Here is a 57671-nt window from a genome sequence, read left to right as displayed (position 1 = left end):
TATTCATACCTGGGAGAAAACAGCTACGCCAACTCGAGATGCGAGTGATTACATTAAATCGCAGAAATATAGTTTCGAGGTGTTAATGGATACGAAAGATCCTGATTCGAAAGTTAACAAGGTGGTTACCGATTACAAAGTGTCGGGAATTCCTTCAAAATTTGTGATCGATCCTGCAGGGAACATCAGATTTAACCTGATGGGTTTTGATGGTAGCAATGAAGCTGCAGTAGATGAAATATCGATGATGATTGATATGATTAAAAAAGGTTAAACCCTTCTTGTTTTACTAGAATTTTTAACCCTGTACAAATAACTGTACGGGGTTTGTTTTTTGAAGGATTTTTATTCCAAACTAAATTGAGGGGTTTAATGCACTAATCTTCTATTGATACTGGAACGCCACGATTTTCGGTTTTATGCAGTACTTTCTTTTTGATCCTGCTTAAGGTTTCTAATCTCATTCCTAAATAGCTTGCCAGATAGCGAAGCGGTATTTTGTTCAAATCTACTTTTCTGCTCTCTGCTAAATTTTGGTACCGTCTTAAGGCATTGGGTATTCTAGCCAGTATAGATCTCTCGGATGCAGCATAGTAGTGTACCGCTAACAGTTTTCGCCCGATAATGTTGGCTTCTTCGAAATGGGAATACGCATAGTCGATTAACGTATAAGGAATGCGGATCAGCTCGCAATCTTCTAGTGCCTGTAAATATTCTACAGAGTGGTTAGCTTGTAAATCAGGGTGACGAATGGCTCCTACAATATTATTCCCAAAACAAAACCAGGTGGTAATATCTTTGGCGCCATCTTTTATAAAACCACGAACAATGCCACTTTTTACAAAGTAAAGTGCTGCATTACTATCAACAGGGGAAACAATGTATTTATTCTTTCTGACTATGACCAATGAGCAATGTTTTTCGTACTGTGCAATAAGGCTACTGGAAAGCTTATGATATTGCTCCATATACTGGATAAGTGGCCGTACAAAAGAACTGTTGTTGTTAGAATTGAGCATAATGTTATAAACTTTTAGCTTTTAAAAGGGATCTTTTTAAGATAAATAATCATCTTGCTATTTCATAATATACAAAATAATCTGAAAACTTGCATTTAAATAAGTAATAATCCGCGAAGGTTAATTGCCGTAAGTCCATACGTCGTGAGTTCGATTTTAAATTCTACTAGGTCACCGATATTAATATTTCCATTAAGATTTGCTAAACAAAATGCAATTTCCTGTTCATTTTCATCTTGTATAAATCCACGGCCCACCAATTGATCGATTCGTATTATCCTCCCTTTCCTCATTCTAATTCCACTTAATTCTAACCAACATACGTTTAATGTAGCAACAAAGTTTTTTAGCTTGTTAATGCTCCTAATTGCAAGATGGGGTAATAGATTGCCATAATGAAATTAATCCTTCCATTTTGGTAAGGTGCCAACAAGATATGATACTCGAAGAAAAAAAATAGAGGCCTGTACCATTGTTTAAACTGCTTTTTAGGTGTTAATACTGCTTTGGGGCATCTCCTTTGCGATTGGCCTAGCATGAAATTTAAATCATAATGGATAACCACATCATTTTTGTACGCATTGCTGATCAAGGCGATGCACATTACGCAGAAGAAATTATAAAGGAAACAGAACAATCGGCCATTGCAAGGGGTTCAGGCATTGCGAAAAGAACCTTAGCGTCGGTAATTGATAAAATGGCTGCTGGCAAAGCAGTTATTGCCTTAACCAATACAGGCGAGTGGGTAGGTTTTTCTTATCTCGAAACTTGGGAAGATGAACGCTTCGTTTCTAACTCAGGGCTTATTGTTGCGCCCAAATTCAGGAATTCTGGGGTAGCCAGATCAATAAAGAACAGAATCTTCAAAATGTCGAGAAGATTGTATCCCAATTCAAAAATCTTTAGCATTACCTCTGGTCCTGCAATTATGCGGATGAATGCCAAACTTGGTTTTCTTCCGGTCAGCTTTGCCGAAATTACCCATGATGAGCATTTTTGGGAAGGATGCAAAAGCTGTGTGAACTACGATATTTTAACCCGCAAGAAAAAATGCAACTGTCTCTGTACCGCTATGCTTTTCGATCCAGAATATTTTTCTGATGCACAGCCCGTAGTTTATCAGCATGCTGAGACCTACCAGAAAATCACTTATTCCTAAAACACCTAACCACATTGTTATGAATACGATCAGTAAAATAAAACTTACCGAGGGTCCAGATCTTAACCACCTCTATCAGGAATCACTCGAACTCCTTTCAGCTTTAATCTCTATTCCCTCTATTAGTGGCGATGAGATACTTACCGCCGATCAGATCGAATCTTTTTTAAACCTTCAAGGCATAAACACTTTTAGGAAATACAATAATGTCTGGTGTTATAATAAACACATGGATGCTTCAAAGCCTACCATTCTGTTAAACTCTCACCACGATACTGTTAAACCCAATGAACAATACACCAGAGACCCTTTCACTTCGATTATAGAGGATGAAAAAATATACGGCCTGGGCAGTAACGATGCTGGCGGTCCGCTGGTGGCTTTAACCGCTACTTTCTTGTATTTCTATGAGCGAAAAGATCTTCCTTTTAACCTCTGCCTAGCGGCAACAGCCGAAGAAGAAACCTCAGGAGAATTGGGCATCCGCAGCATATTAACTGATATTAAAGAAATATCTTTTGCCATTGTAGGCGAACCTACGGGCATGCATATGGCCATTGCCGAAAAAGGATCAATGGTAATCGACTGTGTTTCAAAAGGTCGCTCAGGCCATGCAGCAAGGGAAGAAGGTGATAATGCCATTTACCATGCCCTTAAAGATATCGAATGGTTCAAAAGTTATCTGTTTCCAATTATGGATGATCAACCGCAGCCTGTGAAAATGACGGTTACAGAGATCAGGGCGGGTATTCAACACAATATTGTTCCGGCTGAATGTAGTTTTACGGTAGATATACGTTTCGATCATAATTATACCGAAAGGGAAATTGTGAACACCATCATCAATCACACTTCATGCCATTTTACTTTGCGCCCAAATGTATTAAAACCATCTTTTATTGATATGCTGCATCCTGTGGTGGTAAGTGGACTTTCACTTGGCAGGAAAACTTACCTTTCGCCAACAAGTTCCGACCAAGGCTGGCTGGATATGCCTTCGGTTAAAATGGGGCCAGGTAATTCTGCACGTTCTCATACCGCCGATGAATTTATTGGTATTGAAGAAATAGAAGAAGGGATTGATATTTACATTAGTCTGCTTGAAGCTTTGGAGTTAGGCGGGCATTCTTAATCTCTTAGTCTTAGCGTCTCGCTCTTTCTTAGTCTTAGCGTCTCGCTAAGACTTTAGTTTTTGCCACGGAGACTCAGAAAGCACAGAATTACACTATGAGATTAGATTTGGCGATTCGTCATTCCCAACTTGATTGGGAATCGTAATGCCTTGTTGGGCTTTGGAGGTTGCATTAAGATTTCCACCTGCGTTGGAATGACGATTGTGTTATAAAAACTCAGAAAACACGCAATTACATAATGAGGTCTTAGCGAGAGGCTAAGACCAGAAATTTTATTTTTTACCACGGATACTTCCAGCTGCGATTGTCATCCTGAGCGGAGTTGAAGGATCTTTACAATAAAATAGAAGCTGACCACTAAGTAGCTATTAGGCCTTTGAAAAAAAATATAGACTACTAATAAAATAGCCTCCTCGCAATGACGGCAAATTTTTCCCAAATGAAAAAAACCTTTCCAAAATGGAAGGGTTTTTTTATGCCTGAATTTAATTGAAAAACGGATTTCATGTGTAATTATCTGTAAATCATTGGTTTGTGTGTGTTTTCTATTTTGTGGTATAAGAGTTGGCTAATGGCATACAAAATCATTACAATCATGACAATACTAATTTTTTTAATCCTAATCCTACTCTGCTGGGCTACTTACAAATCAATCGACTGGTTCGAAAAAATCTAACACTATGATCGCATTATTTATTATCGCCATCGCCGTATTTATCTATATGATCTACGTGCTGATCAAACCCGAAAAATTTTAATCCTTTCTCCTCTAAGGAGGATAATTAACAAATCAAAAAATGAACACTGAATTAACCGGCATTATCGCCACATTCCTGCTCACCCTGGTCATCGCAATACCATTGGGTAAATACCTGGCCAAGGTTTTTGCAGGAGAAAAAGTCTGGACAGATTTTTTAAAACCATTGGAAACTGGTATTTACAAACTTTCCGGAATCAATATTAAAGAACAGATGAACTGGAAACAGCAGTTAAAAGCACTGCTTACCATTAATGTACTATGGTTGTTTTACGGTTTTTTTGTACTCATCTATCAGGATAAACTTCCATTCAATCCGGATGGAAATCCTGGGATGACGCCAGATCTTGCTTTCAACACCATTATCAGTTTTGTTGCTAACTGTAACCTTCAGCACTACTCGGGCGAGAGTGGCGTAAGTTACCTTACCCAGCAATATGTACTTATGTTTCTTCAGTTTGTAAGTGCTGCTACAGGTATTGCCGCTGCAGTAGTCCTTTTTAAAGCCTTTAGAGATAAAACAACTACCGAACTGGGTAACTTTTGGGAATTCTTTGTAAAATCAATTACTCGTTTATTATTGCCTTTATCCATTGTGGTAGCCTTAATCTTAACCTTTAACGGTACACCAGCGAGCTATGAGGGGAAAGACCAGTTTATTTCCTTACAGGGTGATACGGTAAACGTTTCACGCGGTCCTGCTGCTCAACTGATCGCTATTAAACACTTGGGTACAAACGGTGGAGGTTATTTTGGCGCCAATTCGGCACATCCATTTGAAAACCCAAGCTACTTTACCAATATGGTAGAGCTGATTGCACAGGTAATCATCCCTATTGCTATGGTTATTGCTTTTGGCTTTTTTATTAGAAGAAAAAAACTAGCCTGGACCATCTTTGGTGTTATGACCATTGGTCTGTTTATGCTGCTCATCCCTATGCTTAGCTCAGAGTTGGGCGGTAATCCGGCATTAGCTAAAATGGGAATTTCCCAATCCACTGGTGCCATGGAAGGAAAAGAAGTACGCTTCGGCCCGGCTGCCTCTGCTTACTGGGCTACTGTAACTACCATTATTTCTACTGGTTCGGTGAATAGTATGCACGATAGTACAATGCCGATGTCAGGTACATGGCAATTACTGGGAATGATGATCAATTCATTCTATGGAGGATGTGGTGTTGGTTTATTAAACTATTTTATTTACCTGATTGTTGCCGTATTTATTTCTGGATTAATGGTAGGGAGAACGCCCGAGTTTCTTGGGCACAAGGTAGAGGCCAGAGAAATCAAGATTGCAGCTATTATTACTTTGTTAAGCCCGTTTTTGATCCTTGCCGGAACCGCAATTGCAAGTTACATCTTTACCAGTCATGGCGATGCCGCTTGGGCTGTGCAGCCTAAAAACTGGCTCAATAATCCTGGTTTCCACGGATTCTCTGAGATGCTGTATGAAATGACTTCATCTAACGCCAACAATGGATCGGGATTTGAAGGATTGGGCGATAATAATATCTTCTGGAATCTATCTACTGGTATTGTGATTTTCCTCGGCCGCTTCTTGCCGATTATCGGTCCTGTTGCCATTGCAGGATTATTAGGCGCCAAAAAATTCATCCCTGAATCTGCTGGTACACTTAAAACAGATACCAAAACCTTTGCACTGATGACTTTTGCGGTGATCATAGTGTTAAATGCACTTTCTTATTTCCCTGCCCTGGCTTTAGGCCCGTTGGCAGAATATTTTACTATGCTTAAATAAACATACAATGAAACCCAATAATAAATTGTTCGAACCTGCCTTGGTGCAGACCGCACTAAAACAATCTTTCATCAAGCTTGATCCAAGGGTAATGGTCCGCAACCCGGTAATGTTTACCGTGGAAATAGGAACACTTGTAATGGCTTATGTTACCGTATATTCTTTCAGCCATAGCGGACAAGGATCGCCATTATACAATTTCTTCATCTTTTTGGTTTTATTACTTACCGTTCTGTTTGCAAACTTCGCCGAAGCCATTGCAGAGGCAAGAGGTAAGGCACAAGCCGACAGCCTTCGTAAAACAAGGGAAGAAACACCAGCAAAGGTGCTTTTGGCCAACGGAACCATCGAAATCCGTTCATCCAACCAGTTAAAAAAAGGCGATGTATTTGTTTGCGAAACTGGCGACACCATTCCAACAGACGGAGAGATTATAGAAGGTATTGCCACCATTGACGAATCGGCTATTACCGGAGAATCTGCTCCTGTAATACGCGAATCGGGAGGTGATAAATCTTCGGTAACCGGAGGTACAAAAGTTTTATCCGATGAGATTAAAGTTCAGGTGAGTACTGCTCCTGGAGAAAGTTTCTTAGATAAGATGATTGCTTTGGTTGAGGGCGCATCTCGTCAGAAAACACCAAACGAGATTGCCTTAACCATTTTATTGGCTAGTTTTACTTTGGTATTCATCATTGTGTGCGTAACGTTGAAACCTTTTGCCGATTATGCCAATACACCCATCACCATTGCGTCATTGATCTCCCTTTTTGTATGTCTGATCCCAACTACTATCGGCGGACTTTTATCTGCCATCGGTATTGCCGGAATGGACAGGGCGTTAAGGGCTAACGTAATTACCAAATCGGGTAAAGCCGTAGAAACTGCAGGTGATATTGATGTACTGCTTTTAGACAAGACCGGAACCATCACCATTGGTAATCGTAAAGCCACCAATTTTTATCCAACAGCAGGGGTAAACATTAAAGCTTTTACCGATGCCTGCGTACTGAGCTCGTTGGCTGATGAAACCCCAGAGGGAAAATCAATTATTGAGCTTGCAGCCGAGCAAGGTATTAAATCTATCGGAACACCACAGGGATCTACGTTTATTAAATTTACAGCCGAAACCCGGTCAAGTGGTTTAGATACTGCCGAAGGAAGAAGAATTAGAAAAGGGGCTTTCGATTCAATCCGAAATATTGTAGAAAAAGCTGGAAATATTTTTCCATCTGATATCGAAAACCATGTAAAGGCTATTGCCACTAATGGAGGAACGCCGCTTGTAGTATCTGAAAATGAAAAAGCCCTTGGGGTAATCGAGTTGCAGGATATCATTAAACCCGGAATCAGCGAACGTTTCGAACGTTTAAGGAAAATGGGTGTGAAAACCGTGATGGTTACGGGCGATAATCCGTTAACAGCTAAATATATCGCTGAGAAAGCGGGTGTTGATGATTTTATTGCTGAGGCCAAGCCTGAGGATAAAATGAATTACATCAAAGATGAACAGACCCTCGGTAAGCTGGTAGCCATGATGGGGGATGGTACGAACGATGCTCCTGCCTTGGCTCAGGCAGATGTTGGTGTAGCCATGAACAGTGGAACACAAGCGGCAAAAGAGGCCGGTAACATGGTCGATCTGGATAACGACCCTACTAAGCTCATCGAGATCGTAGAAATCGGTAAACAATTACTGATTACCCGTGGCACGCTGACTACTTTTTCCATTGCGAATGATGTGGCCAAGTATTTTGCCATCGTTCCGGCATTGTTTATCGCATCAATTCCTGCCTTGCAGAGCCTGAACATTATGGGACTACATTCACCAGAATCGGCAATTATGTCGGCTGTGATTTTTAACGCGATCATTATTCCGATCCTGATCCCGCTGGCATTGAAAGGTGTAGCCTACAAACCTATTGGTGCAACAGCATTATTGCGCAGAAACCTGTTTATATATGGAATAGGTGGTGTAGTTGCTCCATTTATAGGCATTAAAATAATCGATTTATTGGTTGGTTTATTTGTGTAAAAGAGTTCGTCATTCCCGCGCAGGCGGGAATCGTAATGCAAGAGCTTTAAGATTCCCAATCAAGTTGGGAATGACGAATCGAATAAGAAAAATTAAAACTTAATAAAATGAAAAAGTATATCATTCAATCCATCCGCTTAACCCTTGTACTATTGGTACTGTTATGCGTAATATATCCCATCAGTGTAGCCTTTATCGGCAAAATGTCTAAAGGAAACGGGGGAGGAGAAAAAATCACCAAAAATGGTAAAACAGTAGGTTATGCGCTGCTCGGCCAATCTTTTACCAAACCAGAATATTTCTGGGGAAGACCATCAGCAGTTGCTTACAATGCCGCAGGTTCTGCGGGCTCCAACAAAGGCCCGTCTAACCCCGATTATTTAAAAGAGGTGCAGTCGCGTATCGATACTTTATTGAAATACAACCCAGGCATCAAAAAATCAGATATCCCTGCCGATATGGTTACCGCATCAGGAAGTGGGCTTGACCCGAATATTTCTGAAGCCGGTGCTGCCATCCAGGTGGCAAGAGTGGCCAAGGCCAGGAAAATAGATGAGAAGAAAGTAAAAGAACTTGTTGCAATGAATACCCTTAAGCCCTTTATGGGAATGTTCGGGCCATCATCGGTAAATGTGCTGAAACTGAACCTTGCCCTGGACGAACTTTAAAAAACTGACCATCTTGCTGCCTGCCTGTAAAGCGTTTGCCAAAACAGTCCGGCAGGCAGCATCACCGGTCAATCTGACAATATCCAAAAATTAACAATAACAAAGCAGATGAGGCCCGTAAAAACGAGCACGGGCCTCATTGGCTTTGCCCTACACAAAACAATTCCAATTTTATGAAAAAATTAGTATTACTAGCTGCTGCACTTACTACAGGATTCTTCGCGAAAGCACAGGAAGAACCGAAAATTAAAGTAACCGGCTATCTTGAAGCCTATTATGGATACGATTTTAACAAACCGGCAGACCATAACCGCCCGGGCTTCATTTATTCACATAACCGTGCAAACGAGGTTAACCTGAACCTTGGCTTTATTAAAGCTGCGTATGACAGTGGAAATATCCGCGCAAACTTAGCTGTAATGGCAGGAACTTATGCCAATGCAAACCTTGCTGCTGAGCCGGGTGTATTAAAAAATATCTTCGAAGCCAATGCTGGCGTGAAATTATCCAAATCGGAAAACCTTTGGGTTGATGCCGGAATCTTTTCTTCGCACATCGGTTTTGAAGGTGCTGTTTCAAAAGACTGTTGGGTGTTAACCAGGAACATTTCTTCGGAGAATACCCCTTACTACGAATCAGGTGCAAAAATTACTTATGGCACCAAAGATGGCAAATTTACAGCAACAGCACTTTACCTTAATGGGTGGCAGCGTATTACCCGTCAGAATGGAAATAATAAACCTGCGGGCGGACTTCAATTAAGCTGGAAACCAACAGACAAGATCACGGTGAACTACAGCAACTACCTTGGGACAGAGGGTGTGGATTCGGTTCGGGTAAACAGGTTTTACCACAACATCTATGGTATCTTTCAGGTTACCGATAAATTTGGTGTAACTGTTGGTTTTGACTATGGTACGCAGCAGAAAGCAAAAGGCAGTGACGATAAAAACGAGGTAATCTCACCAGTGGCAATCCTGCAATACAAGTTTGCACCGAAATGGGCTGTTGCCGGAAGATTCGAATATTATGAAGATAAAAACGGGATCTTCATTGCAACCGGAACACCAGAAGGTTTCAAAACCAAAGGATACTCGTTAAACCTTGATTATTCGCCAATCTCCAATGCCGTGATCAGGTTAGAAGGAAAGGCCTATGATAGCAAGGACAAAATCTTTGTAAGAGATGCGGCAGCGGTAAATGCCAATGCAACCCTTACAGCGAGTATAGCAGTTTCGTTTTAGCTTCGCGGTCGTCATTTCCAGGCAGGTGGGAATGACGACTACTCTTTGAGATCTGTCATCCTGAGCTTGTCGAAGGACTTGCCAAAATGCATGGTAAAGCGTTTCGACTACTTGTCCCGATTCATCGGGAGGCTCAACGTGACATATAGAATGATTTTTTAATAAAAAAACAATGCATCCATATATAGAAATCTTATTCAGCCTGTTTTTAGCGTTCCTTGGAATGTTAATGATGAGAAAATTAAGCTCGTTAAAAAGGAAAAGAACATCTGCTATCAAAAAAAGTTATGCTACTGAAAAATACTTTAAACTGCTTTCTAGAAAGATTTCACTTAAATTTATGCTGGTATTGTTTACCCTTATAATGATTACCACAGTTACCATATTGATAGAAAAAGGATTAATGACTGTTACCTGGTAAAAAGATCATGGAAGAAGAACAAAAAGAAGAATCAGTCAGGCACTTTTTAGATCTGGTGAAGAAATCCAGGCGCGGCAAGCTCAAGATCTATATTGGCATGAGTGCTGGTGTGGGTAAAACTTACCGGATGCTCCAGGAATCGCATGCATTGTTGCGAAATGGAGTAGACATTTGTATCGGTTATGTTGAAACCCACAAAAGGGTAGAAACAGAAGCGCTTGTTGCAGGTCTTCCCAATATTCCAAGACGCAAAATCTTTTATCGGGGCAAGGAAATCGAAGAAATGGATCTCAAGGGGATCATGAACCGCCATCCAGAGATTGTTATTGTAGATGAACTTGCCCATACCAATGCCGAAGGCAGCAAAAATACCAAACGTTGGCAGGATGTTTTCGACCTGCTCGAGGCAGGGATCAGCGTAATTTCGGCTGTTAATATCCAGCACCTGGAAAGCATTAACGAGGAAATTGAACAGATTACTGGAATAGCGGTTACCGAACGTATCCCGGATAAGATACTGGAAATTGCCGATGAAATCGTAAACATCGACCTTACGGCTGACGAATTGGTTACCCGGTTAAAAGAAGGTAAAATTTACGATCAATCGAAAATCGAAAGGGCACTCGGCAATTTTTTTCAATCTGATAAAATTCTTCAGTTGCGCGAACTGGCCTTAAAAGAGGTGGTGCACCAGGTGGAACGGAAAATCCAGACCGAAATTCCAAAATCAATCAAACTTCGGCCTGAACGGTTTTTAGCCTGTATTTCTTCTAACGCCGAAACTGCAGGAGTGGTAATCCGGAAAACAGCTAGACTGGCTTCCTATTACCGATCGCCATGGATTGTACTGTATGTGCAGAGCGATAGTGAAAGCATGGAACGCATTAAACTTGATAAACAACGCCATCTGATTAATCATTTTAAACTGGCTACCGAGCTTGGGGCCGAAGTGATCAAAGTAAAAAGTAATGCGATAACCAAAACCATCATCGATATCGCAAACGAAAAAGAAATTACCACCATTTGTATTGGGAAACCCCATCTAAATATTTTTCAGGTCATCCTACGTACGGCGGTTTTTAATGGTCTGTTGAAGAATCTGGCGCTGAAGGATATCGATTTAGTTATCCTATCTTAAATAACAAAGGCTATTCACATAATTCTCAAATTAGTCAAAACCATATCCCTTTATGTTGGGTTGAAATAATAAGACCTATGGAAAGCGATATGGAAAAAAAGGATACCAAAACACATTTGATTAACGAGATTACCACCGCAGGATTGCAGGCTGCTGCAAAGAAACTGGGTGCGGAGGCCAGTAAGGCACAGATTCGAAAAGGTGTTTCTAAAAACATCAGTTTAATTGATGAATTATTGCGCATTGTCCTTATCAAAAATAAAGATTCTTCTAAAAGAGTGCAAAGAAACATCGAGTTTATTGGTTTGGGCGTTATTGCTGCACATACCTTTTACCGAGGCATAGAAAAGAAAAAACGGCTATGGATTTTTGAGGGAGTTTTTCTAACAGCCGCTCTTGGTGGGGTGTTATTAGCCACACACTTTGAAACGTCGAACAACGCGAAATAGAATGAAAATTTATCCCTGTTCATCAGATTGGACAGAGATAAATTTGATTTATATGTCTAATAAAATACAAGCCTTGCACTGGCAAAATCTTCTGTATTTTATCTTACTTCACTTTTTAGCTCCATAATAAAAATATGGCCCTGGGCAGAATTGGTTTGTACATTTACGATATAATTTTTGCCATTATTTCTGAAAGCATATACAGTGAAGGGTTCATCATCCGATAAACCAAAAGTATGGTGCTTGCCATTCCATTGGTTTTCTTTCAATTTATTTCTTAAGGCCTCATTGGCCGTTTCATTGGCTGGATAGCTACCCTTATATATTTGCTTTGCACCTATTTTCGTGAAATAATCGCTAATGTTCTGATTAAATAATCTTTGATTAAACCTTTGTTCATCCACATTTTCAAAAATAATTGTCCCAAGTTTTCCTTCTGCGGTGTATATGTCATTGCCAGTATAATTCTCTAATTTTTCATTGTCGAAAACATCTGATAAACCATCTTTTTCATCTAAAATCTTAAATTCCTTTGGGGTAGTGAAAAAAGGAAACTTGCCGATTTCCCTGGCTTCGTGGATGTTATCCCAATCGATAGTTGTGGTGGTAACGCTGTCGTTAACCTTTGGTGCTTCAACCTGACTGGTGCTTATACTGTCTTTAGAATTTTCTGCTGTTTTCTTTTCGTTGTTTTTACAAGATACGAAGGCTACTCCGAATGCGAGGGCGATTGCTGTTTTTTTTATGGATAGGTTTGATTACGTTTTAGCTATGGGATTTTTTTGCTTCCCCAATGCTGCCTGTTCAAAAATGATGCCCGAATTACCTAAACCCAACAATTGAATTTTAGCATATTCCTATGACACTTTTTAGCTAGAAAATTGTTCAGTTTGTATAGCCCACAAGGTAATAACTATTTATTATAAACATTATTTTGAAATTAAAAATGGATTTACAATTAAAGAATAAAACAGCTTTTATAAGTGGCTCTACTGCTGGGATCGGATTTGCAATTGCCGAAAGTTTATTAAAAGAAGGTGTAAAAGTGATTATCAATGGCCGATCGCAAAGCAGTGTAGATGATGCAGTGAAATCGTTGCAAGGTATTGCTGGGAAAGAATTTATTTCGGGCATAGCTGCTGATTTTTCGAAAGCTGACGAAGTAAGTAACTTGATAGATAAACTTCCGGAGATAGATATACTGATCAATAATGCAGGCATTTTTGAACCTAAAGCTTTTGAAAACATCAGTGATGAAGAATGGTTTAGGTTTTTCGAAGTCAATGTGATGAGCGGAATCAGGTTATCGCGGCAGCTATTCCCTAAGATGTTAAAGAAAAATTGGGGCAGGATTGTTTTTATCTCTAGCGAATCGGCAGTGTTTATCCCGGATGAAATGATCCACTATGGTATGACTAAAACTGCACAGCTGGCGGTTAGTCGTGGCTTGGCAGAATTAACTCAAGGTACTGAAGTAACCGTCAATTCAATTTTGCCCGGCCCTACCAAATCAAAAGGGGTTGGTGGTTTTATTGAAGATTTAGCAAAAAAAGGAAACATCACCATTGCTGAGGTAGAAGCCGATTTCTTTAAGAACATGCGGCCTACTTCATTACTGCAACGCTTTCTTGATGTTAGTGAAATTGCAAACGCAGTTACTTTTTATGTAAGTCCATTAGCCTCAGGAACCAATGGGGCAGCCATTAGGGTAGAGGGTGGGTTAGTAAGGTCGATATTGTAGTATATTATGGATGATTTGGGAGTCCATAAGTAGGCTAATGAACTTTTAATTTATTATTTTCAGGCTCTAAAAAAATACTTTTAATAATGCTCAATTCTTTTGGGCAGACTCATTCCAGAATCAATCCAACGCCCATGTCAATACCATTAAGTTAAGAGATAATCGTAAAAAAAATTGTCACCCTGAGGGATAATTTATTTTATAAAAATCAATATGAGTGAGGTATAATTGATTTCTTTTGCCATACACCACGATCTTGCCTCGGCTCGCCGCCGCCGAAGGGCTCTTTCTTTTTGGCATCAAAAAGAAACAAAAAATGCCGGCTGAAAATTTTTCTTTTGAAGCCAGTTGTGCGGCCAAAACAGTGTAGCCCGAAAAATTTGTTAGGCCGGATTTAAGTAGAACGGGGATACCGTGATAGGGCCTAGCTGGATGGAAATGCGAAAGTAGTTAAAATGCTGATTAATAACAATTTGTAAAATAACGTCAGTGGTAGCGTAGTAGAAGGGCATTTATTTGCGATTATCACTCAAGAAGTCTTCGATTACACTCAGACTGACAAGACTTCTACTTAACTTAATAATATTGCGCGCATGTTTGAGGTTTCGCTGGTATAATGCGGGGAACGGCGAAGGTATTAATGAGCAAAGAAATATTTTTTTGTTGCACGTAGGGGTAAGTGTTGTATTTGTTGTCTCATTTTAAAATTAGATAGATATGAATACAACTTCGACAAAAATTAAAAACAGCTTTACAGCAAACATCAATTTCAATAAAGCATATGGTGTTAAAGCATTGGGTTTAGCTATACTCTTAAGCACTGGTTTAAATGGTTTTGCACAGGAAGGCACAAAAGGTAAAGTAAATATTGGTTTTGTATACCCGGTAAGTACGAACGGAACCCATGCTGCTCTTGATACAAACGTATTTTCTTTAAACGCACTAGTTGGCGTTTCGGCAGCAGAAAAAGGACTCTCATTTGCAGGTCTTTCCAATATTGTGCGTAAAAATGCAAGTGGTACGCAGTTCGCAGGTTTTTCTAACCACATTGGTGGTAAAGCAAGTGGGGCACAGTTTGCGGGTTTTATCAATACCTATGGGGGTGGAAATGGAGCAGCTATTGCAGGCTTCGCCAATATCTCAAAAGAAAACAGTGGTGCTCAGGTAGCTGGTTTTATGAACTGGACTTCGAAAAATGTTTCAGTACTGCAGGTTGGAGGTTTTATGAATAAAGCCGCCGATGTAAAAGGATCACAGATCGCAGGTTTTATCAATGTGGCAAAGAAAGTGAAGGGCGTACAGCTTGCAGGTTTTATTAACGTAGCTGATAGCAGCGATTATCCAATTGGGATTATCAATATTGTTAAAAACGGTGAGAAAAGTATTGCTTTAACCACCAACCAGAATTTAACTACCATGGCCACATTCAGATCGGGTGGGAAAGTATTATATGGTATTATTGGTGCTGGTTATAATTTTAAAAATAAAGATGAAGTTTATGCTTTCGAAGCAGGCTTAGGGGCTCACTTTTTTCAATCGGAACACTTTAGGTTAAATGCAGAACTTACCGCTGGCTCATTGCAAAACTTTAAACGGGGCAATTATTTCAAATCGACCTTCCAGTTACTGCCATCACTTAGGATAGGCCAAAATTTAGAAATTTTTGCAGGACCATCGTTCAATTTTGTATCAACCAATACCGAAGAGGGCAAAAGCCTACAGAAACATTATGTAAAAACCTGGGATCGAAAAGACAATACCCTACATGCCTTATTTTTAGGTTATACTGGTGGTTTGGCTATTAGTTTTTAAGATGGATGATTGAATGATTGACTTTGTGAACTATCTAACATGCTCTCATTTATTCATTCAATCATTCTCTAATTCTCTCATTAAATTATTAAAAATATATATTTGATTACAATTAAACCCGTGGAATTAACAGCAGTAGCTTCCGAAATCAGACATCAATACCATGATGATACCGCATTTGAACATTTGTTCAAAACGCAATATAATGCACTGCACACTTATGCTCAGGTGATTTTAAAGGATGAAGATGTTGCTGAGGAAATTGTACAGGGAATGTTCTTGAAGTTTTGGGAAAAAAGGGAAAACCTTAAAATACAATCTATAAAAGCATATCTCTACAAGTGTGTTTACAACGATAGTTTAAATTATATTAAACAGGAAAAAACCAAAAGCAAATACCAGGAATTTACGGTACACACCATGAATACAGAACACGAGCCTGCTGCTGCAAAAGTCGAATTTTCAGAGCTACAGCAGCATTTAAGAGAAGCCCTGAATCACTTACCAGAGCAATGCCGGACCATTTTTCAAATGAGCAGGTTCGAAGAATTGAAATACCGCGAAATTGCCGATCATTTAGGTTTATCGATTAAAACCGTAGAAAATCAAATGGGTAAGGCTTTAAGGATTTTAAGACTTAAACTGGCTGATTTTCTGGTCTTTATTTTACTTGGGCTATGGTGTTACAAAGATTTTTTTAATTAGAAGAAAGCGTATGAATGATGAATTATTGATAAAGGTTCTTCTAAAAGAAAGTACTGTAGAAGAAAACGAAAAGGTAGAAAAATGGCTAAACGCTACTGAAGCCAATAAAAAACATTTCTCGCAGTTAGAAACCATCTGGCAGGTAAGCGATACCCTGAAAAATGAAAATAAAAGGGATGAAGAGCTGGCGTGGACAAGTTTTAAGGCGAGAAGAGCAGATTTAAAACCGCAGGGCGGAAATACTAAACTATTAGATGCCCGTAAAGTTTGGCTTAGGATAGCTGCGGTATTGTTTATTGCTGTGGGCGGATGGATGGTATATGTTTTGTACGGCCCCGAAAATTATACTGAACTAACTGCCACTAATCAGGTCCGTACTGAAACCTTGCCTGATGGATCGGCACTTACCTTAAACAAGAATACTAAAATAAGTTATGCAGGTAACTTTAAAAACAACAGAAAACTGAAATTGGAACAAGGTGATGTGTTTTTTGACGTCGCCAAAGATAAAACCCATCCTTTTGTAATCAATATCGAAACGATAAGTGTAGAAGTGGTAGGCACCTCGTTCAACATTAAGCACATTCAAAAGGATACCGAAATTAATGTAGAGACCGGAATTGTGAAGGTTAGCCTGGGCAGTGATGAAGTTAAACTTTATAAGGGCGAAAAAATTATCATTAATGGCAATACCAGTAAACTGGTAAAAGAACAAAGTACCGATCAGCTTTACAACTATTATCGCAGCAATCTGTTTCAGGCAAATAACATTGCTTTATCCAAACTGGTGACCACCTTGAACGAGGCTTATGGAAGCAACATCTCTTTGGGTGAAAAGATTAAGGGTTTAACAATCAATACCACTTTAAAAATGGGATCGATAAACCAGAATCTCGATATTATCTGCCAAACCTTAAATTTACAGTTATCCCGTAACGGTAACACCATTTTGTTGTCTGATAAAAAATAATGAAGACAAAACTGATTATTTTATTGCTCTTTATTTCAGGCTATTGTACCGCACAGGTTACCACCGTCGATTATAGAAGAAATTTATCAAAAGGGGTAAGTATAAATGTTAAGCAGGAACGGGTTGGCAATGTTTTGCAGATGATAAGCAAAGCTGGCGGATTCTATTTTTCTTACAATGGTGTGCTGTTCAGGCAGGATAGCCTGGTTAGCCTGAATGTGAAGAATGTTCCGGTGCGCGAGGTTTTAGATCAACTATTTGATGGTAAGGTAGATTATAAAGAAAATGCTGAATACATTATTCTTCGCTATGCCGTAAATCATTTAACAATAGAAGCAGAGCACATTGCTAACGGCGATAATGAATATGCGATAAGCGGTTATGTGGTTGATACCAGAACGGGAAATAAAGTTAAACAGGCAAGTGTTTATGAAAAAAAACTACTTCAGGCTGCACTTACAGATGACAATGGTTATTTTACACTACGTTTTAGGGGTGAACACAGTGGCGTAATTTTAACGGCAAGTAAAGAAACCTATCGAGATACCGCCCTGGTTTTCCTGGCTGATATCAATATAAAACCTGAGAAATACGAAGATCCAGACAAAGAGAAAGGCGCATTTTTCACCAACACTTTTGGGGGACGCGGGATATGGCGTTTTTTGCTCTCCTCAAAACAACGCATCCAAAACCTGAATATTCCCGATTTTTTGGCGCAAACACCTTTTCAGGCATCGTTTACCCCTGGCTTAAGCTCGCATGGCAGCATGAGTTCTAGTGTAGTAAACAAGGCATCTTTAAATATACTTGGTGGTTATACTGCCGGAACAAATGGCTTTGAAATAGCGGGTGCGTTTAATTTAACCAAAGGCGATATTAAAAAGATTCAGGTAGCAGGCTTGTTCAATGTAGTGGGCGGATCGGTAAAAGGCACTCAATTTTCGGGTGCGTACAACGATGTAAACCTCAATATGGATGGTGTACAGGTGGCCGGTTTGTTAAATAGAGTAGAAAGTAAAGTGAGGGGTCTGCAATTGGCCGGGGTAGGCAACCTTGCGGGCAAAGATGTTAAAGGAGCGCAGGTAGCTGGACTGGTTAATTGGAGCAAAAATACCACTGGGGTTCAGCTGGCAGGCGTATTGAATCAAACCTCGGGCCGTTTGAAGGGCATGCAGCTTGCCGGATTGGTTAACCATGCTCAAAATATGGATGGTTTTCAACTTGGCGTGGTAAATCTGGCCGATTCATCATCGGGTATCAGTATCGGTTTGATCAATTTATCCAATAATGGCTACCGTAAAATAACAGTATATAGCAATGAGGTAATCAATGCCAACGTTGCCTTTAAAACTGGAAATGCCAATTTATATACCTTATTAATCGTGGGTAAAAATTTTTCAGATACTGCCCGGGTATTTACTTTTGGATTAGGTCTTGGTCATGATTTTATATTAAACAAACGTTTTGCCATCGCCGCCGAAGGAACCATTCAGTCGATATATCTCGGCAATAATGTTGAAGAAGCAAATAACCTCTATAGGCTACAGGTAAACCTGCAGTTTAACGCTTTGTCGAGGCTTGCTATTTTTGCAGGACCAGCCTATTCGCATTACGTAAATGGAGAAGTTATTTCTGGAGAAAATTATAAAAAGGAGGTGGCGCCTGCCTGGAGTCGTCGTTTTAAAAACGGTGCGCAAGGTTGGTTGGGGTGGAATTTTGGTGTTATGGTTTCTCTATAGATCGTTTATTTTGCCAATTTTATGGCTTCACTTTAGTTAAATGGCTACATTTGATTACCAATTTTAATCTTATGTTATTATTTGCGGTTCCGCTATATTTTATTGCCTTTTTTGGTTGGATCATTTACGCAGCCTTGGTTAAGAAAAACTTGAAACAAAACATGCCAATGTTTTATTTTGGAGGTGTGTTTAGCTTGATCTGGATTGTGATTATAACGATTGCCTATATTTAAATACATCAATCAGTATAAGGTCTGACTCCTGCTTGTGTCATCATTTTAAAAATGCAGCATAAATTGGTAGCTTGAACTTAAGGCTTACCGTTCCTTTGTAAACGTAGTATTTTACTGTCTTCGCTGTTTGAATTGCCAGCCTTTTCTGTAATATTGATTAATTTCATTTTATTATGCCTTTGAAATCTATTATCCAGATAAAGAAGGGAGCTGCCGACTCAAACTGAATAAAGAAGGGGTTAACATAGTTTAAAATTTATGCCGACTATATCGAAAATCAAAATACTTGATGATAGCGATTTAAGAACTGAAATTGATAACATTTACGAGAAAACAGATCAGGTTTCTTTAGCAAAGTGGGCAATTAAGTGTGCGAAAAATTTGTTAACCTGTTTGCCAGATGAAAATATAGATTTATCCGTTATTGAAATCGGATTCGAAATAAATAAACGTTGGCAAGTTGGAAAAGCAAGTGTTCACGAGGTTAGACAGGCTGGTTTCAAAATTCATGAGCTTGCCAGGGCATGTAGTACCGAGGTGACGAAAAATGCTATTCGAACAGCTGGTCAGGCGGTAGGTGTTGGGCACATGAGGGAGCATGCCATGGTATGCGCGGATTATGCAATTAAAACCATTGGCTTAGCTTTCCATAAAGATTTAAATCGGATAAAAGCCGAACGTATTTGGCAATTGGAAACATTAAAGATGATAATAGCAAGCGAAGGCTTTAACCGCTAAGCTTTTTGGCATTGGTGGAGTTTATTATGGTCCAGACCAATGATTCTTTTTAATCTCCGTAATGCGATAGCATATCTTAGCTAATTTTATAAAAGATAAAATCACCACTGCCATAGGGTTGTCAGTTGGCCTGCTAAATTTGTTGCTTAATTAAAAATAATTTTATGTACAATCTGTTCCTTAAAATTATTTTATTAATTGCGAAATAGTGGAAAATAAAGTAAAAGATATAGAAACTTTTTGCCCAGGCAGCATTATAGAATGGCGGAATTGGTTAGCAGCCCATCATGATCTTAAATCTTCAGTTTGGCTAATTTATGGCAAGAAGGGTTCTGGTTTGCCAAGCATTACCTGGAGCGAAGCTGTAGATGAGGCTCTGTGTTTCGGCTGGATAGACAGTATAAAAAAACCCATAGATGGGAAGACATTTATGCAGTTTTTCTGTAAACGGAAACCTAAAAGTGTTTGGTCAAAAATCAATAAGGAAAAGGTAAAGCGCCTATTGGCACAAGAACTTATTGCAAAAGCAGGTTTAGAAGCTATTAAAAGGGCCAAACAAAATGGATCATGGAGAACTTTAGATGCAGCGGAAACACTTAAAATACCTAGAGATTTAGCCGCTGAATTTAAAAATAGAAAAGACGCAAAGATTTTTTTTCTGAGTCTTAGTAAATCGGTTAAGAAATCCATCCTGCAATGGATTGTACTAGCCAAAAAGCCAGAAACCCGGCAAAACAGAATTCTTGAACTTATAAAATCCTCATCAGAAAACGTATTGCCAAAGCAATTTCTCCGTTAACGGGCAAACCATCTAAATTAACTGTTAAAGTAAATACATACATTTTTAAAAATGGATATTACCAAAAGATTTGACCGCATACTACAGATATTTTTTCTATTGCAATCTAAATCTGTAGTAACTACAGAAGAATTACAAAAGCGGTTCGAAATCAGTATAAGAACGATCTACCGGGATTTAAAAGCCCTGGAGATTGCTGGCATTCCAATCGTAAACGAATCAGGAACTGGTTATTCGATTATGGAAGGGTTTAGGCTACAGCCATCAAGGTTTAGTCAGGAAGAAATTCTCAGTTTAATGGTTGCCGAAAAAGTGATGCAAAAACATGAAACCGAATTTGTTAAAAAACATTTTGAGGCGGCACTTATCAAAATAAAAAGCTCTTTTCAGGTGCATCAAAAAAGAGATTTCCTGCATTTGGAAGATGCAGTACATCTTAAAAGTGACATTAAATCAAATGATTACCTGCCCAATATTATTGATGTTTTACTCAATAGCACTTTAAAGAAAAAAATAACCCAGATAGATTACCTCAAAAGTGGTGATGTTAATACCGTTGGCAGATCTGTTGAACCAATTGGTGTATTCTACGAACACAGTCTTTGGTATCTGTTAGCCTATTGCCATTTAAGAAAAGATTACCGCAATTTTAGGCTAGACAGGATTAAAAAAGTTTTAGTGCTCCAAGAAAACTTCACCATTACACACCCGCCAATTAATGAATTCCGGGATAAAGGTCTATCCGAAAATATAATGAAAATAGAAATCAGGGTAGACCGGAAGTATGCACATTTTCTATATTGGGAACGACAGATTTTCGGATTTACGGGCGAAGAAATTTCAGATGATTTTGTGATCATGTATTTCGACTGTTCCCTTTCTGTTGTTTCTTTTGTCCGCTGGTTTCTTAAATTTGTTGATGTTGCCGAAATTATAGAACCAGCCCATTTAAATAACGAGCTGGTTGAAATCATGGAATCTGGTCTGAAGAGAATAAAAAACAAAGAGGCTGTATCATAAATATAGAATTGTCATCCTGAGTGATAATTTATTTTATAAAAATGAAGGAAGAATTTAAAAGATAATAAATCCCCTCCAAGTATCGTCATTGCGAGAAGGCTTTTTCAGCCGACGAAGCAATCTTTATGGCAAGGATCACTAGCATGAAAGATTGCTTCGTCGTTCCTCCTCGCAATGACGATTTTTCTATTGCAGTCCATCAATGGTGGCCAGTTGGAGTAACCCGTTTAAATGTTTCGCAAAACGTTTCGACAGGCTCTCCGTAGGAGTCCTTTGGACAACATGACAGCATCTGAGGTGAAATAACCTTTATGATACAGTCTCTTGCTTTTTAATAACGGTCCCAGAAAAATGGAGGCTCAATGCCTAAGGCTCGTAAATACACAAAGCCCTGGCCACGGTGGTGTATTTCGTTATCAATGAAATACAAGAGATGGCTAATGATTGTAAACTCGTACTGTCCGAATAATTTAATTGTTTCGTGAAGCTGATCTTCAGAGATTTGGTTAAAGTACTCCACAATTTTTGGAGTATCCTCATCCCATTTTGTTAGAATCTCTTCCTTGGTATTCAGTGGAAGATCATGACTAAAAGGCGATGTTTCCTTGGTGATCATTTCTTTTAAACCAGGAACATCAATCGATAATAACTCTTTAATTAATGCAGAAAAAGGCCTCATTCCACCGATCGAAAATTCGAACAATTCTTTTTCGGGAAATTTTTCAATGGTTTTTCTGGTTAGTTTTCTGTGGCCTAACCAATGCTGTAGTAATTCGCTTTTAGTAATCATAGTTGCTGACATGATGTTATATTAATTTAATAGAACAAAGCTAAGACTGCATTATGACAGCTGTTTGTCAGTCGAAAAACAGCATGTTGTTTTTTATTAAAATTTCTATTTATTACAGCTAATCCCTAAATCCCAATTTTGGTCTCATCAAGCACGTGTAATGTTGCCGAATCACCAGATAAATCTTGTGTTTGGTTAATATGTTTCCTGTACATATTGCCCCAGTTAGACATCGCATCCAGCATCGGTTTCATGGTACGACCCAACTCGGTTAAGCGGTATTCTACCCTTGGTGGTACTTCCGGAAAAACAACACGGGTAATAATCTGGTCTTTCTCCAGTTCTCTTAACTGTGCCACCAACATCCGTTCTGATATACCAATAATGTCTTTTTTAAGTTCGCCATAACGCATGGTGCCATAAGAAAGGCGGCACAATATTGCAGGTTTCCACCTTCCGCCAATTACCGCCAGCGATGAAGACATGCCACAACTGTCGATCATCATTTTTTCATTTAAAGCATTGGTTGATGTCTCTTTTCTCATTTCTTACTTTTTTGTTAGTACCTAACAATTTGTTGCTTACCTGCAAATGTAAAGTATCTCTTTTACTTTAGCATAAAATTAAAAAAAATACACATGAAAAAATTAGAAGATAAAATTGCGCTGGTAACAGGAGGAAGCCGGGGCATAGGTGCAGCGATTGTAAAAAGATTGGCTGCAGAGGGTGCAAAAGTTGTATTTACTTATGCCAATTCAGCCGAAAAAGCTTTAGCCGTAGTGGCTGATGTTGAAGCTGCTGGTGGAGTTGCGGTTGCCTTAAAAGCAAGCAGTACAATACCTGCTGAAGTAACTGGTGCAGTGGCTAAAACAATTGCCGATTTTGGCCGTATTGATGTGCTGATTAGCAATGCAGGCATCTATATTGGTAAAGCCTTTGAAGAACACACCCTTGAGGATTATAACGAAATTATGGCTATTAATGTACAGGCGGTTTTTGTGGCTGCTTTGGCCGCTGTAAAAGGCATGCCTGAGGGTGGTCGGATCATTACCATTGGTAGCAACATGGGCGATAACGCTGTTGGTCCTGAAACCACTTTGTATACCATGAGCAAATCGGCACTTCAGGGTTTTACACGTGGTTTGGCACGCGATCTGGGCGCCCGAAAAATTACCGTAAACCTGATTCAGCCTGGGCCAATTAATACCGACATGAATCCTGCTGATGCACCATTAGCTGATTTTCTAAGAACCCGTATGGCATTGCCAGATTACGGCACAGTAGAAGATATCGCTGCATTTGTGAACTTTATTGCAAGCGAAGAAGCCAGATATATCACCGGTTCGTTTTTAACAATCGACGGTGGATTGAACGCTTAGTGTGATCTCTAATAAAACTAGACTTTGGTTGGGGCGGCAAATCCCGGCCAAAGTTTATCTATTTAAGTTAATCTTTTGTTCCAATGTTTCGCGGTAGTTCCGGCCGATTGGGATCTGGTAAGTGCCGATGGTTATCTTGTTGTGCTGTATCCGCTTAATTGCCTTATGGGCTACTAAAAACGATTTGTGTACCCGAATAAATAGTTGCACAGGTAACATTTCCTGTACCATCTTTATCGATCCCTTAATCACGATCCTTTCTGCTGAGGCATGAATAATAGCATAATCTTTTAAACCCTGAATATGTGTAATCTGATCGAAATAAAGTTTAATCCTTTTAACGCACATCTTTCCTTCGCCAGTTAAAAATAAGGGGGTAAGCTTATGGTTAATCAGCGTGGGTTTACCTTCCTGGTTAATCAGATGAAAATCGTATGTAATGCTATAGTTTTTTTTCTCCATCAGACAATTTCGCGAAAAAATCAAATCCCGCTTCGTTAATCAGACTCAACAATACGAGATCCTTTTCAGGAACATTTTTAAAATAAAATTCATATCCTAAACCAATATCTCTTCAGGCAAATAATCACATAAAAACAAGGGGTTTTCTGAAACATACTCAAACGCCATTTTTTCGTAATCGATCACATATACACTTTCGTATGTTAAGCGCGCAAAAGCTTTTATAGCTTCCATGTAATCTTGCGGGAGAAGGTTTTCGGTTGATATTTTTCAACCTTATTTTTGGTCAGCAGAGCGGAGGCGACGTTATCTTTCATTTAGGGGATGGCTTAATAGCAAATTTACACTAAAGTGTAGCCTTTGAAAATGTTTTTGTGCTTACTTTTACTGTAAGCAATTTTGTAGCATGAAAAAACACCCTGAATTAAACTTAGTAGAATTAAACAAGCGTAAATTGGCTTTAAAGAAAGCCTTAATTGTCTAGATGATACTGGGTTTAGTTTTCGCATTTAAATTGCTTTTTCTTCGGGCAAAAATTTATTTATTTATTCAGGTAATGATGTTTTCCATAACTTGGACACTCATATGCTTTTTTAAAAATCGATAGATGAGAAAATCAAATTACGCAAATCAATAATTATTTATGATACCAAATGCCATGAACTGTATAAACTGTAGCCAAACCGTTAACACTAAATTTTGCGGCCATTGCGGCCAGCCTGTGCAGGTTAAAAGGGTAGATGCGCACTATATCTTACATGAAATACAACATATTCTACATTTCGAAAAAGGAATATTGTTTACCGTAAAAGAACTGCTCATCAGACCTGGCCAAAATATCAGAACATTCATTACCGAGAACCGCAGCCGGCTGGTAAAGCCTGTTATATTTATCATCGTTAGCTCGTTAATTTATACGGTAATTAGTCATTTCTTTCATATTGAAGAAGGTTACGTTGAATTTACCGAGGTAAAAAAAACAAGCATTGGTTTAATTTTCGATTGGGTACAGGGGCATTATGGTTATGCCAATATTTTAATGGGCGTTTGTATTTCCTTATGGTTAAAACTATTTTTTAAAAAATACAACTACAACTTCTTCGAAGTATTAATCCTGCTGTGCTTTGTGATGGGGATTGGTATGTTAATCATTTCTGTTTTTGCCGTTGCCGAAGGACTTATCAAAATTAGTTTCATGAAAGTTTCAGGCATGATAGGCGCAGCCTACAGTACATGGGCTATAGCACAGTTTTTTAACGGGAAAAAAGCAGCAAACTACTTAAAAGCAATTATTGCTTATAGCCTGGGGATGTTAACATTTGGCCTTTTTTTAGTGCTTTTGGGCATTTTAATCGATTTATTGATGAAACATTAACGTTCGTAAAATTTCCATCTTTTAGCATGTTACATACCAAATAATATGCTGAAAATAAATGGGCTAAAGAGTAAAATCGCCCGAAACTAACCAAATCGCCAGCAGTTCCTTCGACAGGCTATCAATGACAGATTTCAATAGAAAAGCCGTCATTGCGAGGAATGAAGATAACCGAATGAAGTGAGCTCATGAATGCCTTTAAAAACAACTGAAAAAGTCTTCTCGCATCCGATAGCTATCGGATGACGATTCCTTGCAGCCTATTACTGCAAAAAAAATCCTCTGTTATCATTATTGATTTTTATATAATAAAATATTCCTCAGGATGACAATTCTACATTTGTGAGACAACCTCATTGTGTTGTTCTACTTCGAAAATAACTTTAAAACTTGTTCCTTCCCCTGGTATTGAATTCACCAGAACTTTTAGACTAAGATAATTGGCTATGCTTTTAACAATGGCAAGACCTAATCCATAACCCGTATTTTCGGCATGACCGGTTTTTTTAAATCGATCAAATACATGTGGTATATCTTCTGCTTTAATACCCTGACCACTATCGCTAACCTGAATGGAATAATAACCTTTTTCGATAAGATCAGAAATCTGTATACGCCCATTTTCTTTGTTAAACTTAATTGCATTGTTAATTAGGTTATAAAAGAGTTGAAATAAAAGATCATGATTGATATGGCTTAAACGCTTATTATGGCTAAGCTTGATGTCGATATGAATATTTTTCTCTTCGAGCCTATGGCCTATTTCTTCCACTATTTCATTAAGGAGTGTTTGTGGTTCTATCTCTTCCTGTTTGGAGAACTGCTCATTTTCTATTCTCGAAATAAGCAAAAGCGAACGCGATATTTTCTTTAACCGCTCCAGTGTTTTCATCATATCCACAATATGTTCCTGTACCGCTTCTGATGCCGATTCTTCAGTAAGCAGGTTTTCCATCTTGTTTTGTAATATACTAATGGGCGTCATAAACTCATGCGAGGCATTGGCCGTAAATTCCCGCTCCTTTTCAAAAGCCTCATTAATCTTATCCATTAACGAAATGAGCGAATGATCGAGGTATTTAAAGTCTTGCGTACTGGTGTTAATATTGCCGTGTTTTTTTTTAAAAGGAAACCGGCTATTGGTTAGCCTTAATTTGATGATCTGACCAAGTGGTTTGATTAACTGTCGTGTAAAAATCAGGTCTATAACAATACTTAAGGCAATAAGAATGATAAGCACATATAAAGCAAAGCGTTGGAGCGCATCATTGTAGTGGTTGATACTAGCGGTAGTTTTGCCGATTTCTAAGAGGTAGTTTTTTTGGTTTTTTTGAAAAGTAAAACTCAGTACCCGATAAGCAATGGTATCTTGTTCTACAATACGTTTGGTATCGCGTATGGTATCTAGTTTCAGTGTTTGCGCTACAGTTTCGAGTGCAATATATTCATCTTTAAGCATGGTGTAACTCCCATAACTGTTATCGCCTTCGAAGTAATAATCTATTCCCTTTTTATCGATGTTTTGGAGTACTTTCTTTTGCTGGTTTCTAAGTGAAAAGTTGGTGTAGTTAGAAGCGATCTGTCTGATCAGAAAAGGGAGCAATAGAATAAACAGACCTACAATGGCAAGTTTAGATCCGGTAATAAATAAGGTGAGTTTAGTAGATAGTTTCAAATTATTTTTTAATTCTATAACCAACGCCCCTAACGGTTTCTAACCATTCGGTAGGGGCATAAAGATTTAATTTCTTTCTGATATTTTTAATATGTGCATCAATGTAGTTAGAATCGTAGTCATCATCTACAAAGTTGCCCCAAATATGTTCGCTCAATTGTATTCTGGTAAGCACCCTGTTTTTATGCAGTAAAAGGTAGCTTAAAAGATCAAATTCTTTGCGCGAAAGTTCAATCTGCTCTTCCTCAAAAAATACAAAGCGTTTTTGCAGATCGATACTAAAGTTTCCCAGGGGAATTAAATCTTCGGCAACTTTAAATTTTCGCCTGGCAATGGCCTGCATGCGCGATTGAAGTTCGGGTAAGAAGAAGGGTTTCGCTAAATAATCGTCTGCTCCCATATCTAGGCCTGCCACCCGGTCTTCTAATTTACCTCTGGCCGTAAGAATAATGTAAGCGGCATCAGGATTGCTTTTCTTCGCCTTGCTAAGCAGTTCAAAGCCGTCGCCATCTGGCAGACCTAAATCAATAAGCACATAATCATATTGATTTAGCTCTAGCTTATTAGCGCCCTGCTTAAAGCTATGGGCCAGATCACATAAGAAAAAAGCCTTTTTAAGGAACTTTTCCATCTCAAAGGCTAGCGTTTTTTCATCTTCTATGATCAGTACCTTCATGTGTGGATTAAAATTGATAGTAAACTGCTAAACCAAAGAAAGATTGTTGGTGTTTTACGTTTTCTTCTTTTCTGTTCCCAAGTATAGAGAATTGATAGCTCGCTTCTGCAAGAAAATTTCCATTACTCCAGTTTAAAGGTAACTTAAAATTGTAAGACAATAGTTTAAACTGATTCACCGAATTTTCAACTACTTCTGTCGTATTTCCGTTAACGATTCCGGGAGCGGTATCACTTTTTCCCTTCCCGTTCCCATTCGAATTCTGCCTCTTGTTTTTTTCGATGATATAGGTTTCGTAAAAGTGGGTAGTACCCGCTGTAATCTCTATGGCTGGTGTAATTGAAATGAGGTTCTTTTCGTTAAACACCGTTCCCAGCTCAATTTCTTTTGAATTCCCAAAACTGATAAATCCATCGGTTTGCTTTCCGAAGGCCAAATCGACACTAAGGTCTGTTTTAAACCAAGGCCATTGGTAGGATGCCGATGCATTGATATTATTGTTGTTGGATGCCTGGAGCAAAGGAGAATTAGAAGGGAAAAACGAATGTGTATAGGCTAGTCCTGCGGTAAATTTTTCGTTAAAATCATAATCGTAACCTATGCTTAAATCTGTTTCCGAAATGGTAGAGCCATAATTTAAGAGTTTATAACCACCACCCGAAAAATACAAACCGTTTGGGAATCGTAATGTGGCGTTAAAGAGCACATAAGGATATTTTTCAGGGGTAACTTGTCCGTAATAATTAATGTTACTATTATACATGGCCGCAAGTGTAAGCGTAGCTTTTGTAGAATCTTGCTGTGCCTTTACATTCGATATCACCAAAAACGAGAAGAAAATTAAGAGACGGATGCGCATATATTTATCCTTTACGGCCTTTTAATCTTTGGTTTAATAATTTTGATGGGTTTTACCTTTACATTAGGCTTTATTGCCATTGGCTTTACCTGTTTTTTGGCCTTTGGTACTTCTTTGATTTGAAGTGGTTCAGGTTTTTGATTTTCAGACTGTTTATCTTTTTTTTCTTTATCCTGTTTTTTAACCACTTGTTCTTCTTGCCGATTTGAAACAGTCAAGGCGGTAGAATCTTGTTGCATGGCAAAAACACCCGATATCGGGGCAATAGCCAGGCAAAAAATAACGGCGAATCGGATCATTTTATAAATATAAAAAAAGTTTACCCCCTAAGAGGTAAACCCTACCTAAAAACCACCATACATGGTGCGCTCACATTTCAAAAGTAGACGGGCAACATGAAAATAAGATGAAAAAAATAAATTTTAAATTTCATGTTGGTTTCATCTTCGGCCCTCAACTTTGAAACGTAAAACTTTAAATAAAATCTACAGTTATGAAAACAAATTTTGTAAATACCATTTTAGCGGTCTTTGTCGTAATCGGGATGATTGCTTTTTATGGATGTAAAAAAAATGAATCAAGCCAGGGAACAACTAAAGTTCAGATTAAAATGACCGATGCTCCGGGTAACTTCGATAAGATTAACTTAAGCGTAAAAGAGATTGTACTGGTATCAGGCGATAAACCTTATGTATTTGCGGCCAGTACTGGTATATTCGATATTCTTGATTTTAGAATCGGGACCAGTAACCCTGATATTTTGGTTGCTTCAGGCGAAATGCCTTCTGGTGAAATCACCGAAATCAGACTGGTACTTAACGAAACCGGAAATACAATTGTGGTAAATGGTGTTCAGCAGGAACTTAAAACACCAAGTGCACAAACATCTGGCTGGAAGGTAAAATTAACAGCTAATCCTGAACTGGTTGAAGGGGCTGCTTATACACTACTATTAGATTTTGATGCGGCGAAATCGATTGTAAGTACAGGAAACGGAAAATATTTATTAAAACCAGTGGTACGTGGTATTGCATCAGCAACTACCGGGTTAATTTCGGGAACTGTTCTGCCTTTGGCAAGCCATCCTGAAGTATTGGTTATTGCAGGTACAGATACTGTAGGTACTGTTGCGGATCCTTTAACGGGTAAATTTACAGTTGGCGGCCTATCTTCTGGTACCTACTCGGTTAAATTTGTACCGGTTGTAGGCTATAGAGATAGCACCATTACCGCAGTAAAAGTAGCTTTAGGGCAAAATACGCTATTAGGAACGGTTACTTTAAAACAGTAAACCAATTATTCACATCTAAATTTAAACTTATGAAAAAGTTATTCTTGCTGTTATTAATGGTGGTAAGCAGCGGCCTTATTTTCAAATCTCAGGCCCAGGTAAGTGTAAACATAAATATTGGGGCACAGCCTGCATGGGGGCCAACCGGATATGATTATGTAGATTATTACTACCTACCCGATATTGAGAGTTATTATTATGTACCTAAAAAACAGTTTATTTATTTAGGTAGCGGAGGCTGGGTTTTTACTACAGCGCTTCCATCGAGATATAGCGGGTATGACTTATATAATGGCTACAAAGTCGTGATTAACTCACGTCAACCTTACCGTTATTTTGAAACCCACAAAGTAAAATATGCTAAATTTAAAGGCAACCATGGTCAATCGGCAATAGGGAAAAGCAAAGGCCAAAAATATTCACCGGCAAAGGGTAATGCCAAAGTTTATAAAGGTGATAAAGGAAAACCTTCACCGCATTTTAATAAAGGAAACGGAAATGGCAAAGGCCATGGAAATGGTAAAGGAAAACATTAGTTGTTTGTGTAATAAAGAAAGAAACCCGCCAGATTTTGGAGGGTTTTCTTTTTTAATTTCTTTTTTGTTGTCCTGGAGCAAAAGGTTTAGCCGATTTTGAACCTGTTCCTTTTTTGGCTTGCCCTGGAGGAACTTTTCCGCTATTACCAGCAGTTCTGGTACTATAACAAGCACTGGTAAGCAGCATTACTGATAAGGCTACAATAAGATATATCTGTTTCATAATAAAGGATAAGCGATAACTGTGCCAATTGCTGACCGCTCTTCTGTGAAAAGAGATCCCCTGGCCATTGCCCTTTATTTCAATCCTCTTTCCCTTAAAAGATTTTCTAATTCTTTGTTATCATATTTCGAATTATTTGCCAATTTATAGATTAAAAATAAAGGGATGAGTGTCAAAAAACCTAAACTGTTTTTCATTAGGCTGTAAAATATAACACCAGCCAGAAAGCCAATTAATACTGCATTGGTTATAGCAGCTGATTTCTTCTTTTTTGCTTCCAGCAACAATTCATGGTCAGTTAATTCAGATAGTTTTTTTTGCTCCATTTTTGGTTTATTAGATCATTTTTTTGATAGGGTATTTCAATACCGTAGTTAACACTCAAATATAAATAATAGGCGCTACTAGTAAGCCAGAAATTGCGATTTTTTTCTTAACTCACCTGCAGTGACTACCAAATTTTTAATGTCGCAATTCGCCACTGATTTGTCGTTTTAAAGCCTGGAATGCACTTCGTTATTTGTATGGTCAATATCGTTCAAACTAATAGCTTCATGAAAAATTTATTCCAAACGGGTAAAATCCTTAAATCGATACCACTTATTGCAATCATCTTGTTTGCCACATCCCAATCTAAAGGGCAACAGCATAAACCAATTCTAAGCAATTTTTTTCCGCAACCATTTGCGCACCGGCTCATCATACCATTTTAATGTAACATAGGCCAAAACAACGCCGCCTATTAAAATGAGTAAGGCATATGGCCAGGCCTGTACAATGGTTATACCTTTATGGTTGCTGATCCAGGCCACGTAAAAATAAACCAATGGGTAATGTACCAGGTATAACGGATAGGATATATCTCCTAAAAATTGGCATATCCTGTGTTCCCTTTGTGTTTGCAGCACACCACTGGCACCAAGGTATACGATAAGTGGGAAAACGATGATAATACAAACAGATTCATAAATCCCGTTCATCCAAAGGTGCTCCGCACCGCCAATGCGTGGCATATACAATACAATAGCCACTAAAAGGCTGCACCATAAAAAGGCATTTTTAATTCGGCTTGGCTTCGTTATACGCGAAAGTAACAGGCCTGCAAAAAAAGGGTATATCGTACGGGTAAACCCAATGCGTACCTGTTCTACATTCAGTGTCCAGCCACCACTTAAGTCGCCGTTTGTAATGGCCAGGTGTGCCAGTGCAATGGCAGCGATAACAACTAAGATACTTAAAGCCGTTTTAGAAAACTTCCTGATCCACACGGCATAAAGAATGTTGGCTATGTATTCAAAGAACAGCGACCAGCCCACGCTATTCATGGGATGCATCTCTTGCCAGCCACGTATATCAAGCGATAATGGTATAGGAAGGATCGTATAACCAATCAGCAACACCAGCAGCATCTTCCAGATGGGGATAGTATGAATGAGCGGCCATATGGTAGAATCTGTAAAATAGAATCCGATAGCGCCGAGTGTCATCCCCAAAATTACCATGGGTTGAAGACGTACGATACGGCGTTTGAAAAAATTGCCGACCGTCATTTTTTGCCATCGGTCGTCGTAAGCGTAGCCCATCACAAAGCCCGATAATAAAAAGAAAAAATCTACAGCCAGATAACCGTGGTTAACCAGGATATCCAGGTGCCCGGTTCCTAACGGCTCGGTGAGGTGAAAGGTGACAACAATTATGGCTGCGATACCGCGGAGGCCATCTAATATGGGGTAGTGTGGCTTGGTGGCCAGCTCATTATTCAGGTTAGTTATCATGTAATGGCATGTAAAAATTGCAATTTGTAAAAATAACCAACATTTTTTACCCGATAACTTTGCATCTAGAATAATACGTAACGCACTGAGGGTGCATGAAGAGATTGATGTAAAGAAACTTATTCAGGCCATTGCTTTAATGGTGCTAAGATTTGCAGGAGCTGGGTATTTGGATAACAATAAAACTTGAGTGCTCCTTGATTGGGTTAAGAAGCTACCACTCGCTTTCCAGCATTTTATCGATAGCCCAAGGTGCCATTATTTCAATTTCAATCTGAATCAAATCATTTTTATCTTTAAAATAGACTAGATCGTCACCCTTGGTAAAGCCAATTTTAAAAGAGTCTGTTATAGGATTCAGTTTAGTTGTTTGTGTGCCGTTATTAAGTATGACTAAACAATCAGTACCTTCAAAGCTTCCTTTAAAGTGAAATATTACACTATAGCGGTGGATACAGTTGTTTTCTTTACACATTCGCCAAACCTCACTTTCCTTATGATAATCAACACCTAGTTGATTGAATAAATGTTTAACCTGTTCTGGAAATATATTATCTCTGTTCAGAATATAATTCAGGCAATCATTACAATTACAATCCTCCGCACTTCCATTTTCAACAGCAGCATAAGTTGATTTCGTACTTTCGTGATCAACTGTTAAAATCCAATCTTTAAATGTAAGTATGGTCATTGGCATCATAGTCTAACCTCTCTCTAGCTAGGTTTATTAGCGGTATGTGTTTTAATTATTCAAACCATTCTTTTCGATTTTCTAAACGTTCTAGAAAGTCGGTAAAGGAAATCCCTATTTCAATATGTGCTTCTTCCTCAATAAGAAAGGGAGATAACACAATTCTTAAACGACTATCATTTAATTGTTCTATTGCGATGTATTCTCCGCTTCCATTTCCCCCAATTGCTAATGTCTTTGGTAAATACTCGAAAATTCGATAGTCAGTATTCATTCCAATTATTTCGTCGAAGTCCCAAAGTCTAAAATATTGATTTCCAATAATACCTTCAAATTCTGAATAATTTAAAGCAAAGGTTTTATAATCGTTAGGAAGTTTGAAGTTTATTATTTTTTCAGCTTCCTCAAAAGTGGTGTTTGGTTTGTTAGTCCGTTTAGTAATGTTATATTTTGTTAGTATTTCTTCAAATCTTTCCATACTATCTGAATTTTTCTTCAACATTGGCTAAAATTCATATCGCAATAATCTCTAGTACCTGCCAACCAATTCAATACATTTTTGCTAAGACCATCGTGTCTAGCTAACTCATTCTGTTACAATTTTCATTTCTACTACAATGAAATGCCTTACTTTATACTTATTCCACCATTTTTCGGGAGGTAACCCATTAGCTGTCAATTCACAATAAAACAAATGCCCTGGTTGTTTTAGATCTTCATAGGGTAATAAATAAACAAACAGCGGAATGGTTTATCTTCTTAAATGTTTCATTGGTTACTAAGCCGTCCCTTAAAACTATCCCACGCATAAAATGATACGCTATACAAGCATTAGTAAGTTAAATAGCTGTAGTATAAGTTATGCATTATTTATAAATATTGATTTTTCGAATTGTCTGACTTTCGTAAAAAAAAATCAAATTTGTGTTTTTAATAACGCTGAAGTTGATAATAGTCAATAAAATAAACATTTGTCTTATTCACGGCAATTGCTTAGCCTATGTGGCACAAAAGTTGAAATTGGTAGACTATAATCAACTATCTCTTACCAACTATGTTTAACAATACTGAATTCGACAGTTTCAAAAAAATTATCCTAAAGCGCTTTCGGCCTGCCTTAAAGCCTTTAGATATAGAGAATGACTTTCTTGAGGTTTCTACAAGCTATATGGGAAAAGCTTATGAAGTGCGTATAATGGGAGTACGGGACTTAAATGGCAATTGCTTTTGGGAAGTGGTGCGGGTGATAAACAGGAGTATTATTCCATCAAATATAGGTTTTAGCATTTTGGAATCCCAACATTAATCGTTGGGTTTCTAAAGTGTTTAACCGATCTATATACTGATCATCTAATGGCTTCAAAAAGCTATAATTTGTCATCTTCATAAATCATGTAACCATTTTTCTAACATTATTTTTTAGATAATGGGTGGTGTTTCTGATTCATGTGAACGGTTAGTGTGATTAAATCCTTTCACCAGGTATAACATAGGTTTTTATACTTTAGCTTTTAATAGGGCAGATTGTGTTTCATGGGTATATTGATCCTGATCCGAGTACCCCTATAATTTTCGATAATCAGACCAGCCTTTAAGCGCTCCGTTCGGATCCGGATATTTTCCATACCCAATCCTGTAGATTTCTGTCCGGCCGGATCAAACCCTATACCATTATCTTTTATGGAAAATATCAGCTGATCTTTTTCCAACTCGATAAGTAGTTTTACTTCACTCGCCTGCGAATGTTTAAGTACATTGTGACCGATTTCTTTTGCAATTAGATAACAATCCCGTCTACTTTGGCTTTCGAGCTCAATAACTGGAATGAATTCGGGAAGTTCAGACGTGAAAATAATATCGGTATGTTCAAATAGTTTTCGAATCTGTTCGTCAATAAAATATATTAAGCTTTCCAGGTTGTCGCTGTCTGTATTTGAACTCCAGATGATTTCTCTGATCTTAACCGTGATATCGCTGATCATCCCTTCCATGTTCTTAAGCTCTGGTATATCGGGCTTAGTTCGTGCTGCATATTCTGCATATAATTTTATCGCTGTCAGGCCAGATCCGATATCATCATGTATTTCACCACTGATCCTGTCCCGTTCCGCTTTGATAAGCACAGCTAAATTTTTATATTTTTTTTTGAATTTTATTGCTGATTTATAATATCTCAACAAAAAAACCAGTAAGAATAAGATTAAAATCACTAGAAAAATTGATAAAAAATTGAAAGAATAGTGGTAAGAATTTAGCTGCATATTTTTTGTAATAATAAGATTGAAATGCTTAATCGTGCATTTTTTTAAAATTTTGTATTATTAATAATGCTTTATTTATCGGTATTTGTTTAATTGTGTATTGCTATATCAGCTTAGATTTGTCTTTATAACAACCTCATTACGTAAAAGTGATGTGTAGTAACTGTGTGATATCAAAGGGCATAGCTAAAACTTTTCTTTTTTATAGGTTTGTCATGTTCGGTTAAGACCGAACAAAAGATCGTCTTCCTTCTAAATCACTAAACCATCAGCAGCATTAACATGCTCCGCACCGGTTAACATTAATAACAAATGAAAGGATACGGGCAAATAACAATATTACCTAAAAAAAAACGCATTACTATGATTTCAGTGTCGATTATTGAAGATCACAGCCTTTACAGAAATAGTTTGGCCAGTTCCATCCTCGAAAACAAATCCTTTGAACTTAAAGGAGTTTATTCTTCTGCTGAAGAAGCACTTGAGAACTTGCCCAATGAATGTCCGGATATAGCCATTGTAGACATTAAGTTGTCTAATATGTCGGGGATAGACTTGGTTATGCAAAGTAGGGAAGGGTTAAACAAAACGCTTTTTTTGATGTGCACTGGTTTTCAGAATGATGAAAAAATTTTTAGTGCATTGCAGGCAGGCGCATCAGGTTATATCATCAAAGGCTCTACCTCAACCGAAATCCATGAAGCCCTGATAGAACTTTACAATGGCGGTTCGCCAATGAGCCCCTATATTGCCAGAAAGGTGATCAGTCTTATCCAGGGAAGGCAGCCTGCTAAACAGAAAGTTGATTTAGGCCTGAGTGAGAGAGAACTGGAGGTTCTGTCGCTGTTAAGTAAAGGCTTATTGTACAAGGAAATTTCAGAAATGCTTTTTATCAGTCCGAATACAGTGAAAAATCATTGTAAAAATATTTATAAAAGATTGCATGTTCAGAATAAGATTGAAGCCCTCAACAAGTTTAAAGATTATAGCTATAACTAATTGGCTATTAAACTGCTAACAGTTATGCTCCTGGGGTTCGGACTGGCTTAAAATTAGTGAAAGGTTTACCTTTCTGATTTTGCAACTATTTCAATAATTTTTTGGGTTAATTAAATGCATACGTATGAATTGAATAATATAACAATAAAACCTTTTAGGTACTTACTCTGTTTATGTTTCAGTTGTCAATTCCCTATTAAAACTGTCAAATGGTCAAATTTGATCTGAACGTTTTATTGAGCCAATGTTTGGCTGGCAACAGTTTAAAGTTTAAGTTTCTCAATATGGTTAAATTAGCGTATAGTACTCCTATTTCTAAATTAGACAAGATTAAAGTTGGAGATGAAGTTATGGATGAATATCATTCCAGCGGAAAAGTTGTGAAGATCGAAAAGAAGGTCAGGGATGAGTTAGTTGAATTTATATTTTTGCTTGATAGTAAACAAACTATTTTCATTATGTGCTCTGCCTGAGGTTTTATTTGCCGATTTGCATTAACATCATATTAAGTTTTACACATATATAGCTGTTGATAGGGGATAGGAAGATATATTTGTTATCTTGTTGGCCAATCCAGGGTCATGAAGAACAGTCATTTTAAGAAAGTATCCATCGCTGCTGCTTTTATTAGCGTAATCATTTTTTCAAATTGCAATAAGGTAGTAGTCGCCGCACCCGATAATACCGATAATACAAATAATACCGCTAATACTGGGGCTAATGTTTTATTGGGCAATGAGCCTTTCAAAGCTTACCTTGGTGTTAATGCTTTCGAGTGGGACTTTACTTCTGAAGTCGACCATGGGAAGGTTGATGAATCCAGGTTTCAGGTGATCAAATCTTTTACAGGCATTAGGCATTATCTGGATTGGCAAAGAATTGAAAATAAAGAAGGATTGTTCACTTACAGCCCATCCCATAACGGTAACTGGGATTATGACCAGATTTACCAGCGGATGAAAGATGCCGGAAAATATGTTTTATTGGATCTAAAAGGTTGTCCAGACTGGCTTTTAGCTACTTATCCCATCGGTAAAAGAGATGCAGAGAACGTTCCTGCACCCTATGGATTAGACAGGTCTGCACCTGCCTCTTATATAAAGCAAGCGCGTGCAGGTTTTCAATTGGCGGCGCGTTATGGCTCGAACAAAAATGTTGATAAGAGTTTGCTTTTAGCTGATCCTTCTGTACGCTGGAGAGATGACCCACAGAATATGCCCAAAGCTGGTTTAGGCCTCATTACCCACATAGAAAACGACAATGAACGCGACAAATGGTGGAAGGGACCGCTAGCCCAGCAGTCTGCAGAAGAATACGCAGCCAATCTTTCTGCTTTTTACGATGGTCACAAAGGCACGCTTGGCAAGGGGATAGGCGTTAAAACCGCCGATCCAAACATGATCGTAGTGATGGGAGGCCTTGCCGATGCAAACCCTGAATTTGTGCAAAAGATGGTTCAGTGGTGTAAAATTAATAGGGGGGTGAAGGCGAATGGGCAGATAGATCTCTGTTTTGATGTAATCAACTATCATCAGTATGCTAACGATGCCTTTAAAAACAATCGAAATGCTACATCAGGTATGGCACCGGAACTTTCTGATCTTGGTAGAGTAGCATCCCTTTTCAAGGAATTTGCAAAGTCGGTAAATGGTGGTATTCCGGTATGGGTAACTGAAACAGGTTTTGATGTAGGCGAGCATACGCCTCAAAGGGCTTTAAAAATAGGAAATAAAAGTACGATGGTTACCCAAGCGGATTGGAACCTGCGTACAGCGCTGTTATATGCGAGAACAGGTGTTTCAAAATGTATATTTTATATGCTCGATGATGTGGATGTTAATAGCTGGACACAATATAGTTCATCGGGTTTTATCAATCTGAACTTTTCCAGAAGACCGTCTGCAGATTATGTACTCCAGGCAAATAAGCTTATTGGTGAATATCATTTTTCTTCAACAATCAGTAAAGATCCTCTGGTTGATGTATACCTGCTTAATGGAAAAAAGACTTATGTACTCACCATCCCCGATCAGGTTGGTAGATCAAAATCCTACGATCTTGATCTTGGACAAAGCAAGGAAGCCATTATTTACAGTTTCGCCATTGGTAAAGATGAAATGGACAGTAAAACAGTAACCACCAAAAATGGTATTTTGCAGATCCAGGTAACTGAAACCCCTGTTTTTGTACAGCCAAAGTAGAAATTATAAACAATAGAAGGTGTAAAATGGATGATGGAATTAAAACCATCATCCATTTTACGTTTTATATCATAAGTATTATAAAAAGCATAGGCATTATTATAAAATACAGGGGCAATACTATAAACTTCGAGCCTGTTCAATAAACGCTGTCAATTCTGCATTGCCCGCGTTAACCTATTCTTTAATAAAATTCATACACACTTATTTTATGTTGCTTGGTACTTTATTGGTACTTAAGGGCTATTGAGCGCGGTGCAAGTAACTGATAGCTTTGTAGAAGCTAAGGCTTAGGATCTATACGCGATATAGCGTGCCCGATTTTTTTTGCATGCGCCTTAATGTATATGAATATAAATACGAATAATAATGATTTCTGAGGGGCAGAAGCAGTCACTTTATATCTTTCAAGACTGGAAGGATAATAAAGGAAACTTCAAGTCCAGGATGATCATGCTCTTCTATAGAATCTCATCGTTAATTTACCGGTACAAATTTTTACGGTTCATTTTTTTCTGGTACTTACTGCTCTACAAGTTTGCCATTGGCTGGATGATGAATATCGGTATCAACTCAAGTGCGGTTATCGGCAGGGGCCTTAGGATTCAATATGGTTTTGGAACGGTTATCGGTAGCAACACCGTCATCGGCGAAAACTGTAATATCAGGCAGCTTACCAACATCAGCTCCAAGATGAAAGAGAATGGAAGCTACAGCCGGGCGCCAAGGATTGGTAATAATGTAGATATCGGCATTAATGTAGTAATACTCGGTGATGTGAACATCGGAAATAATGTAATTATAGGAGCAGGCTCGGTAATTACCAAAGATGTTGAAGATAACTGTGTAATGGTAGGGAATACAGCTACGGTGTTAAAGAAGAAATATATTATCTCGGTTGAGAAAACTTAATAGAAGCCAAAGCTAGCTCATTTTCATATTCTTCTTTTCAATAATTTTCCAATTAAAAAAAACTCCTCTTACCATTTCAACACCATAGATAAAGGGATTAGCCCTATCGGGCTATTGATCTTCGGTGGGGGATATATGACCTTTACAGAGATCTATGAAACCTATAACTCCCGGCAATTATTGTAAAGAATAGTATCGTGAACAATTAATAAACTAATGAAAAATCTTATTTTAAAGAACGGTATCAAGCCTTATACCAAGAAACATATTCTGCTGGTAGATGGAGGATTAAATCTCGGAAAGTTATTGAACTTCATTTTGGCACCAGAATATAGGCTGACCATCAAAACCAGTGGAATTGATGCATTGAGCTGGCTGGAGAACGGGAATGATCCCGATCTCATCATTTCCAGTTTAAGGATGCCGTATTTTGACGGGAGCGCGTTTATCCAAAACCTCAAGTGTAGCGGCTTCTACCGCAACACGCCAATAATGGTGCTTTCAGGAGAGGAAAATCTGGAGGAAAAAGTAAAAAATATGTCTTTCAGGATCGATAGCTATATGGAGAAACCTTTTGATCCGACAGTTTTGAAAAATCAGATTAGCAGGTTGATCGCATAATGAACATTCCGAACAAAGATAGCGCTGTGGCCAATGTCCGGTCAGTGTATTTTGGTAAATTATTGAGGGACTTCATATTTGAAAGCCTGGGCGGGTGCATCAAAGAACTTATTTTTATTGATGACTTTCAGTCTTATATCCAGCAGCAAACTTTTTTAAGTCTTCCTGATCTGGTGATGATTGAAGTTGACGGAAACCCTGAATGGTTTAATCAGGTTTCTTTTATCAGAGACCATCCTATACTCAGTCATCTTATTGTTGTACTGATCGGTACGACTGAAAATGCCGATTGGAGAAAAAAAGCGCTTCAGGTGAGGGCAAACGATTACTATCTGCATCCCTTTCCAGCGGCAGATTTTATTTCCAGGATTGCTTTTTTGGTTAAGTTTAAAGCAATAAAGCCGAATGTGCTCGAAATTTCTGCTGATATGCAGGAAAGCTACAAGATGCCTTTAAGCAAAAGGATATTCGATATCATCGCTTCGGGCATTGCCTTACTTTTATTGTCGCCATTGTTTATCATTATCGCTATAATGATCCGACTTGAATCTAAAGGTGCCATTATTTATAAAAGCAAACGCGTTGGTGCCGGATACAGGATTTTTGATTTTTATAAGTTCAGGTCCATGCGCAGTGATGCTGATCAAATGATTGGCCAGCTCGCTAATCTCAATCAATATGCGAATGAGGGCAACTCAAAAGGAAAATCAGCCTTTGTTAAATTTTCTAATGATCCCAGGATTACAAGGATAGGGAAAATACTGAGGAAAACCAGTGTTGATGAACTTCCACAACTCATTAATGTACTCATCGGCGACATGTCGCTGGTGGGAAACCGGCCGTTGCCGCTTTACGAGGCCGAGCAACTCACTACGAATAAATGGTCTACCAGATTTAACGGGCCAGCAGGACTAACCGGATTATGGCAGATAAGCCGCAGAGGGAAAAAAGACATGTCAGAGAGTGAGCGTAAAGAACTTGATAATTATTATGCCAACCATTATTCCATTTTTCTCGACTTTAAAATTATTCTTAAAACATTGCCTGCCCTGATTCAGAAAGAAGATGTGTAACCCATTTTCAATTAAACTATTTAATATACCCCCAATGAAAAAAATATCTTATATACTTATTATTATAGCCTGCAGCTTCATCAGTTTTCAATCTCAGGCTCAACAAACGGTGATTGGTGCTGTTGATAACAATGATCTTGCAAAGTACATTGAACTTGCAAAAAAGAATTACGCCAAACGAAAAGTTCAGCAAGCTACCAGTGAAAGTTTTAAACAGGATGTTAGCGTAGCGAAAATGTCTTATCTGGATATGTTCGGTGCTTCATACATTTATCGCCCGCAGGGTAAAACTGCTGTCGATCCGATTAATCCATACAACGTAAACGGTTTTCAGTTTGGAATTAATTTTAACCTGGGTTCGTTTTTGCAGAAACCTTATAACGTTAAAAAAGCCAAAGCGAACTACATGATCGCCAAATATCAGGAACTTGATTTCGACAACGGACTAATTGTTGAAGTAAAGAAGAGATATTATGATTTTTTACTGCAAACCAGTCTGCTAAAAGTTTACACCCAAAGTGCTCAAGACAGCAAAGGTGTGGCGGAAAGCTCGAGGTATAAATTTGAGAAAGGTCAGGTTACTCTCGATGTTTACAATCAATCGCGTATTGCCCAAACATCTGCCATTTCGCTGCAGGTACAGGCAGAGTCTGATTATTTGAAAGCCAAAGATTTATTGGAAGAGGTTATCGGTCAGCCATTGTCAGAGGTTAAATAGATAAGAAAATCGTAATGGACATTAAAATATTTTTCAAACTTATTAAGCGCTACAAGTGGGTACTCATTTCCTCTCCGGTATTGGTGGGGATAATTGCCTATATTTTAGTTAAAAGAATTCCCAAGCAATATTACTCTGAAACCCAGATATCTACCGGTTTACTCGATCCGTCCAAAAAAGCCATAAGCAATCAGTCTGTCGATTTTTTTGCGGTGAATCAGCAATTCTCCAACATCATCGAAAAATTTGGCATGAAAAGGATGTTAAGCATTCTGAGCTATAATTTGATGATCCACGACCTGAGCGATGTGAAACATTCCTTTAGAGATCATTCGAAGTATTTAAAGTCAATGGATGCAGCTGCCAAGGCTAAAATTATCGGCATATTAAAAACCAAGCTGGCAACAAAATCCCTACTTACCCTCGAAGATAACAGTGGCGCTTACGCTATTTTTGACCTTGCGGAAAATATGGGCTATGGAGAAGACGCGTTAAGAGATAAGCTAGAAATCTCCCATGCGGGTAACAGTGATCTGATTATGGTTGGCTTTACTTCAGAGGATCCAAGTCTTTCCGCATTTGTGGTAAATAGTTTGAGTCAGGAATGTATCAATATCTACAGCTCTGATGTTTCCACAAACCAGAGCAATGCCGCGGCGGTTTTGGATTCGTTGCTCAAAGTAAAAGAACTGGATATGGACAAGAAGAATTCTTCTCTTTCATCATTTAAAAAAACAAAAGGGGTACTTAACCTGAATGAACAATCGGCAACAGTTTACAATGAAATTTCAAAATATGAAAGCCAACGTGCGGAAATGCTTCGTACAATTGCATCCAACCAGGCAGCAATCGGCACGATAATAGGTAAATTAAGAGGGGGGGATTCTTTTGTTGAAGGAAGCAGCTATAGTGATAATAAGGCCATTGTGAGTTTAAAACGACAGTTGGAAGTGGCAAATAATACTTATATTGATGGTGGATTTAAGATGTCGGGCCAAAAGAAGATCGATTCGCTAAACAGGCTGATATCGGCCAAAAGCAATTCGAATTCAGATGAAAACGTATTGGACCCTCGTACTTCCAAGCAGGCTTTGGTACAGCAGAAGCTCGATCTCGAGATTAAGCTCCAACAGGCTAAAAGCAGTATGCAAACCGTTGATCATGAACTTTCCACCTTAAGGGCAAGGTATGCCAGTATGGTGCCTTATGATGCTGATATCCAGAATTACCAACGGGATGCCGATTTGGCCACGAAAGAATATATGGCTGCTCTGGATCAATCCAATCAGAGCAAAACGAGCAACAGCTTGGGTATGCACCTTAAAATTGAGCAGGCAGGTTTGCCTGGTAAGGCACTACGCTCAAAGAAAGTTTTATATGTAATGGGATCTAGTTTTGCTGGTTTTGGTCTATGCTTTGGCGTTTTACTGCTCATGCTTATACTGGATCAAAAAATAAAAGATGTGGATAGGCTCAAAATCGCAACTGGATCAGAAGTGATTGGCAGTTTTAGTAAAATTACCACGAGCGAACGCAACCCGAGTTACATTTGGAACGATAATAGTAGTGCTACCCATGATGACTACAAAAACGAGATCAGGTCGCTGAGGTTTGAGTTACTAAAGAAACTGGACCAGAACAAAGAACAGGTGCTGGGAATTTCCAGTTTATTGCCTAAGGAAGGAAAAACCCAGCTGGCTTATAACCTTGCTTATTCTTTTGCAATGGTAGGCAGGAAGACCCTACTTATCGCTGAAGAACTACCTCTTGAAGGTGCTGCACAAAAGAAGATTGCATCAAGCCAGAGCTTTCAGAATTTTATTGTCAAACGCAAACTACAAACAGAAGATCTCATCACGGTAATGACTAAAAATGCGGTAAAAAAATCGCTTTTGGAAACGCAAAGTCTTAAAAACCTTCGCAGTGCGTTTGATGAGCTAAGAAAAGAGTTTGATAATATTGTGATCGATATCAGCAGTCTTCAGGACCTTAACCTTACAAAAGAATGGCTGTTGTTTGTAGATATGAGTGTACTGGTTTTCAGGTCAGGCAACATCATTTCAGATGACCAACGCAAACATATTGAATATATTAAACAGCAGCAGGGCTTTGCCGGTTGGGTTTTTTATGATCATCCGATAACCTAACACACTGCCTTTTAAATGCAAAGAAGCATATTTATAATTCTTTTGGTTTACGGTTTCATTTTTGGAATACTTTTCCGTGAGATAGGAGGGCTGCCTTTCGGGATTTTTGTAGAGGGGTTTCTGATACTCATTATTATTGCCACAATTGTTTCTAAACCCGGCTTTGATGCTAAAAGTATCAATAACGATCTTTTCTATTCGTTACTGATATGGTTCGCTTTGAGTTTACTTGAAGTATTTAATCCTGAGGCGAGTTTGCTAGGCTGGGTTGCCGAATTACGCAGTATAGCGCTGTATCCTTTTGTGATGACTTGGCTGGGGCTTGTTATTTTTAAAACACGAAAGGACCTTGATCTTTTCCTGATACTTATTATTTCCCTTTCAGTATTAGCAACCTTGAATGGCATCAAGCAATTGTTTTTTGGATTATCGGCAGGTGAGAATGCATTTCTGCAAGCCAATGCCGCTACCCACCTGCTCTGGGGGAGACTGAGGGTTTTTTCGTTCTTTACCGATGCGGGGCAGTTTGGGGCATCACAGGCCCATATCGGCTTAATTGCGCTGATACTCTCGTTTGGTAAAATGAAGGTATGGAAACGCATGGCGCTATTGGCCAGTTCAGCATTTTGTATTTATGGCATGCTGATTTCAGGTACACGTGGAGCACTTTTTGCCCTGTTAGTGGGCGGAGTTATCGCAATTATTCTTAGTAAAAATCTTAAGGCCATTTTTCTTGGTGGCGCTACAGCTCTTGCACTGGTGAGTATATTGATGTTTACCCATATCGGTGATAATAACTATCAGATATACAGATTGCGCACCGCCCTTAATCCAGAGGATGCCTCTCTAAACGTGAGGCTTATCAATCAAAACAACCTAAAAAATTATATGGAGACCCGCCCATTTGGTGGCGGGCTGGGTAGTTTGGGCTATAACGGGGTGTTATATAATGGCGGAACCTATCTCTCTACCTTTCCTCCCGATAGCTTATTTGTTAAAATATGGGCTATGTATGGGGTTGTAGGTCTCACCCTATGGTTTTGTATCATGATGTTTATTTTGGGGAAATGCTGTGGCATTACCTGGACGATCCGCGATAATGGATTAAGAATCAAACTTATTGCGCTCACGTCGGGCTTTGGTGGGGTACTGTTCTGTAGTTATGGAAATGAAGTGCTTAATACCATGCCCACTGCCATAGTGGTATACCTGTCGTGGGTTTTCATATATAATGCCCGCATAATGGATAAACCGATTGCCGAACCTGAAGAACTAAACTATTTAACTGCTTAATATGCCATTTGAATTTTTTGTTATACCCGGATTGATATGCTTTACCTATGCTTTTTATAAAGCTTTAAGGAATACTAAAAACACACAAACGCGCCCCCATGATCAATAACATCATTAACCTGCTTTGGCTGGTTTTTCAGGTTTTAATCGGATACAATCTGGTACTTCCACTATTGATGGTGGTCTTTTCTGTTTTTGTTCGCGACAGGATAGGGAAAACGTTAATTAAGCAAATGCCTGATTATGCGATTATTGTGACTGCTTACGAACAAACGGATTATTTGCAACAGGTTGTAAAATCTCTACTCGATCTCAACTATCATAATTACATGATCTATATCGTTGCGGATAATTGCCCTTTAGCTTCATTGATATTCGATGCTGACCGTGTAGTGGTTTTAAGACCTCCACAAACGCTCGCCAGCAATATAAAATCGCATGATTATGCCATTAAACATTTTATTAGGAAGCACGATATCATTACCATTATCGATAGCGACAATCTGGTCCATCCTGAATATATCAATGAACTTAACAAATATTTTGATCAGGGATTTGAAGCGGTACAGGGATTAAGGGCCGCAAAAAATCTGAACAGTACTTATGCCTGCCTGGATGCGGCGAGAGATCTTTACTACCACTTTTACGACGGGGAGCTGTTGTTTAAACTTGGTTCATCGGCAACTTTGGCGGGATCGGGGATGGCATTTAAAGCTGGGTTGTACCAGGATGCTATTGCAGCGATGGATTTTCATGGCGCTGGATTTGATAAAGTGGTTCAGGCAGGTATTCTTCTTTCAGGCAAAAGAATCGCATTTGCAAAAAATGCGATTGTATATGACGAAAAAACCGTCAACCCTACTCAACTAGTCAATCAACGTGCAAGGTGGATCAATACATGGTTCCGTTTCTGCGGCTACGGGTTAAGCATCATTGGTAAGGGAATAAAAAATAGAAGTTTAAACCAGTTGCTTTTTGGTGTTATTCTGCTCAGGCCACCTTTATTTATCTTTCTGATTCTCTCCTTGCTTCTCCTAATGATCAGTATCTTAACAGGTAGTGTAGCCTCAGTTTATTGGATACTTGCGATTTTCAGCTTTTTGATCAGTTTCTTAATCGCCCTGCTCAGACAGCCAACCGATGCCCGCATATACAGATCACTGGCAGGTATCCCAAAATTTATTTACTATCAGGTGGTTTCCCTCGTTTATGCAAGAGGTGCAAACAAAAGATCGGTAGCTACAAAACATATTATTCATCCCTAAATCATCAGCAATTTGGAAAACTTAGATATTATTATCGTCGGACAGCAGGGCTGGGATACCAAAATTGGGAGTAATTGTAAAGATATTGCTGTAGAATTTTCAGCGAGTAACCGTGTTTTATATGTTAACCCTTCACTCGACCGGATTACAAAATGGCGTTATGGTAAAAACAAGGAGGTAATTGAAAAGCTCAAAGTTATTTCGGGCAAGAAGAACGGCCTGGAAAAAATTAACGAAAGGCTATATGTATTAAATTGCGATTCCATTTTAGAATCCATCAACTGGTTACCCCCTGGACGGATTTATAATTATCTCAACAGGCTCAACAATGAGCGGCTTTTTAAGGCAATCAAAAAAGTGACTGAAAATTTATCTTTTAAGAGCGATGTACTCTTTAATGATAGCGACATGTTTAGAAGTTTTTTTTTAAAGGATCTGCTGAAGCCAAAGTTGAGTATATATTACTCACGTGACAATATGCTCGCTACAGATTATTACAGAAAACACGGTGCATATATGGAACCTGAAATCATCGCCCAAAGTGATTTATGTTTCACCAATTCGGCCTATCTGGAGAGCTATTGCCGAAAATATAATCCCAGGTCATATAACGTTGGGCAGGGTTGTGATTTTACTGTTTTCGACAGGTTTGTTTCAAGTGAAGAAGAAAAGAAATTAGCGCATATCCCACATCCCAGGATTGGCTATGTTGGGGTACTAACATCTGCCAGGCTGGATATTTCTCTCATAGGGAATATTGCGGTGTCCAGACCAGATTGGAACATTGTATTGGTTGGACCCGAAGATGCCAGCTTTCAGGAAAGTTCCTTACACCAGATACCCAACGTTCATTTTTTAGGGGCAAGGCCGGTAGATGAACTACCTGCTTTTATTGATGAATTCGATGTATGCTTTAACCCACAGGCGGTTAATGAACTCACTATTGGAAACTATCCAAGAAAAATTGATGAATACCTCGCTCTTGGCAAGCCAACAATAGCCACAAGAACTGATGCTATGGAGCCATTTGCTGATTATGTGGATTTGGCAGAGGACGCAAAGGGTTACAGCAATGGTATAGAAAAATTGTTAAAAGAGAAAGATCGTGTTTTGACGGATAAAAGAAAGGCTTTTGCCAGGTCGCATACCTGGAAAAATTCAGTTGGGACGATGTACCGATTTATGAATAAAGTTAATCCTGTTGGGCCATGAGAGTTGCTAATATCATAATGGCTTATAAAAATCCAAAACAACTGGGTATGATGATCAAAGCCATGGCGCATCCCGAGTTCGATTTTTACATCCACCTCGACAAGAAAATAGCGATATCCGGTTTTCAGCATTTACAGGATCTGCCTAATGTTTACTTCATCATTAACAGAACGGTTTGTAACTGGGGAGGTTTTCAGTTTGTTCAGGCCATATTAAGGTCTTTAGAAGAGATCCTGCAAAAGCGAATAGCTTACGATTTTTATAATCTGCTCAGTGCACAGGATTATCCCATTAAACCTGTTGGTATAATTGCCGATTTTTTTCGACAAAATATCGGCAAGAGTTTTGTCTCTTATGACACGGAAGGCAATGAAAAGTGGTGGAGCCATGCCAGATCAAGGTTTGAAAGTTATCATTTCACCGATTTTAACTTTAAGGGAAAATATCTGCTGCAGCGCGTCATTAACAATATTTTGCCGAAAAGAAAGTTTCCATTGCCAGCAAAGCTGTATGGAGCCTGTATTTCCAGTTGGTGGTCAATTTCTTCAGCATGTGCGGTATACCTTACCAGCTACATAAAAGAGGAGCAAGGATTAATGCGTTTTATGAAGTACACCTGGGCGGCTGATGAGTTTTTTATTGCAACCCTGTTAATGGACTCACCTTATAAAAATACCATTGTAAATGATAATCTCCGTATGATAACATGGGATGAAAATCTTCCCAATCCCTTGATTTTAAAGTCGGTGGATTTTGCAGGTATCCGAAGTTCAGAGAAATTATTTGCGCGCAAGTTTGATATCGATATTGATGCGAAGATTCTCTCTCAGATCGATGAAAACCTTTTGATCAATATTCAATAAAAATGAAAATAATCATGACGAAAAACGGGGTTTTATCTCTAATATTCAATCAATCATTATGAAACACAGATTTTTGGTGTTGGATATGTTCAGGGGAATCTTCGCATCCCTTGTTGTACTCTATCACATGAGCGCTTTCTCTGATACTCCGGTACTGAACAACAGCTTCATCTTGAACGCTGATATGTTCGTGGATTTTTTCTTTGTGCTCAGTGGATTTGTAATCTGTTATTCCTATCAAAGTATCAACAGCCTCACAGAACTAAAATTATTTCTAACCAAAAGGATCAGGCGGTTATATCCCCTGCATCTTTTAATGCTACTTATTTTCCTTGCAATAGAAGGAGTAAAACTTGGTCTGGTTAATCATATCCATATCAACAATTTTCTTGATAATTCACCCACAACGTTTTTTTCCTCTTTATTTCTGATTAATTCGATTAAGCTTCCGCATGTACATGATGTGAGCTGGAATCTGGTGAGCTGGTCTATCAGCGCAGAGGTTATCAGTTACATCATATTTGCCCTTAGTTGCCACTTGAGCAGTACAAATAGAGGAAATGCATTGAAACCAATGTTTTATATGTTTATTGCCCTTCTGGCGGCAATACTCTTATACACGATAACAGGATCCTTTAAACTCGATTACACGTACGATTATGGTTTTTTAAGAGGATTGATCGGTTTTTTCTCTGGCGCATGCTGTCTATATTGCTTTAAATACTTGCACGAGCGGCTATCGGATTTCAGGCAGTCATTATTCAGTTTTATGGAGATTGGGGTATTGCTGTTAATAGGCATGGCCATCATTAGCGGCCCGGTACTTAAACCTTACGGGTTCATTTACGAAATCGTATTTTTTATCTCGATAATGGTGTTTTCATTCGAAAAGGGATTGGTTTCCAAAGCTATAAGTAAAATTGGCCTGCTCAAAAAACTCGGTAAGTATTCCTATTCCATATACATGGTACATACCCTGTTTATCAGTATGTTTAATGTTATTTTTATTAGAGTATTTAAACTGCCAGAAAGCGCTTATGCCTACCTGTTTATTCCGAATTGTATCGTAATTTACTATGCCGCCAGGTGGACTTATCAGCACATCGAAATGAGATTCCAGTATAAGTCAAAGAAAAGCGTTACTGCTGGTTGATTATTTTAATCTTTTCATGGTAAGGATGTCGATATTGTATTTAACCTGGCGGTAGCTATCGCGCAATACCTTGATTAATATATTAGGACGGTGTTTCCAATTGGTCCTTTGCATGGTGCTGGGCTCGCTAAGAGAATTGCGTTGTGAAAGCAGATTGGTAAAATCCTTATAAAACAATCCTTTGCCTTTATTTTGGATAAAGGATATACACATTTTATATTCTGTCGTATCGCCTTTTATACCTTCAGGGTATTTGCCGAATTTTTCAAAAAAATTAGATCTTCTCAAATGCGGATGATCGGTATAAAAATAGATTTTCGTATAATCTAATGCCATTCTAGGGATGAACATTTCATCGAAATCATCATCAAATGGTTTAAGATAAGGATAGGCGTAATAGGCGTAAAATTTTACGATGTCGATTTGCGTATCATTGTCCATAGCACCCTGGGCTGAAGCCAGCTTTTCGCCAAACAGTACGCTGGGTTCAAAATCTTCCTGTAGGTATAGGGTATATGGTTTGCTTACCGCATCCTGCCCTTTGTTCAGGTTATTGCCCAGCCCACGGTTTGCCTCCGTTCCTACCAACCTGAAACCATAAACCTGGGCAAGTTGATTTAACCGCTCGCGGATGATCGGTTTACTGCCATCATCAGATACTACAATTTCCCCGAAAACGCAACCGGTGTCTTTTAGTTTAGCCAGTAAGTTCTCTAAAGATTCAGGTCGGTTATAATGGGTGATCAGTAATGATATTTCCGGGAAATTAAATGTTTTCATAAGGGGGTTATTCATTTTTACTTGTCTTCGTATCATGTGCCGGGTGGGCACGCAGTAAGCTCGTAAGGTTGCTGAACTCTAGTTTTAACCTTGAGCGCAGTGCGGTCGCAAAATCACCATCACGCTGAAGGGTGCGTGGAGCGGTCCATGCTCTTGCGCGGTTCGTGCGTACAGGTAATATTTTCCCAAATTTCATCAGGTCAAAACATAATCTGCCATCATCACCCCTCGTATTATGCATAATATAACCGGCCTGTAACCCAAAAGCCTTAACATAACCCATGCTGATTCCAAAAGCATTCAGATATGGCCGTTTAACCTGTCTGAGTTCTGCAGCCAGGTCTTTGAGTTTTTCAAGAACAAAAAGTTTCCAGCGCGAAAAGCCAGGTTCGGGTATAAAGGAATACCTGCCGTATACGCAGGCGGTGCCAGGTATGGTGAGCTTTTCCATCATATCATTAACCCAGTTGGTGGGGTACACACAATCTGCGTCTGCCAGCAAAATGTATTCACCTCCTGCACGCTCCATTCCCATTTGTCTTGCCGGACCACAACCTTGAATTTCCTGAAAGTAGCTGGTAACGCTGAGGTTATCAAGGGTTTGCTGTGTTCTGTCAGTAGAGTTATTATTAACCACAATAATTTCAAGGGGATAATCTGTAACGAGATTGGCCAGGCTGGAAATATTGCGTAGAATATTCAGCTCTTCGTTCCATGCGGCGATTAGTATCGTAACTACGGGCTTCGGGCTCTGCAATTCCTTTAGTTTTTTATTAATTCCCTGGAAGAAAGATGGAGGCACCTCATTAATGCTCTTAAAGGTAAACTCGTATTGATCCAACCATTTAGGTGCTGAAAATATCGTTTTCATGGGTTAACAGGTTTTTTAATTTGATATTGTACCAGGGGTTTTAAATCCATTCGATATAAATTTTTTAATTTCCTTAAAACTTAGGATATAGCTGTGAAAAATGGAGAAGCTCTGGTATCCTTTATTGATATAATAATAGGAGATAAGGATGCCTATTAAAGTGGGAAAGAAAGTGCCAACAACAAGTCCGTATATGTTTCCGAAAAAGTAAACTCCAGCAAAGTCTGAAATCACATTTACAATAACCATTACGATTACTTTATATAAGTTGATCTGTGGCTTGTGTATCGCATCAAGGGTAACGCTCATAAACCGGTCAGCAGGGCTAAGCAGGGCAATTGTTGCGCTTATCCTAAATATATTAACCGCTATAGAACCAGCTTCGGTACCATTGTACTTTCCACCTCCGATAATGGCAAGTGCATAACCGGCAAATATGTAGGTTCCTATTAAAAACGGGATGAGACCAATGGTGATGATACCGATATATTTGCTCATGGTGGATATAAGCTTGGCCTTGTTATTCTGATTGAAGGCGCTAGACAAGGCCGGCATGGCAGTCGCGACAAAACTCCTCAAAGGAATTTCCACAACTTCCATCAACCTCCGCCCCAGGTTGTAAACAGCCAGAGTAGATGGTCCCAACATAAAATTGATGACAAAGGTATCAGTAACACCGAAAAGGCTTGAGCTTATTGAAGTGCCAACGGTATATTTTCCGAAATCGAAAATTTCTTTTGTGCATGCTTTGCTCCGCTTGGCGTAAAAAGCTATACCCGACCAGCCTAAAATGATACACAGCACGCTGGTTATCGCTCCAGAAATGATATTGATGTACATCAGGTTGTACAAGTTATTCTGTTTTGTCAATATTAAAAAACCAAGGCACAGGATTAGGATAGCGACCTGAAAAACCCTGATGTACATTAAACGTCCGAAACGTAGGTCGCCCTGTGCGATACACATCGTTACGATCATGGGTAGAGATGACAGTAGGTTGATGGAATAAAATTTGGCAAAATAGATGAGGCTTTCATCTTTGATCAGAAAAGCGATGAAAATAAGTGGAATGTTAAGCAATAACAGGACAATAGTTGTAGCGGTGGCGATAAACCAGGTTGATCCGATAACCTCCTGACCTCTTGAGGGTGAAGTGCCTGCATAAAACTTTACAAATGCGGTAGACAAAAAACCCTGCCTAAAGGTATCAAGAAAGGATAACATGGATTGAAAGAAAAACCAAATGCCGATTTCCTTTATGGATAAGGAGCGGTATAGTATAGCAGTCAACAAAAACGTCAATACCGACATGCCGCCGGTACCCATTAACGAGAGAAAATGTATGTTTTTAAGTTTCTGTACAATTTTCATTTATAGTGTATTATTCATTCTTATTTTGAGAATTGCTTAGTGATGTTGATATCATCGGTGCCAGCTTTTACTTTGGGATCCTCGAAACTCTCGATAAATATCCGCTCAATCCACCTGTCTAAATTAAATTCTGCTTTGCGTGGTAGATAGGTGTTGTCTTTTATGAATCCATCCGATAGCCTTATATCTTCAATATCAATTACGGCAATCTGCCTCGGGTCGTAAATGCTGTCTTTGGTTACCCATTTATTGGTTGTGATTACTTTTTTGCCCGAACCTAAAGCATCGAGTACCCGCATAGCCATACCCGATTGTTTTGTATTACTTACATCAATAATGGTTTTTGACTTGGAAAGATTGGTGATGTAATCAGTCCTCGACATTTTTCTGAACTTGATGAGTTTCCAGTCGATCTTAACGCCTTTGAGCCTTTCGATAATGAAATACCTAATGGGCATATAAAAGTGAAATTTAACAGAGTATTTATGCTTTTTTGCGAATTCCATGAATTTTAGTAAGCCTACATATCGCTCAGGAAGATAGGAACCAAAATAAAACAAGTCATATTTAAAATTTTCGTTGTTGGTTTTTTCACCGAGTTCCTTTATCTCATCGGTATAAAAGGTGGCAGAATATCCAAGTTGTGCATGGTCTGCAACATCTTTATAATCAAAAGATAATTTCACGTCGAACTCTGGAAGAATGTTATACTGTGGAGGAAGGTTGATGAAAGGGCTGTTGGTATTTGAATCCCATTGGTAATTGATCAATTTGAGCCCGGGATTGAGCGCCTTAATTTTTTTAACAAACCATAGTGGCATCTTAAAACCCCTGATCACCAGAAAGTAGTCGAATTTTTTACCGATGATTTCGCCCAATATTTTTCTGTAATGAAATTCCTGATAGGCCTCTAAACGCGAGGGGCTTAACCGGTTGATAATGCCGTACAAAATGCTGGTATCTCTTTCAGGAAAATAGTCGACCCTTGCACCATAAGTGTCTTCAAGTTTATCAATTAACTGCTGGTGATAGTAGTAAAATTTTACTCCTATGTATAGTATGTTTTTATACTGTAATTCAGGTCGGGTTATCACTTGATTGTTTGTATTATGTATGCAGTGTCGAATTGGATTTCCTCACCATCTGATCATTGGTTATTTAACATGAATTAATTATTTTCTCTAATGGTGTTCTTTTGCATCTGGTGTTTCATCACTTCAGAGAGTCTGCTGCAAGATATATACAAAGGCCAGTTGGGGCAATAGCCCTTTTCTACCAGACCACCCTGCAGCCCTACCAATTTGTTTAGCATCGCTGCCGGATCTCTGCTTTTTATTTAAGGGTCATATGTTAATCACGGACAGGCTGAAGTTTTGCTATATCTTCAGCTTTTTCAATTAGGTGCCTTCCGATGCTATTATAATAATAACCCAGATCGATCATCTTGTCAAGATTGAATAAGTTTCTGCCATCAAAAATCACCCTTTCTTTCATCAGAACACTGATCTGATCGAAATCGGGGTTTCGAAATACCGACCACTCAGTAGCGATCAGCAAAGCATCTGCCCCTTTAACAGCCTCATATGCGTTTGCGGCATAAGAGATTTTATCTCCAAATATGGCCTTGGTGTTTTCACTTCCTTCAGGATCAAAAACGGTCACCGTAGCACCTTTGGAGAGCAGTGCTTTTATGATGTAAAGCGACGGTGCTTCCCTAATGTCGTCAGTCTCCGGTTTAAAAGCCAGTCCCCATAAGGCAAAGTGTTTTCCGCTAAGATCATCACCATAATATTTAATTACCTTATCAATTAGAACAGTTTTTTGGCTGTCGTTAACCTCGATTACCGACTTCAATATTTTAAAATCATAAGCATAATCATCTGAGGCTTTTACCAGCGCCTGAACATCCTTTGGAAAGCAGGATCCTCCGTACCCTATCCCTGGAAAAAGAAAACGCTTTCCTATTCTTTCATCAGAACCAATCCCTTTTCTTACCGAATCCACGTCGGCACCAACAAGTTCGCACAGATTGGCTATTTCGTTCATGAAAGTTATTTTTGTAGCCAAAAATGAATTGGCAGCATACTTTGTCAGTTCTGAAGACTTTTCATCCATAAACAGGATCGGATTTCCCTGCCGCACATAAGGGGCATACAGGTCGCTCATTATTTTTTTTGCCCTTTCGCTCACAGTGCCTAGTACCACGCGGTCTGGTTTCATGAAATCCTCTACTGCAACCCCTTCTCTCAAAAATTCAGGGTTGGAAACCACATCGACTTCAATATGGGTATATTGCTTAAAGATTGCTTTAACCTTTTCAGCAGTGCCTACTGGTACAGTAGATTTGTTTACAATGACTTTGTAATCGGTAATCAGACCAGCTACGTCTTTTGCCGCGCCCAGTATAAAAGAAAGATCAGCTGCCCCATCGCCGTTGGGTGGAGTTGGCAGGGCCATGAAAATAATCTGTGACTGGTCTATGGCAGAAGCCAGATCGGTTGTAAAAGTTAATCGGTTTTGGCTGATGTTGCGGTGGAAAAGCAATTCCAATCCTGGCTCATAGATTGGTAATATACCGCTTTGCATCTTTTCGATTTTATCGGTATTAATATCCACGCAGGTAACGTGATTGCCTGTTTCTGCCAGACAGGTGCCTGTTACTAGGCCAACATAACCAGTGCCAATTACTGCTATTTTCATATTTCTTTCAAGGGCTTTAATTTTTTTTATCAATGCGAAGGTAAACTTTGCCTTATTTTAGACCAATAGCCCTTTAATACCATTGTAAGCGATAGGCTTGTTACAGTAATAGTGTTGGGTGTATAATTGTTTCCATTTCTTTCTTCAGGATATCTTTGGATCACTTTTTTACTAATTCCTTCATTTTACAGGCCATGCCAGCGGCAATGGCAAAGCCATAATTGACGATGGCCCCTGGACGGCTTTTCTGTTTCTTGATCTCATACATGTCTACTCGCCAGGCCTCGTAATTTGTGCTGTTCAGCTGATCAAAAATCAGTGAAATATTTTGCTCTAGAGCTACAGTGGTATGCCATACACCATTTGGGACAAAGATTGTTTCCCCCGGGTGAAGTGTAACTTCAACCGATCTGGCCTGTTGATAAAGGGGGTACTTTTGAATATCTGGATCAAGGATGTTTACCGGAGAAAGAAAATTCGAATAACCTTGTTTGCCTGCGTATAAAAATTCATCCTGCTCCCCTGGAAAAAGGATAAATTTCTTGTCACCGTATAACTGGGTGATCCAGGCATTGGTATGATAGAAATCTTTATGCAGTGAATATTGGTTACCCTGGCCACCAAAAAACAGGTTGATGTTCTTGCCGAATTTACCATATGGGAATATCTTTGAATCAAACCAGTTTGGTATTGCATAATTCATGTGGATGGGATTGATATGCTCCATCAACGCAGGTAAATCGTAAGGGATTTCAAAAGTAATCGGGTAGGGAGCCGGATTTTTCGAAGTACTCTTACTGGTGAGTTCCAAAATCTCATTGATGCTATACATTTTTCCCTCAAACTCCTTTTTGTAATTTCCGAAGTGCGTACTGAAAAAGTCTGGCCCAAAGGTATGCTGGCCCCAAACTTTGGAAGCATTTTTAAAAACAACGGGAATTCTTTTGTTTACATATTCTCTTATAAACGTTTCATAGGAGATTTGATCTAGCCTGTTTACGGTTTGCATTGCTTGATTGTGTTTATTTAAAATTCCAAAAAACGGTTTCCAGATCCTCACTTGTGGCAAGGGTAAAAATGTAATCAGCATCTATCCGCATGGTTAACAAACGGTAGGGCCTGCTAGATCTGGTTAGTGTGTTTTCCAAACAGTTGATTTCTAAAAGATTGTCGATCAGCCCTTCCCCGGTAGCTTTTAACAATGCTTCTTTTCTGGTCCATAATGCAAAAAAAGATTCTTTCTCGTCTACGGATGATGCTATAAATCCCTCCTCGACTGTGTCAAAGCAGTAGGGTATTAATTGTGCCACATCTACAGGATGGTCTACATGTTCTATATCTATCCCAATAGGATTTTCGCTCATCGCTATCAGAATGTAATGGCCACTATGGCTGATGTTGAATTCGACCCCCATGCTAGATGGCTTTTTGTTTGCCTCCTGGTTAAAAATCACCGACTGCGGCACAGCGCCTGTATATCGGGAAATTATTTTTCGTATGGCAAGCCTCGTGGAAATAAAACGCCGGGTATCGTGTTCCTTTAAAAAATATCTGGATCTTTTTATTTCCTGCGGGGAAAGTATTTCATTAATCTGAAAGAAGGATTTTTTATAGTAATGCTCAAAATTTATCCTGAAAATGTTGTTTTTTTTCCGGTCAATGTCCTGATCAGCATGGAAGTCCTGCCAGGCCGCATTTAAAATAATTGGCAGTTGCTTAGTTTGCATTTTGATGCTTATTGAGGTTTGTCTGTAAGATATTGGCAAATACCTCATGGTGGGGTGAGGATATAAATGTTTTATGGTCTCCGGGGATTTCGCAAACCTCAACCCCCTGCAGCGCAAACCGGTCCCATCCAAGATAGGTCAGGTCGTCGAGAAAATATAGCCGTTCACTCACTCTGAATAAAGTCACCCTTAATTCGCTCGGCTGAAGAGCGTAGTTGTGCAGGGCAAGGTCA

General features: G+C 38.8%; 59 protein-coding genes (2 of these 59 cut by a window edge). 35 read left to right on the top strand and 24 right to left on the bottom strand.

Translation table 11 applies throughout. The features are described from left to right. Positions 1 to 274: the 3' end of a redoxin domain-containing protein gene (locus tag EZ456_RS17820; RefSeq protein WP_131532468.1), read on the top strand. The gene continues 1214 nt to the left of window position 1, outside the view; the window shows 274 of its 1488 coding nt (coding positions 1215-1488); the start codon falls outside the window, past its left edge; the stop codon is at positions 272 to 274. A gap of 103 nt (positions 275 to 377) precedes the next feature. Here EZ456_RS17820 and EZ456_RS17815 read toward each other — a convergent pair whose 3' ends face one another. After that, positions 378 to 1019: a Crp/Fnr family transcriptional regulator gene (locus tag EZ456_RS17815; RefSeq protein WP_131532466.1), complete on the bottom strand. Its 642-nt coding sequence runs from the start codon at positions 1017 to 1019 to the stop codon at positions 378 to 380. 553 nt (positions 1020 to 1572) lie between these two features. Here EZ456_RS17815 and EZ456_RS17810 point away from each other — a divergent pair. From EZ456_RS17810 to EZ456_RS17765, 10 genes are all read left to right on the top strand, one after another. After that, positions 1573 to 2178 (top strand): N-acetyltransferase, encoded by a 606-nt coding sequence (locus EZ456_RS17810; RefSeq protein ID WP_131532464.1) that lies wholly within the window; start codon positions 1573 to 1575, stop codon positions 2176 to 2178. Between the two features lie 19 nt (positions 2179 to 2197). Next, positions 2198 to 3310 (top strand): M20/M25/M40 family metallo-hydrolase, encoded by a 1113-nt coding sequence (locus tag EZ456_RS17805; RefSeq protein WP_131532462.1) that lies wholly within the window; start codon positions 2198 to 2200, stop codon positions 3308 to 3310. 681 nt (positions 3311 to 3991) lie between these two features. Continuing rightward, complete coding sequence (locus EZ456_RS17800) at positions 3992 to 4069, top strand: potassium-transporting ATPase subunit F (RefSeq protein ID WP_082035969.1); 78 nt, start codon at positions 3992 to 3994, stop codon at positions 4067 to 4069. A gap of 39 nt (positions 4070 to 4108) precedes the next feature. Continuing rightward, the gene (kdpA, locus tag EZ456_RS17795) at positions 4109 to 5827 is read left to right on the top strand and encodes a potassium-transporting ATPase subunit KdpA (protein ID WP_131532460.1); all 1719 of its coding nucleotides are present in this window, start codon (positions 4109 to 4111) and stop codon (positions 5825 to 5827) included. A 7-nt stretch (positions 5828 to 5834) separates the two neighbouring features. Further along, on the top strand, positions 5835 to 7862 hold the full coding sequence (gene kdpB, locus EZ456_RS17790) for a potassium-transporting ATPase subunit KdpB (protein WP_131532458.1): 2028 nt from the start codon (positions 5835 to 5837) through the stop codon (positions 7860 to 7862). A 107-nt stretch (positions 7863 to 7969) separates the two neighbouring features. Then, positions 7970 to 8530, top strand: a complete 561-nt coding sequence (locus tag EZ456_RS17785) for a K(+)-transporting ATPase subunit C (RefSeq protein WP_131532456.1) — start codon at positions 7970 to 7972, stop codon at positions 8528 to 8530. Between the two features lie 173 nt (positions 8531 to 8703). Next, positions 8704 to 9774 (top strand): porin, encoded by a 1071-nt coding sequence (locus EZ456_RS17780; protein WP_131532454.1) that lies wholly within the window; start codon positions 8704 to 8706, stop codon positions 9772 to 9774. A 172-nt stretch (positions 9775 to 9946) separates the two neighbouring features. After that, a complete protein-coding gene (locus EZ456_RS17775) occupies positions 9947 to 10195 on the top strand; it encodes a hypothetical protein (RefSeq protein ID WP_131532452.1) in 249 nt (82 codons plus the stop codon). A gap of 7 nt (positions 10196 to 10202) precedes the next feature. Then, positions 10203 to 11333 (top strand): sensor protein KdpD, encoded by a 1131-nt coding sequence (locus EZ456_RS17770; RefSeq protein WP_131532450.1) that lies wholly within the window; start codon positions 10203 to 10205, stop codon positions 11331 to 11333. 77 nt (positions 11334 to 11410) lie between these two features. Then, a complete protein-coding gene (locus tag EZ456_RS17765) occupies positions 11411 to 11782 on the top strand; it encodes a hypothetical protein (protein WP_165501366.1) in 372 nt (123 codons plus the stop codon). A gap of 98 nt (positions 11783 to 11880) precedes the next feature. Here the strand turns inward: EZ456_RS17765 and EZ456_RS17760 are convergent, their stop codons facing one another. Further along, positions 11881 to 12186: a hypothetical protein gene (locus EZ456_RS17760; protein ID WP_131532446.1), complete on the bottom strand. Its 306-nt coding sequence runs from the start codon at positions 12184 to 12186 to the stop codon at positions 11881 to 11883. Positions 12187 to 12728: 542 nt separating this feature from the next. Between EZ456_RS17760 and EZ456_RS17755 the strand changes: the two genes are divergently transcribed. The 8 genes from EZ456_RS17755 to EZ456_RS17720 all read left to right on the top strand — a co-directional run bounded on the left by EZ456_RS17755 (position 12729) and on the right by EZ456_RS17720 (position 21539). Continuing rightward, entirely contained in the window at positions 12729 to 13523 is a 795-nt protein-coding gene (locus tag EZ456_RS17755) for an SDR family NAD(P)-dependent oxidoreductase (protein WP_131532443.1), read from the top strand. A gap of 717 nt (positions 13524 to 14240) precedes the next feature. Next, on the top strand, positions 14241 to 15335 hold the full coding sequence (locus EZ456_RS17750; protein WP_131532441.1) for a hypothetical protein: 1095 nt from the start codon (positions 14241 to 14243) through the stop codon (positions 15333 to 15335). A 102-nt stretch (positions 15336 to 15437) separates the two neighbouring features. After that, entirely contained in the window at positions 15438 to 16040 is a 603-nt protein-coding gene (locus tag EZ456_RS17745; RefSeq protein WP_225876564.1) for an RNA polymerase sigma-70 factor, read from the top strand. A gap of 10 nt (positions 16041 to 16050) precedes the next feature. Then, the gene (locus tag EZ456_RS17740) at positions 16051 to 17010 is read left to right on the top strand and encodes a FecR family protein (RefSeq protein ID WP_131532439.1); all 960 of its coding nucleotides are present in this window, start codon (positions 16051 to 16053) and stop codon (positions 17008 to 17010) included. Next, positions 17010 to 18749: an STN and carboxypeptidase regulatory-like domain-containing protein gene (locus EZ456_RS17735; protein ID WP_131532437.1), complete on the top strand. Its 1740-nt coding sequence runs from the start codon at positions 17010 to 17012 to the stop codon at positions 18747 to 18749. Before EZ456_RS17740 ends, EZ456_RS17735 begins: the two co-directional genes overlap by 1 nt. A gap of 491 nt (positions 18750 to 19240) precedes the next feature. Next, entirely contained in the window at positions 19241 to 19720 is a 480-nt protein-coding gene (locus tag EZ456_RS17730; RefSeq protein ID WP_131532434.1) for a putative immunity protein, read from the top strand. 208 nt (positions 19721 to 19928) lie between these two features. Further along, on the top strand, positions 19929 to 20519 hold the full coding sequence (locus EZ456_RS17725) for a YdeI/OmpD-associated family protein (RefSeq protein ID WP_131532432.1): 591 nt from the start codon (positions 19929 to 19931) through the stop codon (positions 20517 to 20519). Between the two features lie 51 nt (positions 20520 to 20570). After that, the gene (locus tag EZ456_RS17720; protein ID WP_131532430.1) at positions 20571 to 21539 is read left to right on the top strand and encodes a helix-turn-helix transcriptional regulator; all 969 of its coding nucleotides are present in this window, start codon (positions 20571 to 20573) and stop codon (positions 21537 to 21539) included. 331 nt (positions 21540 to 21870) lie between these two features. Here the strand turns inward: EZ456_RS17720 and EZ456_RS17715 are convergent, their stop codons facing one another. Together EZ456_RS17715 and EZ456_RS17710 are read right to left on the bottom strand one after the other, a co-directional pair. After that, positions 21871 to 22341 carry a DinB family protein gene (locus EZ456_RS17715; RefSeq protein WP_131532428.1) on the bottom strand — a complete coding sequence of 157 codons (471 nt, stop codon included), beginning with the start codon at positions 22339 to 22341 and terminating at the stop codon, positions 21871 to 21873. A 113-nt stretch (positions 22342 to 22454) separates the two neighbouring features. Then, positions 22455 to 22874 carry a winged helix-turn-helix transcriptional regulator gene (locus tag EZ456_RS17710; protein WP_131532426.1) on the bottom strand — a complete coding sequence of 140 codons (420 nt, stop codon included), beginning with the start codon at positions 22872 to 22874 and terminating at the stop codon, positions 22455 to 22457. 93 nt (positions 22875 to 22967) lie between these two features. On the opposite strand from EZ456_RS17710, the gene EZ456_RS17705 reads away from it, so the two are divergent. Then, positions 22968 to 23708 carry an SDR family NAD(P)-dependent oxidoreductase gene (locus EZ456_RS17705; protein WP_131532424.1) on the top strand — a complete coding sequence of 247 codons (741 nt, stop codon included), beginning with the start codon at positions 22968 to 22970 and terminating at the stop codon, positions 23706 to 23708. A 54-nt stretch (positions 23709 to 23762) separates the two neighbouring features. Here the strand turns inward: EZ456_RS17705 and EZ456_RS25380 are convergent, their stop codons facing one another. Together EZ456_RS25380 and EZ456_RS25375 are read right to left on the bottom strand one after the other, a co-directional pair. After that, on the bottom strand, positions 23763 to 24170 hold the full coding sequence (locus tag EZ456_RS25380; protein WP_205945126.1) for a LytR/AlgR family response regulator transcription factor: 408 nt from the start codon (positions 24168 to 24170) through the stop codon (positions 23763 to 23765). Positions 24171 to 24266: 96 nt separating this feature from the next. Continuing rightward, a complete protein-coding gene (locus tag EZ456_RS25375) occupies positions 24267 to 24404 on the bottom strand; it encodes a hypothetical protein (protein WP_205945125.1) in 138 nt (45 codons plus the stop codon). 424 nt (positions 24405 to 24828) lie between these two features. Between EZ456_RS25375 and EZ456_RS17695 the strand changes: the two genes are divergently transcribed. Next, positions 24829 to 25545: a DUF3667 domain-containing protein gene (locus EZ456_RS17695; protein WP_131532422.1), complete on the top strand. Its 717-nt coding sequence runs from the start codon at positions 24829 to 24831 to the stop codon at positions 25543 to 25545. 334 nt (positions 25546 to 25879) lie between these two features. Here the strand turns inward: EZ456_RS17695 and EZ456_RS17690 are convergent, their stop codons facing one another. From EZ456_RS17690 to EZ456_RS17675, 4 genes are read right to left on the bottom strand one after another with little or no spacing between them, the layout of a single operon-like run. Continuing rightward, entirely contained in the window at positions 25880 to 27220 is a 1341-nt protein-coding gene (locus tag EZ456_RS17690) for a sensor histidine kinase (RefSeq protein WP_131532420.1), read from the bottom strand. A gap of 1 nt (position 27221) precedes the next feature. After that, the gene (locus tag EZ456_RS17685; protein WP_131532418.1) at positions 27222 to 27896 is read right to left on the bottom strand and encodes a response regulator transcription factor; all 675 of its coding nucleotides are present in this window, start codon (positions 27894 to 27896) and stop codon (positions 27222 to 27224) included. A gap of 7 nt (positions 27897 to 27903) precedes the next feature. Continuing rightward, positions 27904 to 28755, bottom strand: a complete 852-nt coding sequence (locus EZ456_RS17680) for a hypothetical protein (RefSeq protein ID WP_131532416.1) — start codon at positions 28753 to 28755, stop codon at positions 27904 to 27906. 11 nt (positions 28756 to 28766) lie between these two features. After that, entirely contained in the window at positions 28767 to 28994 is a 228-nt protein-coding gene (locus tag EZ456_RS17675; protein WP_131532414.1) for a hypothetical protein, read from the bottom strand. 254 nt (positions 28995 to 29248) lie between these two features. Between EZ456_RS17675 and EZ456_RS17670 the strand changes: the two genes are divergently transcribed. Then, on the top strand, positions 29249 to 30046 hold the full coding sequence (locus EZ456_RS17670; protein WP_131532412.1) for a DUF4382 domain-containing protein: 798 nt from the start codon (positions 29249 to 29251) through the stop codon (positions 30044 to 30046). A 29-nt stretch (positions 30047 to 30075) separates the two neighbouring features. Continuing rightward, positions 30076 to 30582, top strand: coding sequence for a hypothetical protein (locus EZ456_RS17665; protein ID WP_131532410.1), 507 nt, complete (start codon positions 30076 to 30078; stop codon positions 30580 to 30582). A 52-nt stretch (positions 30583 to 30634) separates the two neighbouring features. Here the strand turns inward: EZ456_RS17665 and EZ456_RS25150 are convergent, their stop codons facing one another. The 6 genes from EZ456_RS25150 to EZ456_RS17640 form a co-directional block, all read right to left on the bottom strand. Continuing rightward, on the bottom strand, positions 30635 to 30805 hold the full coding sequence (locus tag EZ456_RS25150; protein WP_165501365.1) for a hypothetical protein: 171 nt from the start codon (positions 30803 to 30805) through the stop codon (positions 30635 to 30637). A 74-nt stretch (positions 30806 to 30879) separates the two neighbouring features. Then, on the bottom strand, positions 30880 to 31131 hold the full coding sequence (locus EZ456_RS17660) for an FUSC family protein (RefSeq protein WP_131532408.1): 252 nt from the start codon (positions 31129 to 31131) through the stop codon (positions 30880 to 30882). 333 nt (positions 31132 to 31464) lie between these two features. Further along, positions 31465 to 32580: an acyltransferase family protein gene (locus tag EZ456_RS17655; RefSeq protein WP_131532406.1), complete on the bottom strand. Its 1116-nt coding sequence runs from the start codon at positions 32578 to 32580 to the stop codon at positions 31465 to 31467. Between the two features lie 214 nt (positions 32581 to 32794). Beyond that, on the bottom strand, positions 32795 to 33271 hold the full coding sequence (locus EZ456_RS17650; RefSeq protein ID WP_131532404.1) for a hypothetical protein: 477 nt from the start codon (positions 33269 to 33271) through the stop codon (positions 32795 to 32797). 55 nt (positions 33272 to 33326) lie between these two features. Next, the gene (locus tag EZ456_RS17645) at positions 33327 to 33749 is read right to left on the bottom strand and encodes an SMI1/KNR4 family protein (protein WP_131532403.1); all 423 of its coding nucleotides are present in this window, start codon (positions 33747 to 33749) and stop codon (positions 33327 to 33329) included. A gap of 1033 nt (positions 33750 to 34782) precedes the next feature. After that, positions 34783 to 35394, bottom strand: a complete 612-nt coding sequence (locus EZ456_RS17640; protein ID WP_165501364.1) for a sensor histidine kinase — start codon at positions 35392 to 35394, stop codon at positions 34783 to 34785. A 501-nt stretch (positions 35395 to 35895) separates the two neighbouring features. Here EZ456_RS17640 and EZ456_RS17635 point away from each other — a divergent pair. The 12 genes from EZ456_RS17635 (at position 35896) to EZ456_RS17575 (ending at position 49989) form a co-directional block, all read left to right on the top strand. Next, entirely contained in the window at positions 35896 to 36531 is a 636-nt protein-coding gene (locus EZ456_RS17635; RefSeq protein WP_205945124.1) for a response regulator transcription factor, read from the top strand. A 581-nt stretch (positions 36532 to 37112) separates the two neighbouring features. Continuing rightward, entirely contained in the window at positions 37113 to 38732 is a 1620-nt protein-coding gene (locus EZ456_RS17625; protein WP_131532399.1) for a hypothetical protein, read from the top strand. Between the two features lie 369 nt (positions 38733 to 39101). Beyond that, positions 39102 to 39644 (top strand): serine O-acetyltransferase, encoded by a 543-nt coding sequence (locus tag EZ456_RS17620; RefSeq protein ID WP_131532397.1) that lies wholly within the window; start codon positions 39102 to 39104, stop codon positions 39642 to 39644. A gap of 216 nt (positions 39645 to 39860) precedes the next feature. Continuing rightward, on the top strand, positions 39861 to 40265 hold the full coding sequence (locus tag EZ456_RS17615; protein ID WP_131532395.1) for a response regulator: 405 nt from the start codon (positions 39861 to 39863) through the stop codon (positions 40263 to 40265). Then, positions 40265 to 41338 carry a sugar transferase gene (locus EZ456_RS17610; protein WP_131532393.1) on the top strand — a complete coding sequence of 358 codons (1074 nt, stop codon included), beginning with the start codon at positions 40265 to 40267 and terminating at the stop codon, positions 41336 to 41338. Before EZ456_RS17615 ends, EZ456_RS17610 begins: the two co-directional genes overlap by 1 nt. 34 nt (positions 41339 to 41372) lie before the next feature. Then, positions 41373 to 42056: a TolC family protein gene (locus EZ456_RS17605; protein WP_165501363.1), complete on the top strand. Its 684-nt coding sequence runs from the start codon at positions 41373 to 41375 to the stop codon at positions 42054 to 42056. 14 nt (positions 42057 to 42070) lie between these two features. Next, entirely contained in the window at positions 42071 to 44203 is a 2133-nt protein-coding gene (locus EZ456_RS17600; RefSeq protein ID WP_131532389.1) for an exopolysaccharide transport family protein, read from the top strand. A gap of 15 nt (positions 44204 to 44218) precedes the next feature. Then, the gene (locus tag EZ456_RS17595) at positions 44219 to 45496 is read left to right on the top strand and encodes an O-antigen ligase family protein (RefSeq protein ID WP_131532387.1); all 1278 of its coding nucleotides are present in this window, start codon (positions 44219 to 44221) and stop codon (positions 45494 to 45496) included. A 98-nt stretch (positions 45497 to 45594) separates the two neighbouring features. Continuing rightward, complete coding sequence (locus tag EZ456_RS17590) at positions 45595 to 46761, top strand: glycosyltransferase (protein WP_131532385.1); 1167 nt, start codon at positions 45595 to 45597, stop codon at positions 46759 to 46761. A 12-nt stretch (positions 46762 to 46773) separates the two neighbouring features. Beyond that, entirely contained in the window at positions 46774 to 47973 is a 1200-nt protein-coding gene (locus tag EZ456_RS17585; protein ID WP_131532383.1) for a glycosyltransferase, read from the top strand. Further along, positions 47970 to 48836, top strand: a complete 867-nt coding sequence (locus EZ456_RS17580) for a beta-1,6-N-acetylglucosaminyltransferase (RefSeq protein WP_131532381.1) — start codon at positions 47970 to 47972, stop codon at positions 48834 to 48836. Before EZ456_RS17585 ends, EZ456_RS17580 begins: the two co-directional genes overlap by 4 nt. 58 nt (positions 48837 to 48894) lie before the next feature. Beyond that, positions 48895 to 49989 (top strand): acyltransferase family protein, encoded by a 1095-nt coding sequence (locus EZ456_RS17575; RefSeq protein WP_131532379.1) that lies wholly within the window; start codon positions 48895 to 48897, stop codon positions 49987 to 49989. Here EZ456_RS17575 and EZ456_RS17570 read toward each other — a convergent pair whose 3' ends face one another. The 8 genes from EZ456_RS17570 to EZ456_RS17535 form a co-directional block, all read right to left on the bottom strand. After that, positions 49990 to 50769: a glycosyltransferase gene (locus EZ456_RS17570; RefSeq protein WP_131532377.1), complete on the bottom strand. Its 780-nt coding sequence runs from the start codon at positions 50767 to 50769 to the stop codon at positions 49990 to 49992. A 7-nt stretch (positions 50770 to 50776) separates the two neighbouring features. Then, complete coding sequence (locus EZ456_RS17565; protein WP_131532375.1) at positions 50777 to 51640, bottom strand: glycosyltransferase family 2 protein; 864 nt, start codon at positions 51638 to 51640, stop codon at positions 50777 to 50779. Between the two features lie 15 nt (positions 51641 to 51655). Further along, entirely contained in the window at positions 51656 to 53011 is a 1356-nt protein-coding gene (locus tag EZ456_RS17560) for a lipopolysaccharide biosynthesis protein (RefSeq protein WP_131532373.1), read from the bottom strand. A gap of 20 nt (positions 53012 to 53031) precedes the next feature. Further along, positions 53032 to 54105, bottom strand: a complete 1074-nt coding sequence (locus EZ456_RS17555) for a CgeB family protein (RefSeq protein ID WP_131532371.1) — start codon at positions 54103 to 54105, stop codon at positions 53032 to 53034. 256 nt (positions 54106 to 54361) lie between these two features. Then, positions 54362 to 55711 carry a UDP-glucose dehydrogenase family protein gene (locus tag EZ456_RS17550; RefSeq protein ID WP_131532369.1) on the bottom strand — a complete coding sequence of 450 codons (1350 nt, stop codon included), beginning with the start codon at positions 55709 to 55711 and terminating at the stop codon, positions 54362 to 54364. A 160-nt stretch (positions 55712 to 55871) separates the two neighbouring features. Beyond that, a complete protein-coding gene (locus EZ456_RS17545) occupies positions 55872 to 56720 on the bottom strand; it encodes a cupin-like domain-containing protein (RefSeq protein ID WP_165501362.1) in 849 nt (282 codons plus the stop codon). A gap of 13 nt (positions 56721 to 56733) precedes the next feature. Further along, the gene (locus EZ456_RS17540) at positions 56734 to 57438 is read right to left on the bottom strand and encodes a 4'-phosphopantetheinyl transferase family protein (protein WP_165501361.1); all 705 of its coding nucleotides are present in this window, start codon (positions 57436 to 57438) and stop codon (positions 56734 to 56736) included. Next, positions 57428 to 57671, bottom strand: the end of a protein-coding gene (locus tag EZ456_RS17535; RefSeq protein WP_131532363.1) for a non-ribosomal peptide synthetase. The gene runs 3809 nt beyond the window's last position; the window shows 244 of its 4053 coding nt (coding positions 3810-4053); its start codon lies off the right edge, out of view; it ends in the stop codon at positions 57428 to 57430. The genes EZ456_RS17540 and EZ456_RS17535 overlap by 11 nt, the downstream gene beginning before the upstream one ends.

Source organism: Pedobacter psychrodurus, assembly GCF_004331735.1.
GTDB classification, from domain to species: Bacteria; Bacteroidota; Bacteroidia; order Sphingobacteriales; family Sphingobacteriaceae; genus Pedobacter; species Pedobacter psychrodurus.
The sequence above is the reverse complement of the archived record's forward strand: the minus strand, read 5'-3'. Positions and strand labels throughout refer to the sequence as shown.

Coding starts and splice junctions, on each gene's coding strand:
- EZ456_RS17675 (WP_131532414.1), bottom strand. CDS start 28,994: ATGCAACAAGATTCTACCGCCTTGACTGTTTCAAATCGGCAAGAAGAA.
- EZ456_RS17735 (WP_131532437.1), top strand. CDS start 17,010: ATGAAGACAAAACTGATTATTTTATTGCTCTTTATTTCAGGCTATTGT.
- EZ456_RS17635 (WP_205945124.1), top strand. CDS start 35,896: ATGATTTCAGTGTCGATTATTGAAGATCACAGCCTTTACAGAAATAGT.
- EZ456_RS17560 (WP_131532373.1), bottom strand. CDS start 53,011: ATGAAAATTGTACAGAAACTTAAAAACATACATTTTCTCTCGTTAATG.
- EZ456_RS17580 (WP_131532381.1), top strand. CDS start 47,970: ATGAGAGTTGCTAATATCATAATGGCTTATAAAAATCCAAAACAACTG.
- EZ456_RS17575 (WP_131532379.1), top strand. CDS start 48,895: ATGAAACACAGATTTTTGGTGTTGGATATGTTCAGGGGAATCTTCGCA.
- EZ456_RS17670 (WP_131532412.1), top strand. CDS start 29,249: ATGAAAACAAATTTTGTAAATACCATTTTAGCGGTCTTTGTCGTAATC.
- EZ456_RS17550 (WP_131532369.1), bottom strand. CDS start 55,711: ATGAAAATAGCAGTAATTGGCACTGGTTATGTTGGCCTAGTAACAGGC.
- EZ456_RS17615 (WP_131532395.1), top strand. CDS start 39,861: ATGAAAAATCTTATTTTAAAGAACGGTATCAAGCCTTATACCAAGAAA.
- EZ456_RS17655 (WP_131532406.1), bottom strand. CDS start 32,580: ATGATAACTAACCTGAATAATGAGCTGGCCACCAAGCCACACTACCCC.
- EZ456_RS17610 (WP_131532393.1), top strand. CDS start 40,265: ATGAACATTCCGAACAAAGATAGCGCTGTGGCCAATGTCCGGTCAGTG.
- EZ456_RS17720 (WP_131532430.1), top strand. CDS start 20,571: ATGGATATTACCAAAAGATTTGACCGCATACTACAGATATTTTTTCTA.
- EZ456_RS25150 (WP_165501365.1), bottom strand. CDS start 30,805: ATGAAACAGATATATCTTATTGTAGCCTTATCAGTAATGCTGCTTACC.
- EZ456_RS17545 (WP_165501362.1), bottom strand. CDS start 56,720: ATGCAAACCGTAAACAGGCTAGATCAAATCTCCTATGAAACGTTTATA.
- EZ456_RS17660 (WP_131532408.1), bottom strand. CDS start 31,131: ATGGAGCAAAAAAAACTATCTGAATTAACTGACCATGAATTGTTGCTG.
- kdpA (WP_131532460.1), top strand. CDS start 4,109: ATGAACACTGAATTAACCGGCATTATCGCCACATTCCTGCTCACCCTG.
- EZ456_RS17685 (WP_131532418.1), bottom strand. CDS start 27,896: ATGAAGGTACTGATCATAGAAGATGAAAAAACGCTAGCCTTTGAGATG.
- EZ456_RS17715 (WP_131532428.1), bottom strand. CDS start 22,341: ATGTCAGCAACTATGATTACTAAAAGCGAATTACTACAGCATTGGTTA.
- EZ456_RS17785 (WP_131532456.1), top strand. CDS start 7,970: ATGAAAAAGTATATCATTCAATCCATCCGCTTAACCCTTGTACTATTG.
- EZ456_RS17705 (WP_131532424.1), top strand. CDS start 22,968: ATGAAAAAATTAGAAGATAAAATTGCGCTGGTAACAGGAGGAAGCCGG.
- EZ456_RS17765 (WP_165501366.1), top strand. CDS start 11,411: ATGGAAAGCGATATGGAAAAAAAGGATACCAAAACACATTTGATTAAC.
- EZ456_RS17595 (WP_131532387.1), top strand. CDS start 44,219: ATGCAAAGAAGCATATTTATAATTCTTTTGGTTTACGGTTTCATTTTT.
- EZ456_RS17680 (WP_131532416.1), bottom strand. CDS start 28,755: ATGCGCATCCGTCTCTTAATTTTCTTCTCGTTTTTGGTGATATCGAAT.
- EZ456_RS17730 (WP_131532434.1), top strand. CDS start 19,241: ATGCCGACTATATCGAAAATCAAAATACTTGATGATAGCGATTTAAGA.
- EZ456_RS17805 (WP_131532462.1), top strand. CDS start 2,198: ATGAATACGATCAGTAAAATAAAACTTACCGAGGGTCCAGATCTTAAC.
- EZ456_RS17665 (WP_131532410.1), top strand. CDS start 30,076: ATGAAAAAGTTATTCTTGCTGTTATTAATGGTGGTAAGCAGCGGCCTT.
- EZ456_RS17590 (WP_131532385.1), top strand. CDS start 45,595: ATGATCAATAACATCATTAACCTGCTTTGGCTGGTTTTTCAGGTTTTA.
- EZ456_RS25375 (WP_205945125.1), bottom strand. CDS start 24,404: ATGGAAGCTATAAAAGCTTTTGCGCGCTTAACATACGAAAGTGTATAT.
- EZ456_RS17740 (WP_131532439.1), top strand. CDS start 16,051: ATGAATGATGAATTATTGATAAAGGTTCTTCTAAAAGAAAGTACTGTA.
- EZ456_RS17605 (WP_165501363.1), top strand. CDS start 41,373: ATGAAAAAAATATCTTATATACTTATTATTATAGCCTGCAGCTTCATC.
- EZ456_RS17750 (WP_131532441.1), top strand. CDS start 14,241: ATGAATACAACTTCGACAAAAATTAAAAACAGCTTTACAGCAAACATC.
- EZ456_RS17780 (WP_131532454.1), top strand. CDS start 8,704: ATGAAAAAATTAGTATTACTAGCTGCTGCACTTACTACAGGATTCTTC.
- EZ456_RS17625 (WP_131532399.1), top strand. CDS start 37,113: ATGAAGAACAGTCATTTTAAGAAAGTATCCATCGCTGCTGCTTTTATT.
- EZ456_RS17600 (WP_131532389.1), top strand. CDS start 42,071: ATGGACATTAAAATATTTTTCAAACTTATTAAGCGCTACAAGTGGGTA.
- EZ456_RS17620 (WP_131532397.1), top strand. CDS start 39,102: ATGATTTCTGAGGGGCAGAAGCAGTCACTTTATATCTTTCAAGACTGG.
- EZ456_RS17570 (WP_131532377.1), bottom strand. CDS start 50,769: ATGAAAACATTTAATTTCCCGGAAATATCATTACTGATCACCCATTAT.
- EZ456_RS25380 (WP_205945126.1), bottom strand. CDS start 24,170: ATGGAGAAAAAAAACTATAGCATTACATACGATTTTCATCTGATTAAC.
- EZ456_RS17815 (WP_131532466.1), bottom strand. CDS start 1,019: ATGCTCAATTCTAACAACAACAGTTCTTTTGTACGGCCACTTATCCAG.
- kdpB (WP_131532458.1), top strand. CDS start 5,835: ATGAAACCCAATAATAAATTGTTCGAACCTGCCTTGGTGCAGACCGCA.
- EZ456_RS17770 (WP_131532450.1), top strand. CDS start 10,203: ATGGAAGAAGAACAAAAAGAAGAATCAGTCAGGCACTTTTTAGATCTG.
- EZ456_RS17645 (WP_131532403.1), bottom strand. CDS start 33,749: ATGGAAAGATTTGAAGAAATACTAACAAAATATAACATTACTAAACGG.
- EZ456_RS17540 (WP_165501361.1), bottom strand. CDS start 57,438: ATGCAAACTAAGCAACTGCCAATTATTTTAAATGCGGCCTGGCAGGAC.
- EZ456_RS17810 (WP_131532464.1), top strand. CDS start 1,573: ATGGATAACCACATCATTTTTGTACGCATTGCTGATCAAGGCGATGCA.
- EZ456_RS17695 (WP_131532422.1), top strand. CDS start 24,829: ATGAACTGTATAAACTGTAGCCAAACCGTTAACACTAAATTTTGCGGC.
- EZ456_RS17650 (WP_131532404.1), bottom strand. CDS start 33,271: ATGACCATACTTACATTTAAAGATTGGATTTTAACAGTTGATCACGAA.
- EZ456_RS17775 (WP_131532452.1), top strand. CDS start 9,947: ATGCATCCATATATAGAAATCTTATTCAGCCTGTTTTTAGCGTTCCTT.
- EZ456_RS17710 (WP_131532426.1), bottom strand. CDS start 22,874: ATGAGAAAAGAGACATCAACCAATGCTTTAAATGAAAAAATGATGATC.
- EZ456_RS17565 (WP_131532375.1), bottom strand. CDS start 51,640: ATGAAAACGATATTTTCAGCACCTAAATGGTTGGATCAATACGAGTTT.
- EZ456_RS17800 (WP_082035969.1), top strand. CDS start 3,992: ATGATCGCATTATTTATTATCGCCATCGCCGTATTTATCTATATGATC.
- EZ456_RS17755 (WP_131532443.1), top strand. CDS start 12,729: ATGGATTTACAATTAAAGAATAAAACAGCTTTTATAAGTGGCTCTACT.